The 57,012-nt window shown below is 63.2% G+C and carries 56 protein-coding genes and 1 tRNA gene (1 of these 57 running past the window's edge); 33 read left to right on the forward strand and 24 right to left on the reverse strand.

Annotation, left to right across the window (positions count from 1 at the left end; genetic code table 11):
• The first annotated feature begins 27 nt into the window (after positions 1-27).
• Positions 28-1,584 (forward strand): acyl-CoA synthetase, encoded by a 1,557-nt coding sequence (locus ASU23_RS16020; RefSeq protein WP_058038249.1) that lies wholly within the window; start codon positions 28-30, stop codon positions 1,582-1,584.
• Position 1,585: 1 nt separating this feature from the next.
• Here the strand turns inward: ASU23_RS16020 and ASU23_RS16025 are convergent, their stop codons facing one another.
• The 4 genes from ASU23_RS16025 to ASU23_RS16040 all read right to left on the reverse strand — a co-directional run bounded on the left by ASU23_RS16025 (position 1,586) and on the right by ASU23_RS16040 (position 3,510).
• Positions 1,586-1,939 carry a VOC family protein gene (locus tag ASU23_RS16025; RefSeq protein ID WP_058038250.1) on the reverse strand — a complete coding sequence of 118 codons (354 nt, stop codon included), beginning with the start codon at positions 1,937-1,939 and terminating at the stop codon, positions 1,586-1,588.
• A 76-nt stretch (positions 1,940-2,015) separates the two neighbouring features.
• Entirely contained in the window at positions 2,016-2,339 is a 324-nt protein-coding gene (locus ASU23_RS16030) for a hypothetical protein (RefSeq protein ID WP_003943496.1), read from the reverse strand.
• 74 nt (positions 2,340-2,413) lie between these two features.
• A tRNA-Pro gene (locus ASU23_RS16035) sits at positions 2,414-2,487 on the reverse strand.
• Between the two features lie 54 nt (positions 2,488-2,541).
• Positions 2,542-3,510, reverse strand: a complete 969-nt coding sequence (locus ASU23_RS16040) for a metallophosphoesterase (protein WP_003943461.1) — start codon at positions 3,508-3,510, stop codon at positions 2,542-2,544.
• A gap of 132 nt (positions 3,511-3,642) precedes the next feature.
• On the opposite strand from ASU23_RS16040, the gene ASU23_RS16045 reads away from it, so the two are divergent.
• Positions 3,643-4,119: a GatB/YqeY domain-containing protein gene (locus tag ASU23_RS16045; RefSeq protein WP_003943491.1), complete on the forward strand. Its 477-nt coding sequence runs from the start codon at positions 3,643-3,645 to the stop codon at positions 4,117-4,119.
• Positions 4,120-4,214: 95 nt separating this feature from the next.
• On the opposite strand, the gene ASU23_RS16050 is transcribed toward ASU23_RS16045, so the two are convergent.
• On the reverse strand, positions 4,215-6,584 hold the full coding sequence (locus ASU23_RS16050) for a transglycosylase domain-containing protein (protein WP_003943525.1): 2,370 nt from the start codon (positions 6,582-6,584) through the stop codon (positions 4,215-4,217).
• Positions 6,585-6,874: 290 nt separating this feature from the next.
• Between ASU23_RS16050 and ASU23_RS16055 the strand changes: the two genes are divergently transcribed.
• Positions 6,875-7,198, forward strand: a complete 324-nt coding sequence (locus ASU23_RS16055) for a WhiB family transcriptional regulator (RefSeq protein ID WP_007732375.1) — start codon at positions 6,875-6,877, stop codon at positions 7,196-7,198.
• Positions 7,199-7,216: 18 nt separating this feature from the next.
• On the opposite strand, the gene ASU23_RS16060 is transcribed toward ASU23_RS16055, so the two are convergent.
• On the reverse strand, positions 7,217-8,395 hold the full coding sequence (locus ASU23_RS16060; protein ID WP_007732380.1) for an ArsA family ATPase: 1,179 nt from the start codon (positions 8,393-8,395) through the stop codon (positions 7,217-7,219).
• Positions 8,395-9,408 (reverse strand): ArsA-related P-loop ATPase, encoded by a 1,014-nt coding sequence (locus ASU23_RS16065; protein ID WP_037130910.1) that lies wholly within the window; start codon positions 9,406-9,408, stop codon positions 8,395-8,397. The genes ASU23_RS16060 and ASU23_RS16065 overlap by 1 nt, the downstream gene beginning before the upstream one ends.
• A 53-nt stretch (positions 9,409-9,461) precedes the next feature.
• Here ASU23_RS16065 and ASU23_RS34265 point away from each other — a divergent pair, with 53 nt between their 5' ends.
• From ASU23_RS34265 to ASU23_RS16105, 9 genes are all read left to right on the forward strand, one after another.
• Positions 9,462-9,626, forward strand: coding sequence for a hypothetical protein (locus ASU23_RS34265; RefSeq protein WP_003943454.1), 165 nt, complete (start codon positions 9,462-9,464; stop codon positions 9,624-9,626).
• A 5-nt stretch (positions 9,627-9,631) separates the two neighbouring features.
• Positions 9,632-10,102, forward strand: coding sequence for a RidA family protein (locus tag ASU23_RS16070; RefSeq protein ID WP_003943508.1), 471 nt, complete (start codon positions 9,632-9,634; stop codon positions 10,100-10,102).
• Positions 10,102-10,887, forward strand: a complete 786-nt coding sequence (locus tag ASU23_RS16075) for an MBL fold metallo-hydrolase (protein WP_007732381.1) — start codon at positions 10,102-10,104, stop codon at positions 10,885-10,887. Before ASU23_RS16070 ends, ASU23_RS16075 begins: the two co-directional genes overlap by 1 nt.
• Before the next feature lie 126 nt (positions 10,888-11,013).
• Entirely contained in the window at positions 11,014-12,489 is a 1,476-nt protein-coding gene (locus ASU23_RS16080; RefSeq protein WP_042446666.1) for a 2-hydroxymuconic semialdehyde dehydrogenase, read from the forward strand.
• A gap of 42 nt (positions 12,490-12,531) precedes the next feature.
• Positions 12,532-13,305, forward strand: a complete 774-nt coding sequence (locus ASU23_RS16085; RefSeq protein ID WP_003943526.1) for a 2-keto-4-pentenoate hydratase — start codon at positions 12,532-12,534, stop codon at positions 13,303-13,305.
• Positions 13,302-13,754 carry a RidA family protein gene (locus ASU23_RS16090; RefSeq protein ID WP_007732394.1) on the forward strand — a complete coding sequence of 151 codons (453 nt, stop codon included), beginning with the start codon at positions 13,302-13,304 and terminating at the stop codon, positions 13,752-13,754. Before ASU23_RS16085 ends, ASU23_RS16090 begins: the two co-directional genes overlap by 4 nt.
• The gene (locus tag ASU23_RS16095) at positions 13,751-14,272 is read left to right on the forward strand and encodes a 3-hydroxyanthranilate 3,4-dioxygenase (protein WP_058038251.1); all 522 of its coding nucleotides are present in this window, start codon (positions 13,751-13,753) and stop codon (positions 14,270-14,272) included. The genes ASU23_RS16090 and ASU23_RS16095 overlap by 4 nt, the downstream gene beginning before the upstream one ends.
• A gap of 3 nt (positions 14,273-14,275) precedes the next feature.
• Positions 14,276-15,271 carry an amidohydrolase family protein gene (locus ASU23_RS16100; protein ID WP_042922846.1) on the forward strand — a complete coding sequence of 332 codons (996 nt, stop codon included), beginning with the start codon at positions 14,276-14,278 and terminating at the stop codon, positions 15,269-15,271.
• Between the two features lie 184 nt (positions 15,272-15,455).
• A complete protein-coding gene (locus ASU23_RS16105) occupies positions 15,456-16,814 on the forward strand; it encodes an MFS transporter (protein WP_042446679.1) in 1,359 nt (452 codons plus the stop codon).
• Positions 16,815-16,872: 58 nt separating this feature from the next.
• On the opposite strand, the gene ASU23_RS16110 is transcribed toward ASU23_RS16105, so the two are convergent.
• The 6 genes from ASU23_RS16110 to ASU23_RS16135 form a co-directional block, all read right to left on the reverse strand.
• A complete protein-coding gene (locus ASU23_RS16110; RefSeq protein ID WP_003943516.1) occupies positions 16,873-17,799 on the reverse strand; it encodes a LysR substrate-binding domain-containing protein in 927 nt (308 codons plus the stop codon).
• Positions 17,800-17,849: 50 nt separating this feature from the next.
• Positions 17,850-19,142 (reverse strand): carboxylesterase family protein, encoded by a 1,293-nt coding sequence (locus tag ASU23_RS16115; protein ID WP_058038252.1) that lies wholly within the window; start codon positions 19,140-19,142, stop codon positions 17,850-17,852.
• A gap of 85 nt (positions 19,143-19,227) precedes the next feature.
• Positions 19,228-19,788 carry a TetR/AcrR family transcriptional regulator gene (locus ASU23_RS16120; protein WP_042446684.1) on the reverse strand — a complete coding sequence of 187 codons (561 nt, stop codon included), beginning with the start codon at positions 19,786-19,788 and terminating at the stop codon, positions 19,228-19,230.
• 15 nt (positions 19,789-19,803) lie between these two features.
• On the reverse strand, positions 19,804-20,274 hold the full coding sequence (locus ASU23_RS16125; protein ID WP_007732407.1) for a nuclear transport factor 2 family protein: 471 nt from the start codon (positions 20,272-20,274) through the stop codon (positions 19,804-19,806).
• Between the two features lie 129 nt (positions 20,275-20,403).
• A complete protein-coding gene (locus tag ASU23_RS16130) occupies positions 20,404-21,078 on the reverse strand; it encodes a Crp/Fnr family transcriptional regulator (RefSeq protein WP_003943506.1) in 675 nt (224 codons plus the stop codon).
• Positions 21,079-21,333: 255 nt separating this feature from the next.
• The gene (locus ASU23_RS16135; protein ID WP_019746620.1) at positions 21,334-21,606 is read right to left on the reverse strand and encodes a hypothetical protein; all 273 of its coding nucleotides are present in this window, start codon (positions 21,604-21,606) and stop codon (positions 21,334-21,336) included.
• A gap of 80 nt (positions 21,607-21,686) precedes the next feature.
• Between ASU23_RS16135 and nth the strand changes: the two genes are divergently transcribed.
• The 4 genes from nth to ASU23_RS16155 are packed head-to-tail and all read left to right on the forward strand — an operon-like array spanning position 21,687 to position 25,035.
• Positions 21,687-22,472 carry an endonuclease III gene (gene nth, locus ASU23_RS16140; protein WP_003943471.1) on the forward strand — a complete coding sequence of 262 codons (786 nt, stop codon included), beginning with the start codon at positions 21,687-21,689 and terminating at the stop codon, positions 22,470-22,472.
• A 6-nt stretch (positions 22,473-22,478) separates the two neighbouring features.
• Positions 22,479-23,132, forward strand: a complete 654-nt coding sequence (locus ASU23_RS16145; RefSeq protein WP_003943500.1) for a TlpA disulfide reductase family protein — start codon at positions 22,479-22,481, stop codon at positions 23,130-23,132.
• Complete coding sequence (locus tag ASU23_RS16150) at positions 23,129-23,848, forward strand: CoA pyrophosphatase (RefSeq protein WP_058038253.1); 720 nt, start codon at positions 23,129-23,131, stop codon at positions 23,846-23,848. Before ASU23_RS16145 ends, ASU23_RS16150 begins: the two co-directional genes overlap by 4 nt.
• On the forward strand, positions 23,845-25,035 hold the full coding sequence (locus tag ASU23_RS16155; protein ID WP_003946095.1) for a MarP family serine protease: 1,191 nt from the start codon (positions 23,845-23,847) through the stop codon (positions 25,033-25,035). The genes ASU23_RS16150 and ASU23_RS16155 overlap by 4 nt, the downstream gene beginning before the upstream one ends.
• A gap of 3 nt (positions 25,036-25,038) precedes the next feature.
• Here ASU23_RS16155 and ASU23_RS16160 read toward each other — a convergent pair whose 3' ends face one another.
• Genes ASU23_RS16160 through nhaA form a run of 3 tightly spaced genes read right to left on the reverse strand, consistent with a single transcriptional unit; the run spans position 25,039 to position 27,746 of the window.
• On the reverse strand, positions 25,039-25,974 hold the full coding sequence (locus ASU23_RS16160) for an alpha/beta fold hydrolase (RefSeq protein ID WP_007732412.1): 936 nt from the start codon (positions 25,972-25,974) through the stop codon (positions 25,039-25,041).
• Between the two features lie 15 nt (positions 25,975-25,989).
• Positions 25,990-26,499: a phage holin family protein gene (locus ASU23_RS16165; protein ID WP_007732413.1), complete on the reverse strand. Its 510-nt coding sequence runs from the start codon at positions 26,497-26,499 to the stop codon at positions 25,990-25,992.
• On the reverse strand, positions 26,496-27,746 hold the full coding sequence (nhaA, locus tag ASU23_RS16170) for a Na+/H+ antiporter NhaA (protein ID WP_039973295.1): 1,251 nt from the start codon (positions 27,744-27,746) through the stop codon (positions 26,496-26,498). The genes ASU23_RS16165 and nhaA overlap by 4 nt, the downstream gene beginning before the upstream one ends.
• A gap of 257 nt (positions 27,747-28,003) precedes the next feature.
• On the opposite strand from nhaA, the gene ASU23_RS16175 reads away from it, so the two are divergent.
• A complete protein-coding gene (locus ASU23_RS16175; RefSeq protein WP_003946096.1) occupies positions 28,004-29,395 on the forward strand; it encodes an MFS transporter in 1,392 nt (463 codons plus the stop codon).
• Positions 29,396-29,450: 55 nt separating this feature from the next.
• Here ASU23_RS16175 and ASU23_RS16180 read toward each other — a convergent pair whose 3' ends face one another.
• The 5 genes from ASU23_RS16180 to ASU23_RS16200 form a co-directional block, all read right to left on the reverse strand.
• On the reverse strand, positions 29,451-31,136 hold the full coding sequence (locus tag ASU23_RS16180; protein ID WP_042446692.1) for a cytosine permease: 1,686 nt from the start codon (positions 31,134-31,136) through the stop codon (positions 29,451-29,453).
• A 135-nt stretch (positions 31,137-31,271) separates the two neighbouring features.
• Positions 31,272-32,330: an AAA family ATPase gene (locus ASU23_RS16185; RefSeq protein ID WP_007732419.1), complete on the reverse strand. Its 1,059-nt coding sequence runs from the start codon at positions 32,328-32,330 to the stop codon at positions 31,272-31,274.
• Between the two features lie 10 nt (positions 32,331-32,340).
• Positions 32,341-33,378, reverse strand: coding sequence for an aliphatic amidase (locus ASU23_RS16190; protein WP_058038254.1), 1,038 nt, complete (start codon positions 33,376-33,378; stop codon positions 32,341-32,343).
• 26 nt (positions 33,379-33,404) lie between these two features.
• Positions 33,405-34,025 (reverse strand): AmiS/UreI family transporter, encoded by a 621-nt coding sequence (locus tag ASU23_RS16195; RefSeq protein ID WP_003946099.1) that lies wholly within the window; start codon positions 34,023-34,025, stop codon positions 33,405-33,407.
• 121 nt (positions 34,026-34,146) lie between these two features.
• Positions 34,147-35,226: a substrate-binding domain-containing protein gene (locus ASU23_RS16200; protein WP_058038255.1), complete on the reverse strand. Its 1,080-nt coding sequence runs from the start codon at positions 35,224-35,226 to the stop codon at positions 34,147-34,149.
• 107 nt (positions 35,227-35,333) lie between these two features.
• On the opposite strand from ASU23_RS16200, the gene ASU23_RS16205 reads away from it, so the two are divergent.
• Positions 35,334-35,759 carry a MarR family transcriptional regulator gene (locus ASU23_RS16205; RefSeq protein ID WP_003946121.1) on the forward strand — a complete coding sequence of 142 codons (426 nt, stop codon included), beginning with the start codon at positions 35,334-35,336 and terminating at the stop codon, positions 35,757-35,759.
• Between the two features lie 37 nt (positions 35,760-35,796).
• On the opposite strand, the gene acs is transcribed toward ASU23_RS16205, so the two are convergent.
• Complete coding sequence (gene acs, locus ASU23_RS16210; protein WP_050655293.1) at positions 35,797-37,728, reverse strand: acetate--CoA ligase; 1,932 nt, start codon at positions 37,726-37,728, stop codon at positions 35,797-35,799.
• 364 nt (positions 37,729-38,092) lie between these two features.
• Between acs and ASU23_RS16215 the strand changes: the two genes are divergently transcribed.
• From ASU23_RS16215 to ASU23_RS16235, 5 genes are all read left to right on the forward strand, one after another.
• The gene (locus ASU23_RS16215; protein ID WP_007732431.1) at positions 38,093-39,709 is read left to right on the forward strand and encodes an ABC transporter substrate-binding protein; all 1,617 of its coding nucleotides are present in this window, start codon (positions 38,093-38,095) and stop codon (positions 39,707-39,709) included.
• 125 nt (positions 39,710-39,834) lie between these two features.
• On the forward strand, positions 39,835-40,761 hold the full coding sequence (locus ASU23_RS16220) for an ABC transporter permease (protein WP_019746637.1): 927 nt from the start codon (positions 39,835-39,837) through the stop codon (positions 40,759-40,761).
• Complete coding sequence (locus ASU23_RS16225; RefSeq protein WP_019746638.1) at positions 40,754-41,710, forward strand: ABC transporter permease; 957 nt, start codon at positions 40,754-40,756, stop codon at positions 41,708-41,710. The genes ASU23_RS16220 and ASU23_RS16225 overlap by 8 nt, the downstream gene beginning before the upstream one ends.
• Positions 41,711-41,715: 5 nt before the next feature.
• Entirely contained in the window at positions 41,716-43,440 is a 1,725-nt protein-coding gene (locus ASU23_RS16230; RefSeq protein ID WP_156423165.1) for an ABC transporter ATP-binding protein, read from the forward strand.
• A gap of 56 nt (positions 43,441-43,496) precedes the next feature.
• Positions 43,497-44,246 carry a hypothetical protein gene (locus ASU23_RS16235; protein ID WP_003946100.1) on the forward strand — a complete coding sequence of 250 codons (750 nt, stop codon included), beginning with the start codon at positions 43,497-43,499 and terminating at the stop codon, positions 44,244-44,246.
• A 391-nt stretch (positions 44,247-44,637) separates the two neighbouring features.
• Here the strand turns inward: ASU23_RS16235 and ASU23_RS16240 are convergent, their stop codons facing one another.
• A complete protein-coding gene (locus ASU23_RS16240; RefSeq protein WP_003946123.1) occupies positions 44,638-45,456 on the reverse strand; it encodes an HAD-IB family hydrolase in 819 nt (272 codons plus the stop codon).
• 312 nt (positions 45,457-45,768) lie between these two features.
• Between ASU23_RS16240 and ssd the strand changes: the two genes are divergently transcribed.
• From ssd to ASU23_RS16275, 7 genes are all read left to right on the forward strand, one after another.
• Complete coding sequence (gene ssd / locus ASU23_RS16245; RefSeq protein ID WP_058038257.1) at positions 45,769-46,863, forward strand: septum site-determining protein Ssd; 1,095 nt, start codon at positions 45,769-45,771, stop codon at positions 46,861-46,863.
• Positions 46,860-48,041 carry a TadA family conjugal transfer-associated ATPase gene (locus ASU23_RS16250; RefSeq protein ID WP_058038258.1) on the forward strand — a complete coding sequence of 394 codons (1,182 nt, stop codon included), beginning with the start codon at positions 46,860-46,862 and terminating at the stop codon, positions 48,039-48,041. Before ssd ends, ASU23_RS16250 begins: the two co-directional genes overlap by 4 nt.
• A complete protein-coding gene (locus ASU23_RS16255) occupies positions 48,038-48,826 on the forward strand; it encodes a type II secretion system F family protein (protein ID WP_058038259.1) in 789 nt (262 codons plus the stop codon). The genes ASU23_RS16250 and ASU23_RS16255 overlap by 4 nt, the downstream gene beginning before the upstream one ends.
• Positions 48,823-49,407, forward strand: coding sequence for a type II secretion system F family protein (locus tag ASU23_RS16260; protein WP_058038260.1), 585 nt, complete (start codon positions 48,823-48,825; stop codon positions 49,405-49,407). Before ASU23_RS16255 ends, ASU23_RS16260 begins: the two co-directional genes overlap by 4 nt.
• 65 nt (positions 49,408-49,472) lie before the next feature.
• Entirely contained in the window at positions 49,473-49,676 is a 204-nt protein-coding gene (locus tag ASU23_RS16265) for a DUF4244 domain-containing protein (RefSeq protein ID WP_007732448.1), read from the forward strand.
• Positions 49,676-50,035: a TadE family type IV pilus minor pilin gene (locus tag ASU23_RS16270; RefSeq protein WP_058038261.1), complete on the forward strand. Its 360-nt coding sequence runs from the start codon at positions 49,676-49,678 to the stop codon at positions 50,033-50,035. The genes ASU23_RS16265 and ASU23_RS16270 overlap by 1 nt, the downstream gene beginning before the upstream one ends.
• Complete coding sequence (locus ASU23_RS16275; RefSeq protein WP_007732450.1) at positions 50,032-50,382, forward strand: Rv3654c family TadE-like protein; 351 nt, start codon at positions 50,032-50,034, stop codon at positions 50,380-50,382. The genes ASU23_RS16270 and ASU23_RS16275 overlap by 4 nt, the downstream gene beginning before the upstream one ends.
• On the opposite strand, the gene ASU23_RS16280 is transcribed toward ASU23_RS16275, so the two are convergent.
• A complete protein-coding gene (locus ASU23_RS16280) occupies positions 50,375-52,663 on the reverse strand; it encodes a DEAD/DEAH box helicase (RefSeq protein ID WP_030535671.1) in 2,289 nt (762 codons plus the stop codon). The genes ASU23_RS16275 and ASU23_RS16280 overlap by 8 nt on opposite strands.
• A gap of 456 nt (positions 52,664-53,119) precedes the next feature.
• On the opposite strand from ASU23_RS16280, the gene ASU23_RS16285 reads away from it, so the two are divergent.
• From ASU23_RS16285 to topA, 3 genes are all read left to right on the forward strand, one after another.
• Complete coding sequence (locus tag ASU23_RS16285) at positions 53,120-53,323, forward strand: cold-shock protein (RefSeq protein ID WP_003946117.1); 204 nt, start codon at positions 53,120-53,122, stop codon at positions 53,321-53,323.
• A 183-nt stretch (positions 53,324-53,506) separates the two neighbouring features.
• Positions 53,507-54,091 carry a hypothetical protein gene (locus ASU23_RS16290; RefSeq protein ID WP_003946106.1) on the forward strand — a complete coding sequence of 195 codons (585 nt, stop codon included), beginning with the start codon at positions 53,507-53,509 and terminating at the stop codon, positions 54,089-54,091.
• A 169-nt stretch (positions 54,092-54,260) separates the two neighbouring features.
• Positions 54,261-57,012 carry the 5' portion of a type I DNA topoisomerase gene (gene topA, locus ASU23_RS16295; RefSeq protein ID WP_003946104.1) on the forward strand. The gene runs 185 nt beyond the window's last position, so 2,752 of the gene's 2,937 nt are visible here — the first part of the coding sequence; the start codon lies at positions 54,261-54,263; its stop codon lies beyond the right edge, outside the window.

Consider the following 57,012-nt stretch of genomic DNA (forward strand, 5'->3'; position numbering starts at 1 on the left):
GCGAAGACGCGTGTAGTGAGGATTTCGATGACCCTGAACATTGCCGATCTGTTCGAGGCCGTTGCCGATGCGATCCCCGATCGAGTTCCCTTGATTCTGGAAGACGTGCGATTGAGCTACGCCGAGCTCGAACTGCGATCGAACCGACTCGCTCATCACCTGCAGTCGGTGGGCGTCGAGCCTGGGCAGCACGTCGGTATTCACATGCGTAACTGCGTCGAGTACGTCGAAGCGCTCCTGGCTTGCTTGAAGATCAGAGCGGTACCGATCAACGTCAACTTCCGCTATACCGATGCAGAACTCCTGTACATCTACACCAACTCTCAAATGGTGGCACTGCTGGTCGAAGAGGAATTCGCGCCGACGGCATTGGCCGTGGTTCCGCAGTGTCCGGAGATCACCCACGTGCTGATCGTCGGCGAAGACTACGAGAACGCCCTTGCCGCGCAGACTGATACCCGCGACTTCGGCCCTCGCAGCAACGACGACCATTTCATCATCTACACCGGCGGCACAACCGGAATGCCCAAGGGTGTGGTGTGGCGGCACGAGGACTTCTTCTTTGCCGCCCTGTCCGGAGCGAACCTCAGCGGGCCGCCGCGTCGTAGCCTCGAAGAGGTTGTGGATGCAGCTGTAGCGAACACCAATCCAACTGTGCTGCTACTCATCCCGCCGCTCATGCATGGAGCCGCAATCTATTCACTGCTCACGGCATTCCTCATGGGAGCGCCCCGAGTGCTGACCCGCAGCTTCGATCCGATGGAAGTGTTGCGACTGGTCGAGGCCGAGAAGATCACCGGAATCACCGTCGTCGGCGACGCGATTGCTCGACCGATCGCCGACGCCATCGCCGCAAGCGAAGGGCGCTACGACCTTTCGACTCTCCAACTGATCGGGTCTGGTGGCGCATTGTTCTCGCCGAACCTGAAGGCAGAACTGACAACCCGACTACCGGGGTTGGTGATCAAGGATGCATTCGGTGCTTCGGAATCCGGCAACGACGGCGTCGTCGAATTCGGTGAGGACGGTTCCAAGCGAATTCGATCCAACCCCAACATGATTCTTGTCGACGACGAATTCCGTCGCATCGAACCAGGCTCGGACACAGTCGGTTTCATCGCCCGGGCCGGCCATGTTCCCGTTGCCTACTTCGGCGACCCGGCCAAGACTGCTGCAACTTTTCCTATCGTCGACGGGGTTCGTCTGGCGGTACTCGGGGACATGGGCACGATGGAAGCCGACGGAACCATCGTGCTGCTCGGGCGCGGTTCGATGTGCATCAACTCCGGCGGCGAGAAGGTCTACCCCGAAGAAGTGGAGCAGGCACTCAAAACTCACCCGGCAGTTTTCGACGCCTTGGTAGCGGGCGCGCCCGACGCACGATTCGGCGAGAAGGTCGCCGCGGTGGTGCAGGTTCGACCGGGATTCGAAGATGTTGCGACGGAATCATTGTCGGAGCATTGCCGCACCCACGTCGCCGGGTACAAGATCCCCCGCTCGATCGTGCTCGTACCAACCATCCTCCGCTCGCCCAGCGGTAAGGCCGACTACCGTTGGGCTCGCGAAACCGTAGCGGGAGCGTAAATCACCTCCCGGCACTTCGGACGACGCACCACTCGTTTCCCTCGGGATCCAGCAGCACCTGAAAGGTGCCGGCCGGGTCCTGCTGGACAGTGCCGACCCGAGTTGCGCCGAGGCGCTCGGCAGCGTCGGTCGCAGCGACGACGTCATCCACACTGACGTCGATGTGTAGACGATTCTTCGTCAGCTTGGATTCCGGTACACGTTGGAAGGCGAGGCGAGTCCATCCTGGAGGGTCGACAAACGCCCACTCCGCGCTCCGCTCCACCGGCTGCCCACCGAGGATTCCGGCCCAGAAGGTCGCCAACTGGGCTGGTGCGGAGCAATCCACAACTACTTCATCGACCTGCCCGATCACCGCTTCACAGCTCCGCTGAATTCGGCTGTCACAGCTGCACTCAATTCGGCTGTCACACCTGCGCTGAATTCGGCTGTCACAGCCAGGGCTCGATCGGCTTCTTCACCCACATGATCTTCTCGTCGGGATGCTCACGCCGAGCTTCGGGACGGTCTGGGTTGGCTGCTGCCCACACGGCTTTCTCGTCGAGCAGTCCGGCCGCGATCGTCCAGGTCTCCCGCGTGCTCGGCGGATTGGCGCCCGCCGCCCGCGCAAGCTTGCGCAGCCGATCGTCGGGCATGTCGAGCAACTCTGCACTACTGATATCGCGATCCCAGGCGAACTTGGCAAGACCGACAGCTTTCTCACGTCGGCTACGGCTCGCCATGTCGTTGTGCGCGAAGTCTGGTTCGGATGCCACGGCTTCACCTTATCGTCAACGAAATCGAGGCCCTCCCGCGTAAGCGGAAGGGCCTCGATTTCTGTTCTTCACTGTCGGGGTGGCGGGATTTGAACCCACGACCTCTTCGTCCCGAACGAAGCGCGCTACCAAGCTGCGCCACACCCCGTGTCGAACCTCGGTTAGCTTACATTACCGAGTCGACTGACATTAAATCCGCAGGTCAGTTGCGTAGAACCGACGCTGGAGACTCTGCGGAACTGTGTGCGGAGACATGCTCCGGTTCGCGCCTGGTCGCCGGAACCAAAGTCAGCAGAGTTGCCTCGGGGCGGCAGCAGAAGCGTGCCGGAGCCCACGGCGAAGTGCCTATGCCCGCTGAGACGTGCAGCTGGGTGTGCGCGCCCCACTTCGATGGTCCCTTGACCCGGGATCGGTCGATCTGGCAGTTGGTGACCAGCGCGCCGTAGAACGGAAGGCACAGCTGACCACCGTGCGTGTGGCCGGCGAGCACCAGGTCGTAGCCGTCGTCGGCGAACCGGTCGAGAACTCGAGGTTCGGGTGAGTGCGTCAGGCCGAGCTTGAGCTGGGCGACGGGATTGGGTGTTCCGGCGACGGTGTCGTAGCGATCGCGCTTCAGGTGCGGATCATCGACGCCGGCGGCAGCAATGCGAATACCGGCCACTTCGAGTTCGCGGCGCACGTGGGTCATGTCCAGCCATCCACGTTCGGTGAACGCGGCCCGCAGATCGCCCCAGGGGAGGGGATCCCCGGTGATGCGCTTGTCCTTGTTGAAGATGTAGCTCAGTGGATTCTTCGGTTTCGGAGCGAAGTAGTCGTTGCTGCCGAAGACGAACAGACCTGGCCGAGCCAACAGATCGCCGAGCGCCTGGACCACTGCCGGGACGCTGCGCTGATGCGACAAGTTGTCGCCGGTGTTGACCACGAGGTCGGGGTCGAGGCCTTCGAGTTCACGCAACCAATTCTGTTTCAACCGTTGGTTCGGCATCATGTGCAGGTCGCTGAGATGGAGGACCCGCAGCGACGACGAACCGGGCGCCAGGACTGGCATCGTCACCTCACGCAGTGCAAATGCATTGCGTTCGATGCCGGATGCGTACCCGATCCCTAGTGCAGCGGCGCCCGCGGCACCAAGTGCGGTGCGGGTCAGATTGGTGCGGAACTGGGAAGACACCTCTCAAGGATACGGGTGTGGCGTTCTTCTGCGTCGCTCTCGCCGCCTTTTACAGCTATTCCACAGAGAATTGTGTCCGGGCGGAGGTAACTATCGGCACGCTCGAAACGCCGAGCGCGTAGCGTTTCCACCATGTCCGACACGACACCATCGCTCAAAGCCACCCTCCGAACCGACATGGTTGCATCCATGAAGGCGAAGGATCCGCTACGTACAGCCACCCTTCGGATGCTCATGGCAGCCATCCAGACCGAAGAGGTTGCCGGTAAGGAAGCACGGGTCCTCACCGACGAAGAAATCATCAAAGTCCTTGCAAAGGAATCGAAGAAGCGCGGCGAATCGGCCGAGATCTACACCGAGAACGGCCGCGGTGAACTTGCCGCGAAAGAGCGCGCCGAAGCTCAGATCATCGACGAGTACCTGCCGACGCCGTTGACCGACGCCGAACTCGTCGACGTCGTCGACACCGCCCTCGCTCAGGTGTCCGAGGAGCTCGGTGAGCGTCCGGGTATGCGTCAGATGGGCCAGGTCATCAAGGCCGCCAGCGCGCTGGCCAAGGGCAAGGCCGATGGCGCACGTATCTCTGCAGCAGTGAAGTCCCGCCTGTAGAAGCGCGCCACCGGAAACCGAAAACGGCCGCGAACTCCGAGTCACTCGGAGATCGCGGCCGTTCTTGTTTTCAGAGCCGTCAGTTTTCAGGGCCGTCAGTTCGGTGGGGTCCCCGCAGGCGGTGCGGGTTCGCCTCCCGGCGGAGTCGCATCCGGGGGAGTCGCGCCCGGTGCCGGAGCTGCTGGAGCTGCCGGGGATGCGGGTGCTGCCGGAGCCCTTACGGACCCGTCACTGATGTAGATCGTGACGGTCGAACCCGGGATCGCGGACCCGGACGGCGAAACTCCGGTGACCGTTCCCGCGCGTGCTCCGGACGCCGTGGTCACGGAATTGACCGTGAAGCCGGACGCCTGCAACCTCGACGTCGCCGCCGACTGGCTCAGGCCGACAACCTCGGGAACCTGGCCGTTCTGTGATCCCCGTGCGTACTTCTCGTCGATCGGAGGCAGCGAGGTGGGCCCGAAGTTGTTGGCGACCGGGTTCATTGCCGCGAACCAGGATCTCGCCGGTTCGGTACCGCCGTACAGGTTGCCGCTGTAGCAGGGGCGTAGCGGGCTCGAGCAGATCTCGCCGGGTGTCGGGGAGTCGCCGAAGATGTAGACGGCCGCAGCGAGGTTGTTGGTGAAGCCGAGGAACGCCGAGGACTTGTGGGTCTCGGTGGTACCCGTCTTGCCCGACATCGGCAGGCTCCATCCGGCGCTGCTCGCGGCACCGGCAGACGTACCGGCGCCGACGTCGTCACGGCTCATGGCGTTGGCGAGTGTGTCTGCCAAGCCGGGCTCGACGACCTGCTCACAGCCCTGCTCGGTGACGGCCACCGGCTTGCCGTAGCGGTCGAAGACCGAATCGATGGGACTCGGCGGGCACCACTTGCCGTGCGAGGCGAGAGTGGCCGCGACGTTGGAGAGTTCGAGCGGGTTGATCCAGGTGGGGCCGAGGGTGAACGAACCGAGGTTTTGTTCCTTCTGGAAGTCGGCCATGCTGCGCTCATCGAAGCCCGAGGTGTTGGGATCGGCGTACGAGCGCATGCCGAGACGGACAGCCATGTCGACGGTCGGCGTGACGCCGGTCGCCTCGATGAGCTTGACGAAAGCGGTGTTTGGGGACTGTGCCAGGGCGTCGGTCACGGACAGCGTCGGCGGATAGTTACCGGCGTTCTCCACGCAGTACGTCGAGACCGGGCAGCCTGCCGCACCACCGCTACCCATGCCCTTGGCTTCGAAGCGCTTGGGCACGTCGAGGGTCGCGTTGATGCCGAGGCCCTTCTCCATCGCCGCAGCGGTCGTGAAGATCTTGAAGACGGAACCCGCACCGTCACCGGCAAGGGAGTACGGCTGCGCCTGGACGGTTTCGTCGGCGTCGGCATTGAGTCCGTACGTGCGACTGCTGGCCATCGCGATGACCTTGTGTGAATCCTGGCCCGGCCTGATCACGTTCATCACGTTCGCGATGCCGTCGAGGTTGGCGCTCGCGTTCGCGTTCAGTCCGGCCTTGGTGGACGCCTGGACCTGCGGATCGAGAGTGGTCTTGATGAGGTAACCACCCTCGTTGATCTGGTCGCGGGTGATTCCGGCATCCGAGAGGTACTTCAGTGCGTAATCACAGAAGAATCCGCGATCGCCTGCAGCGATGCAGCCGCGCGGCAAGTTGTTGGGGGTTTCGAGGACGCCGAGGGGCTCTTCCTTGGCTGCACGGAACTCGTCGGCACGATCCGGAATGTTCGTGATCATGGTGTCGAGCACGGTGTTACGACGCTCGGTCACGCCCTCGACGTTCGTGTACGGGTTCAGCGCGGAGCTGGACTGAACCATGCCGGCCAGCATCGCGGACTGCGGAACGGTCAGATCTGCGGCGTCGACGCCGAAGTAGGTCTGAGCCGCGTCCTGAATGCCGAAGGATCCGTTGCCGAACGGTACGAGGTTGAGGTACCGGGTGAGGATCTCGTCTTTCGTGAGTTCCTTGTCCAGCGTCAGCGCCATCCGGATCTCGCGGATCTTTCGGGCCGGGGTGGTCTCGATGGCAGCGCGGCGCTCGGCATCCGTCTTGGCCACGACCAACAGTTGGTAGTTCTTCACATACTGCTGATCGAGTGTCGACGCGCCCTGCTGCACTTCACCGGTCGTCGTGTTGGTGAGGAAGGCGCGCAGCGTTCCCTGCCAGTCGACGCCCTTGTGGTCGGGGAACCGGCGGTCCTCGATGGAGACGATCGCCAACTTCATGTTGTTGGAGATCTTCTCGCTCGGGACTTCGAAGCGTCGTTGGTCGTACAGCCAGGCAATGGGATTGCCTGCCGCATCGACCATGGTGGACACCGCGGGGACCGTGCCTTCGACCAGTTCGGCCGAGACGTTGTCGACGGTATCGGCAGCGCGATTGGACGCGAATCCGAATCCGCCGGCCACCGGGAACATCACCCCTGCGACCAGGACACCCGCCAATGCGGAGCTTCCGGCGAGCTTCGCCACTGTTTTTGCAATCGACACGATCTACAGAGTACGTGTGCCCACCCATTGGAACCGGTTTCAGTGTTTGCGGGTGTTCAAAACCTCCTGAACACGCGCTTTGTACTGCCGTACCAAAAAATGCTCCCAACCGTCTTGCGTTAGGGGCGTTCTTTACCTAAATTGTGATCAGTGTGATCGACGTAACACTCGATCACGAATGTGTCTCAGCTTTCACGTGCTACCGCGAGACGGCTGGGATGGTGCGCTGCTCGCCTCATGGCGACGGTCAGACTTTGTAGAGGGGACCCAGAATGTACACAGCCACCCCGAGTAGCCGTTTGGACATCGAGCAGGCCGAGGCACGAATTGCCTGGGTAACTCAGGCGCGATGCCGCGAGGTCGATCCCGACCAACTTTTCGTTCGTGGCGCCGCACAGCGCAAGGCAGCCACCATCTGCCGTCACTGCCCGGTCCTCATGCAGTGCGGAGCAGATGCTCTCGACAATCGTGTCGAGTTCGGTGTGTGGGGCGGAATGACCGAACGTCAGCGCCGTGCACTGCTCAAGCAGCACCCCGACGTCGACTCCTGGTCCGAGTTCTTCGAAGACCAGCGCCAGCATCACTCAGCAGTCTGATCCAGGTCGATCGGGGGATCAGCCCTTACGAGTGAGCTGATCTCCCACCGCGCGCAGCGCCTCGAGGTCCGAGACCTCGAACGGTAGCGACGGAACACCGATCAGCGGCACCCTCGGGTGAGCTGCGGTGAATCGACTCAGCAAGGCGATTTCTCGCTTCGCGATCACTGCCCGATGGGCATGGATGCGGAGAACGGCTGCGGTGAGGGCTTCGGCCTCGGTCGCATTTTCCTTCGCTTCCAGTTTGTCGGCGGCGGTTACCGCATGATCGGCAGGCAGAGCCGTCAACGTCGGGTGAGTGCGGTTGAGAACCAGACCGGCCAACGGCATCGAGTCACCCGCAAGGCGATCGACGAAGAACGCCGCCTCACGGAGAGCGTCGGGTTCGGCCGCTGCGATCACCAGGAAATGAGTCCCCGGCTGACGCAGCAACTCGTAGGTCTTCGTGGCGCGTTCACGGAAACCGCCGAACATCGAGTCGAGCGACTGCACGAATGCCGATGCATCCGAAAGCATTTGGCTTCCCACGATGGTCGAGACACCCTTCAGAGCCAATCCCATCGCGCCGGCCACGAGCCTGGTCAGGCCACGGCCGGGTGCCGAGAGCAGCCGGATCATCCGTCCGTCGAGGAATGTTCCGAGCCTCTGTGGAGCGTCGAGGAAGTCGAGCGCATTGCGCGACGGCGGGGTATCGACGATCACCAGATCCCACGCGTCGTTCGACGCCAGCTGCCCCAACTTCTCCATCGCCATGTACTCCTGCGTTCCGGAGAACGACGTGGCAACGGTTTGGTAAAAGGGATTCGCCAGGATCTGTTCGGCCTTCTCAGGGCTCGAATGCTCGATGACCATCTCGTCGAAAGTCCGACGCATGTTCAGCATCATCGCGTGGAGTTCGCCCGTGGCCTCGGGACCCAGCTTCACCGGCTGCGGAGTGTTGTCGAGTTCGGCCACACCCAAGGCCTGTGCGAGGCGACGGGCCGGATCGATGGTGAGGACGACTACGCGTCGGCCCTCTTCGGCTGCCCGCAACGCCAGCGACGCAGCCGTCGTGGTCTTGCCGACGCCACCTGCGCCGCAACACACCACGATCCGGGCCGTCGGGTCCTTGATGATCGCCGAAATATCGAGGGCAGGAGCTGCGCGTCGGCCGGTCCTGGAACTGCCGACCGTCACGTTCTCGGTGGTCTCGGTCATCACACGCCCTGTTCCGTGAGGTATTCGGCCAGCTCGTAGAGCCCACCGAGATCGACGCCGTCGGCGAGTGCGGGAAGTTGCACCCGCGCGCCGTCGATCTCGCGGAGCTTCTCCGCACTGGATTCTTGAGCTTCGAGCACCGACGCGTGCTCGATCGTCTCGGTGAGCAGGCCGGCGAAGTCGTCGTCGGACAGATCGATGCCGACATCGGAGAGCGTCGACCGGATCGAAGCTGCATCGATGTTGCCGGCTGCAGCACCGGAGAGTTGGTCTTCGGGCAAGAACCTCGGGCTGGCGCGGTTGACGATGATGGCACCGAGGTTGAGGTCGTCACGCGCCAGTTCTGCGGCGGCGTCGGCGGTTTCCTGAACGGGCAGCGCTTCGAGAAGCGCAACAAGATGTACGACGGTCTCCGGCGAGTGCAGCAGCCGAACGACGCCTTCACTCTGCGAATGCACCGGGCCGCCCTTGGCGAGGTCGGCCATCGCCTTGGTGACGTCGAGGAAGCTGCCGATCCGCCCGGTCGGGGGAGCATCGACGACAACGGCGTCGTACACGCGTTTGCCGGTTCGATCGGTGCGGATGACGCACTCCTTGATCTTGCCGGTGAGCAGAACGTCGCGAAGGCCTGGAGCGATTGTGGTGGCGAATTCGATGGCGCCGAACTTACGCATCGCCCGGCCGGCGAAGCCGAGGTTGTAGAACATTTCGAGGTATTCGAGGAACGCGGTCTCGATGTCGACGGCCAGAGCCATCACTTCACCGCCACCTTCGGCGGCCGCGACCTTGGTCTCCTGCGGTGGAAGCGGTGGTACGTCGAAGAGCTGCGCGATTCCCTGGCGGCCCTCGACCTCCACGAGGAGAACGCGCTTGCCGCCTTCGGCCAACGCGAGCGCCAACGCGGCGGCAACCGTGGACTTACCGGTTCCGCCTTTACCTGACACAAAGTGCAGGCGGGCCTTCGTCGCAGACTCGGGCCAGGTCCTGCTCAGCTCATCTTGGGATGCAACCACACCGCGAGCCTATAAGTCTGGGGCCGAAGATGTACGCGGGATAGGCTCACCGCATGAGCGAAATAACTTCCTGGGAATACACCGTGACTCCGTTGCTGGTCCACAATCCGAAGGCAATTCTCGACAACTGGGGTGTCGACGGCTGGGAACTCGTCGCCGTCCTGCCGAGCGCGTCGGGCGAGCAGCACGTCGCGTACATGAAGCGTCCGAAGGGCTGAATCACATGGCAGAGGCAACACAGACCTGGTCGGAGCGTCTCGCCGAACTGGGCATTGCACTTCCCGCCGTCGCGGCACCCGTCGCTGCTTACGTTCCCGCGGTTCGCAGCGGCAACCACGTGTACACGTCGGGTCAGCTCCCGTTCGTCGACGGAAAACTGGCGCTGACCGGCAAGCTCGGCGCGGGCGTGTCGGATGAGGACGCCAAGGCCGCGGCTCGCACCTGCGCGCTCAACGCTCTCGCTGCCATCGACGCCCTGGTCGGCATCGACAACGTCGTCCGTGTCGTCAAGGTTGTCGGCTTCGTGGCATCCGCCGAAGGATTCACCGGTCAGCCCGGCGTGATCAACGGCGCATCCGAGTTCCTCGGTGAGGTGCTCGGCGACGCCGGTATCCACGCCCGTTCGGCAGTCGGCGTGGCAGAACTTCCCCTCGGCTCTCCGGTCGAGGTGGAACTGATCGTCGAAGTTCGCTGATGTCGACTGTCCATCCCGCCTACGCGCAGCTTCGCCGCGTCACCGACATCGCTTCGGTCTTGCTCGAGAACAACCCGGGCATGATGACGCTGGACGGTACGAACACTTGGATTCTGCATGCTCCGGGCAGCGTCGAGTGTGTTGTCGTCGATCCAGGCGACAACGACGAGGAACACCTGCAACGTGTCGCTGGTATCGGTCCGGTAGCGCTGACCTTGATCACGCACCGGCACTACGACCACACCGGCGGGGTGGACCGTTTCCACGAATTGACTTCGGCTCCAGTGCGTTCCGTCGACCCAACTTTTCTTCGCGGGGGCGCTTCGGCGCTTGTCGACGGTGAAGTGATCGAGGTAGCGGGCCTGAAGTTGCGGATCCTCGCGACGCCGGGCCATACCGCGGATTCGGTGTCGATAGTCATCGAGAACGATGCGAGCGTGCTGACGGGCGACACCATTCTCGGCCGCGGCACGGCAGTTCTCGACGACTCCGACGGCGATCTGGGGGACTACCTCACCTCGCTGCGATCGCTGGCCGCACTCGGCGAAGGACTGACGGTTCTTCCCGGGCACGGTCCGGACCTACCCGATCTGCAGGCGATTTCGCAGCAGTACCTCGCCCACCGCGAGGAGCGTCTGGATCAGGTGCGGGCCGCTCTGTCGACGTTGGGGGAGTCGGCCTCGGTGCGCGACGTAGTCGAACACGTCTACTCCGACGTGGACCCGAAGCTGTGGCCGGTCGCGGAGAAATCCGTCAACGTGCAGTTGGCGTATCTGCGACGCTGAGGCGCTCGGCGCCGACATGCAGAGCTGAGTTGTGTGGCCGAACTGCCGCCATCTATGCCGATCGAGGTATAGCTGGCGGCAGTTTTTGCATTTGTTTGATATGGGTCACGGGCCAATAGTTAGTCCATGACCTCACAATGCGACGGATGGATCCGCAATTACGTGGACGGCTCCTATGTCGAACCCGACGAGTCGTCGAGCTTCGATCAGGTCGACCCAGCAACGGGCCGTGTTCTCGCCCGGGTCCACGAGGCCGACAAGGCCCTGGTCGATCGGGCCGTGACCTCTGCCAGACGTGCTCTGGACAACGGTTGGGCCGATACGCCGGTTCGAGAGCGGACGGCTCTGCTGCGACGCGCCGCCGACCGGATCGAGGAGCGATTCGAAGAGTTCGTCGCCGCAGAGATGGCGGACACCGGCAAGCCGATCACGCAGGCACGCGAACTCGACGTCGCGCGCGCCCTGACGAACTTCCGCACCTTCGCCGACATCGTCGCCGCGGCGGGACAGGAATCGTTTGTCACGGATCTCGCGGGCGGCAAGCAGGCGCTGAACTACGCGATCCGCAAGCCGCTCGGCGTCGTCGCCGTGATCGTTCCGTGGAACCTGCCGCTGCTTCTCCTGACCTGGAAGGTTGCGCCCGCGCTCGCGTGCGGAAACTCCGTGGTGGTCAAACCTTCCGAGGAGACCCCGGCGACTGCGTCGTTGCTGGCCGAGGTGCTCGAAGAGGTCGGCCTGCCTGCCGGCGTCTACAACGTCGTCCATGGATTCGGTGCGAACTCGGCCGGCGAGTTCCTCACCACGCACCCCGGTATCGACGGCGTCACCTTCACCGGATCTTCGGCAACGGGTTCGCATGTCATGAAAACCGTTGCCCCGCGGGTCCGTCCGGTCTCGTTCGAGCTCGGCGGCAAGAACGCCGCGATCGTGTTCGACGACGTCGACATCGACGAGGCTCTGACGGGTCTGACCAAGTCGGTGTTCACCAACACCGGCCAGGTCTGCCTGTGCACCGAGCGGGTGTACGTGCACCGCAGCATTTTCGACGACATCGCCGGTGGACTCGTCGAGCGGGCAGCAGGACTGCGTCTGGGCGACCCGACGCTCGATGCAACGACGACCGGACCGCTCATTTCGCAGGCACACCGGAAGAAGGTACTCGACTACTTCGAGATCGCCGAGCAGGAAGGCGCGAAAGTGCTGACCGGCGGCGGTATTCCGGACCTCGGACAGGAACTGTCGGGCGGATCCTGGATCGAACCCACCCTGTGGACAGGCTTGACCAACAAGGATCGCGCCGTGCGCGAGGAGATCTTCGGACCCGTCGCAGCACTCATTCCGTTCGAGACCGAAGCCGAAGCGATCGCCCTCGCAAACGACACCGAGTACGGCCTTGCTGCCTCCGTGTGGACCAACGACCTGCGCCGCGGGCACCGCGTCGCGCAGAAGATGAACGTCGGAATCTCCTGGGTCAACACGTGGTTCACCCGCGAACTGCGATCTCCCTTCGGCGGCATGGGCCTGTCCGGCATCGGACGTGAGGGCGGCGAGTCCTCGCTGCACTTCTACACCGAACCGACGAATGTATGTGTGCAACTGTGAACATCGAAACCGCAAAAGATTTCCAGAAATGAGCGAGGCGTGATGACAGCCCCCGAAGACACCGTATCCGCGCTCGCGCGTCGCCTCGACGACGCTGCGCAGACGCGCACCGACACGCCGAGCCTCGCCGACGAACACACCATCGACATCGACCAGGCCTACCGGATCCAGAACGAACTCCTCGAACGGCGCACCAGCCGTGGTGAATCGATTGTGGGCATCAAGCTCGGCTTCACGAGCAAAGCGAAGATGGCGCAGATGGGTGTCTCCGAAGTGATCGTCGGTCAGTTGACCGACGCGATGTGCGTGAGCAACGGCGGCGAAGTCGACCTGAGGACGTTCATTCATCCCAAGATCGAACCCGAAGTGGCATACCGCTTGTCGAAGGACGTCGATCTCGACGATCCGAACGTCGACATCGAAACCTGCGTCGACGCACTGGCTCCCGCAATGGAGATCATCGACTCGCGGTACCGCGACTTCCGCTTCACCTACACCGACGTCGTCGCTGACAACACCAGCGCTGCCGGGTACGTGATCGGGAGGTGGCTGCCGCTACAGAACGTCGAAGACCGTTCCGTACGTATGGAAGTCGGCGGCGAGACGGTAGTCGGTTCCACGTCGGCCATTCTCGGCGATCCGGTGCGAGCTCTGCATGCACTGCTCGACATCGCTCGTCGACGCCGAATCCCGTTGCGCGCCGGGCAGGTAATTCTGGCCGGTGCCGCCACAGCAGCTGTGCGACTCGACGAGGGCGTCGCACAGTGCACGATCGACGGACTCGGAACCGTCACGGTGAAAGGTGTGAAGCGATGAGTGGGGCGCAGGTCATCGAGAAGCTGGCGAAGCCGCGCGGAAAGTTCCCCCACGTCAAGGTGGTCGGCGATTTCGTCTATGTCTCCGGGACCAGTTCGCGTCGACCCGACAACACGTTTGTCGGCGTCGAGGTCGACGAGATGGGGACCACGGCGCTCGACATTCGGGCGCAGACGCGTGCCGTCATCGAGAACATCACGGCGATTCTCGCCGAAGTGGGCGGAGAACTGAGTGATCTGGTTCAGGTCACCTCCTACCTGGTGTCGATGAACGACTTCGGCGGATACAACGAGGTGTACGCCGAACTGTTCGACGAAAACGGTCCGACGAGAACGACTGTGGCTGTTCACCAGCTGCCCCACCCTCACCTGCTCATCGAAATTTCCGGCGTGGCGTACGTGCCCGCCTCCCGACGCTCGGCGTCCGAAGATACGGAGAATGCATCATGACCACGATTCCTCCCGTCATCGACTTCAAGAAGTGGATCGACGACAACCGCCACCTCCTGCAGCCGCCCGTCAACAATCAGACGATGGCGCTCGGAGACGATTTCATCGTGCAGGTCGTCGGCGGCCCCAACCAGCGGACCGACTACCACCTCGATCCGTACGAGGAGTGGTTCTACCAGCTCGAAGGCGACATCCACGTCAATGTCATGACCGAAGACGGTCCTCAGCGCGTCGACATTCGCGAGGGTGAAACTTGGTTGCTGCCAGGAGACATTCCGCATTCGCCGCAGCGTCCCACCGCGGGCTCGATCGGCCTGGTCATCGAACGCGTCCGCAAGGAAGGCACGCTCGAGAAGTTCCAGTGGTACTGCCTCGAATGCGATCACAAGATTCACGGGGTCGAACTTCAGGTGCGCGACATCGTGGCCGACCTTCCGCCGGTGTTCGTCAAGTTCTACGAGAGCGAAGAAGCCCGCACGTGTGACAAGTGCGGCACGCTCCATCCCGGCAAGGGCTGAGCTATGAGCAACCTGATCGACATCCACACCCACTACGTGCCCAACGGGTGGCCGGATCTGACCGAAGACGCGGGGCCGCAAGCGCCGTGGCTGAAGGTCGAGTCGGAAACCGAAGCAATGATCATGATGGGCACCAAGGAGTTCCGCCGCATCCAGTCCGATGCCTGGGACGCCGAGGTGCGGCTTCGGGACATGGATGCCGACGGCGTGCAGACGCAGGTCGTCTCACCTACTCCGGCGTTCTTCAACTACGGCCGGAGCGGTGAGCAGGCAAGTCGCATTGCACGGATCTTCAACGACCTCGCACTCGAGATCGTGGAGCCGGCGAAGGATCGTTTGATTCCCTTCTGCCAGGTGCCTCTGCAAGACACCGACGCGGCGTGCCGTGAGTTGGAGCGGTGCATCGCGAACGGGCACCGCGGTGTCGAGATCGGCAATCATGTCGGCGATCTGGACCTCGACAGCGAGGGCGTGGTGACGTTCCTGCAGCACTGCGCGTCGCTGGACGTGCCGGTATTCGTGCACCCGTGGGACATGGCCAACTCTCCGCGCCTCGATCGCTGGATGGCGCAGTGGCTCACTGCGATGCCGGCCGAAACGCACCTGTCGATACTCGCACTGATTCTCGGTGGGGTGTTCGACAAGATCGACGATCGTCTCAAGATCGGATTTGCGCACGGTGGTGGATCTTTCGCGTTCTGGTTGGGACGGATGGAAAACGCCTGGCACGGCCGCAACGACATCATCGGTACGTCGCAGTTCCCGCCGTCGCACTACCTGGGAAGGTTCTACGTGGATTCCGTCGTCTTCGACGAGCGTGCGCTGCGACTGTTGGTGGACACGGTGGGGGTGGACCGTGTGATGGTGGGTAGTGATTACCCGTACCCCTTGGGGGAGCGTCCGGTCGGTGAGGTGGTTCGCAAGAGTGAGTTCTTGGACGATACTGCGCGCCAACTGATTTCGCGGGGGAATGCCGAACGCTTCCTGGGTCTCGTCTGAGGCCCCGGCTATACCTTTTCCGGTATGGCGGACGGTGAATTCGGCATTTGTGAGTCATGTCTCGAGCGAGCACAATTCCAAACACAACGATCGACGACGCTCGTGATACCGACAATCCCGAAGACGGGGTCGGTGACTACAGACTTCATCGTCCGCCTGCCCCATCCAATCGATAGGTTCCGCGATGTCAGACAAGATATCCAACAGCACTACGAGCGACGGAAAGCCGTTGCCGGAGAAAGCGGCCCGTAGCCGAGTTGCCATGGCAACCCTGGCCGGCACAACTCTCGAATGGTACGACTTCTTCCTCTACGGCACAGCCGCCGCGTTGATCTTCAACAAACAATTCTTCCCGAGCCTGAGCCCCACGGCCGGCACGCTGGCTGCCTTCAGCACCTTCGCCGTCGGGTTCATTGCACGGCCGGTGGGTGGACTCGTGTTCGGGCACTTCGGTGACCGGATCGGGCGCAAGGCCACGCTCGTGGTCTCATTGGTGATGATGGGCATCGGGTCCACACTCATCGGCCTCATCCCGAACTACGACTCCATCGGTTTCTGGGCGCCCGTCCTCCTGGTGGCGATGCGCGTCGTTCAGGGCATCGGTCTGGGCGGTGAAGGCGCCGGCGCGACACTTATGTCGATGGAGCACGCGCCGGCGGGGCAGAAGAATCTCTATGCAGGTTTCCCTCAGATGGGCACACCCGCCGGACTGGTTCTCGCCAACGGCATCTTCCTGACGACCAACGCCGTGATGTCGGACTCGGCATTCGCTTCGTGGGGTTGGCGAATCCCGTTCCTGCTCAGCTTCGTTCTGGTGGCGATCGGTCTGGTGATTCGCCTGCGCGTCACCGAGTCGCCGTCATTCGCCGGGATCATGGAGAAGGGCGAAATAGTCCGCTTCCCGCTGCGTGAGTCGCTCAAGGTCGGCTTCCCCCGTTTGTCTCTCACGCTTGCCGCGTGCTTGGCGAACTCCGCCGTGGCGTACGCCTTCATGGTGTTCACCCTGTCGTACGGAACTCAACATCTGGGCTACGACAAGCAATTCCTGGTGCTCAGCGTGACCGCGGCAGCAGTCCTGTGGTTCCTTTCCATCCCGTTCTGGACAAAGATCGCCGACAAGTACGGGCGTCGGCACATGTTCATCGGCGGATCTGCCGCAATCCTGTTGTGGTGCATCGTGTTCTTCCCGCTCCTCAACACCGAGAACAAAATGGTCGCCGTCATCGCGTTCCTGGGCATGGGCCTGATCGTTCCGGTCACACATTGTGTCCAGGGCAGCATCATCGCCGATACCTTCCCGGCCAAGGTCCGCTATTCCGGCTCGTCTCTGATCCTCCAGAGCGGTGCAATTCTCGGCGGTGGACTGGCACCGATGATCGCCACGGCTCTGCTCGACGCCACCGGATCTTCGGTCGGTGTGACCTGGTATCTCGCCGGGGTGTGCACGATCAGCCTGGTCGGCGCCATCGCACTGTTCAAGATTGTCCCCGATTCGTCGCGGGGCTTGGAGCACGAGGAGATTCGCGTCTCCGAAAACGCCTGAGTCCTGGTTGATCCGACATCGGCCCGTTCCCTCTGGAGGGAACGGGCCGATCGGCGTTTCACGGTCGCATGAGCTCAGTTGCAAAGGACTCCAGCGTCGCGATCAGGGCCTGCGCGGACGGACTCGACGTGCGAGTCGCCGACGAGGTGATGCCGACGCTGTGCCCGATCGGATCGAGTGTGATGGACAGGGTGGTCAAGCGCGCATCGTCGCGGGGGATGAGGCTCGGTAGTACCGCGATCATGTCGGTCTCGACCAGTAGCTGACGCACGGTGAGGAAAGAGGTTGCCTCGACCCGATTTTCGGGCAACGGCAAGCCGTTGCGGGCGAAGAACTCCTCGAGTTCGCGGCGGAGCACTGTCTCGACCCCGGGAAGGATCCAGGGGAAGCCGCGTAGTTCTTCGAGTTGGACGTCCTCGCGGTGAGCGAGCGGGTGATCTACGCGGGTGACGAGTTCGACGGATTCGGCGTAGAGGTTCCGTCTTGTCGCGGTGTCATCGGTAGGTGAGGTGAGCCGGCCGACGATCAGGTCGATTCGGCCCGCTTCCAGATCGGTGAGCAACTGCTCTGGCGTACCTTCGCGCACGACGACGGTGAGCAACGGGTGGTGAACCTTCAGGCGCGCGATAGCGCCGGGAAGCAGCACGTTGGATCCGGCGAGATGTGTTCCCACGATGACGGTTCCGCGATTGGCGTCGGCAAGTTCGACGACGTGTCGCCCGGCCTCGGTCAGCTGCGCGATCACGGCCCGTGCATGAGTTGTGAAGGCCTCGCCGAAAATGGTCGGGGTGATGCCGCGAGGGCCGCGGTCGAAGAGCGAGACGCCGAGAATGGACTCGATGTCGTGCAGACTCCGAGTCGCGACAGGTTGCGTGATGTGAAGTGCGGCAGCGGCGCCGACCACACTGCCCTGACGGCTCAATGCGTCGACGAGCAGGAGATGGCGGAGTTTGAGTCGCCCGTCGAGGAGCTTGGGCATGTCCATGGAGCAATCCTAGACGGGATTTCTCCGGGTGGGTAGGCGCCCGAAGTTGCTCAGGAGAAGGTGATTCCGATCGATTGGGACGAGGTGTACTTCTCCCAGGTTTCGCTGCTGTCCGGACTTCCCGTGTGCGCAAACGACGTCCAGTGCCGGCGTATCCGACGGCCCAGTGCGTCGATGCTCTGCCAGTCGCTGCTGCCCAGCATCGGTGAGCCCTGCCAGGACTGCTCGGTTCCCAACACGAAGGGTAGTTCTATGCAGTGAGTTGCTCCGAAGACGTCGTCCGTCGGTGCCCAGTCGAAGCGGTACGTGTACACCGACGCGCCGGCCGCTGTGAAGGTCTCGGCCAGCTCCATTGCCGGTTCGGCAAACATGTTCTGTGTCAGTGCCTTTTCGGCGACGTGTTCGGGATCGGGTACTCCCGCTAGGTCGCGCACGAAAGCAGATCCCTCGTCTCGGGTGTATCCCACGATGACGTCAGGCGCTGTTTCGAAAGTTCGGATCACCGGTTCCAGTTCGGAGATCGGCGCGAAGGGCGGTTGCACGACATTGGGGGACCGCCGGCTGAACTCGACAGCCGTGCCGCGGAATGCGTCGAGAATGTGGGAGAGCGGCGCGGTCCGAGGATCTCCGTCGAGCAGTCGGGCAAACGTCTCCCCGTTCTCGATCGCGGCAGCCTGCGTGAAGTTGAGGTCCGGCCGTGGGGTGCTCTGCAGAATTGCTCGATGGAACAGGGTTCGAGAGTTGTTACTGCTCAACAGATTCACAATGGAATGGGCGCCGGCCGACTGCCCGAATACGGTGACCGAGTCTGGGTCGCCGCCGAATGCCTCGATGTTCTCGCGCACCCACTCGAGCGCCGCGATCTGATCGTGTACCCCGAGATTGCCTTCGCTGACGCCGTCGAGGAGGAGGTATCCGAGCACGCCGACGCGATAGTTGACCGACACCACGACGACGTCGCCCTCGGCTGACAAAGCGCCGCCGTCGTACCAGGGGAGTGAGCCGCCGCCACTGGAGTACCCGCCACCGTGAAGCCACACCATCACCGGGCGATGACCGGTCAGCGACGGGGTTGTGACGGTGACGGTGAAGCTGTCCTCGCTGTGCCCCGGTTCGGGGAGCGGTGGCCCCATGATGCGTTCGAGTCGTGAAGGTGGTTGGGGGAAGACCGTTCCAAGCGCTGTGGCGTCGAAGACGTCGGAGAACGGTTCCACCGGTCGCGGCTTCTCGAAGCGCGGTGCGCTGGCGTAGGGGATCGCACCGAAGTAGTAGGAACCGTCACGCTTTCGGCCGCGGACCTTCCCCGAAGGGGTGGATGCGATCACCGTCTCGAACGAGGGCATGGGTTCCTTTCTTCTTGTGCATGCTTTTTCGAGCATGCCAGGTGGATGCCGCGGCACAAATGCCTTTGTGGTCGTGCGGTATGCGTTACGGCGTGAGTGCCTGTACCAGTCGATCTTCGAGTCGCGTCGTCACTCGGCTGTATACGGAACCGTCGTCCAGTGCCCGGGACATCACGATCGCCCCTTGGATCCCGGCCACGGCTTCTTCGGCGAGTCCGATGGAATCTTCGGCACCGACGAGTGCCGCCTCGAGAGCCGCTGTCCATTCGTCGAAGTATGTTCGGACCCTGGCGCCGAAGCGGTTTCGCTCTTCACCGAGTGCAAATGCGCCGAACAGGCAAATGCGTTGCCCTGACCGAAAGTAGTCGCCCGCGGTAGCGAACATGCTCTGGATGCGCTGCCTCGGTGGAACCGATTCTGCTCGAAGAGGTTCGAAGACTTCGGCGCGAAACCATCCGTCGACCTCGTCGAGTACGGCCTCGGCCATCTCTTCCTTCCCGCGCGGAAAGAAGTTGTAGAGACTGCCTTTGCCTAAACCGGTGTGTTCGGTGATGACGGCCAGGCTTGCTCCGTCGAACCCGTAGGTTCGAAACACGTTTGCGAGAGCGGGAATCGTGTCCGAGCGTTCAGCTACCTGTCTGGCCATGGATTCATCCTTTCATCACAGACCCAACTCGCTCAGGCCCGGATGATCGTGCGGGCGTGGTCCGGTCGGATCCCAGAAGAACTTTCGCTCGGACTCCTCGATGGGAACGTCGTTGATGCTGGCATGACGGTGGTGCATGAGTCCGTCGGCGTCGAATTCCCAGTTCTCGTTGCCGTAGGAGCGGAACCACTGCCCGTCGTGATCGTGCCACTCGTACGCGAATCGCACTGCGATGCGGTCGTCGCTGTGTGCCCACAACTCTTTGATCAACCGGTAGTCCAGTTCGCGGGTCCACTTCTCGGTCAGAAGTTCGACGATCTCGGATCGGCCGGTCACGAACGTCGACCGATTACGCCACCAACTGTCCGGCGTGTAGGCCAGTGACACCTTGTGCGGGTCGCGGGAGTTCCATCCGTCCTCGGCGAGGCGGACCTTCTGGACGGCAGTTTCGTGAGTGAAGGGCGGAATCGGTGCTCGGACGGTCATTGCGGGGCCTCTCGATCAGATATGTACCTATCGGTACAGACTTTACCGATAGGTACAACAAGAGTCCAGTGAACGACTTCGGCCGCCCCCACAGAAGCGGGAGCGGCCGAAAGAGTCGAACAGGAAGAGCTAGCGCGCGCGACGAGCGAGGCGCTCGGAATCCGAGATCAGGACGCTCTTGCCTTCGAGGCGAAGCCATCCGCGGTGTGCGAAATCGGCGAGCGCCTTGTTGACGGTCTCGCGGGAAGCGCCGACGAGCTGGGCGATCTCTTCCTGCGTGAGGTCGTGAGTGACGCGCAGGGCGCCACCTTCCTGAGTGCCGAAGCGCTGCGCGAGCTGCAGGAGCGCCTTGGCGACACGGCCGGGAACGTCCGTGAAGATCAGGTCGGCCAGGGTGTTGTTGGTACGACGCAGACGGCGGGCGAGAACGCGCAGAAGCTGCTCGGCGATCTCGGGGCGCTGCTGGATCCATGCCTTGAGAGCGTCGCGGTCCATGCTCACGGCGCGAACCTCGGTGACGGTCGTAGCCGTCGAGGTGCGGGGGCCGGGGTCGAAGATGGACAGTTCGCCGAACATGTCGGACGGGCCCATGATCGTCAGCAGATTCTCGCGACCGTCGGGTGAGCGTCGACCGATCTTCACCTTGCCGGACACGATGATGTACAGGCGGTCACCGGGTTCACCTTCGTTGAAGATGACATGTCCACGGGGGAAGTCGACGGGCTGCAGCTGCTTTGTCAGCGCCGCTACCGCTGAGGGCTCGACTCCTTGGAAGATGCCGGCTCTTGCCAGGACGTCGTCCACGTGCGCTCCTTGTTGGGATTTGTTCGTTTGTGGTGTCATTTTTGCGCTATCTATCTTTGTACCCTCGCTGTGCACAAACCGTCGTACACAGGCTCAGCCCTCATGAGTGAGACACTGTGTCCAATGCAATCTGTGTTCAATGCAACAGGTACGGCATCGAAGTCTACGTCCCGTTAGCTCGCGACGAGTGATTGATGCCACGTAAGAGCCGAAAATTCTTCCGGAATCCGCTGCGGTGACTACTTTGTATGGCCGTCAACTTGCCCGTTGTGTCCGGATTTCGCCCAGGCTGGCGCTCTCGGGAGCCTCCGACTGACGGCCCTTACGCTTCCGGTGGAAGCGGGCGAACGCATGGGGAAACCCATCGCTTGCCAGGCGGGCGACGTCGTCGTGACTTGCCTGGTCGAGGAAGTCTTCTACTTCATGCTCTTGGACCGAGAGCCGACGCAATCGCCCTTCGACTCGTTCCATCGCCAGGGCAAAGAGCATAAGCAGTAGCGGAAAGAGAATTACTGCGAGTCCTTGCATAGGGGGAAGTAAACACGTCGAAGGTCTCAGAATCGACACGACGGAGTCTCCACTCATGTCGTATCCGTACAGTTGTCTGAGTGCAGACCACCCCGACAGGCAGTTCAGAGCAGCGGAAGAAACCGCGTTCGGGGGGTGCGCGGAAGGAAGAATCACACCTCGGATTGGTACGCCGGGCGCGTCGGATGAATCGTGAGCTCGCTGTGGCTTTCCCACACGTGTACTGCGAACTCGACTTCACGACTCCGTTGGAACTGGCAGTGGCGACAATCCTGTCGGCGCAATGCACCGACGTCCGCGTCAACATGGTCACGCCGGCACTCTTCGCCCGTTATCCCGACGCAAAGGCATACGCGGAAGCCGATCGGACCGAACTCGAGGAGTACATCCGCTCCACCGGCTTCTACCGGAACAAGACGACGTCGCTGATCGGACTCGGTCAGGCGCTACTCGAACGCCACGACGGGCAGGTCCCGAACAAGCTCGAAGATCTGGTGAAACTCCCAGGCATCGGACGCAAGACCGCGAACGTCGTGCTGGGCAATGCCTTCGACATTCCGGGAATCACCGTCGACACCCACTTCGGTCGGCTCGTGCGTCGGTGGAAGTGGACCGAGGAAGAAGATGCCGTCAAGGTGGAACACGCCGTCGGGGCACTGATCGAACGTAAGGAATGGACTCTGCTCTCGCATCGCGTGATCTTTCACGGCCGACGGGTCTGCCACGCGCGCAAGCCCGCATGCGGTGTGTGTGTTCTGGCCAAGGACTGCCCGTCGTACGGTCTCGGCCCGACCGACAAAACCGAGGCCGCGGCCCTGGTGAAAGGCCCCGAGACCGATCATCTGCTCGCCCTGGCAGGGTTGTGATCACCGATGACAAGTGCCGGAAGATGGTCTCTCGCTGCGCTCGTGGTCGTCGCGGCTCTCGTCGTGGCGATCTGGCCGCGCGGAGGAGACGACACGACGCCCACCTCGACGGGCCCGTCCTCGTCCGCGTATCAGCCGCCGACGTTCACTCCGTCGTCGGAATCGCTCGATCAACTCCGTAGCCAGGCGGCTCTGGCCTCCTGCCCGACTCCGACCGGCGAAGCGCCTGCCGGCTCGGCTCTCGCCGGAATCACCCTCGACTGCGTCTCCGACGGAGCGCCCGTCGACCTTGCCGCAGCGGTGGGCGGAAAGCCGACTCTGCTCAATCTGTGGGCGTACTGGTGCGCGCCATGCGCCGAAGAGCTTCCGTACCTTCAGGAATTCGCGGAGCGCGCCGACGGCAGCATCAACGTGCTGACCGTGCATTCGGATCCGAATCAGGAGAACGCTTTGACGCGACTCATCGACTACTCGGTGCGTTTGCCCGGCGTCCAGGACGGTGACGGCAAGGTACGGATCGCAGTGGGCGCACCGCCGGTGCTGCCGGTGTCGGTGCTCGTGCGCGCGGATGGAACAGTCGCCAAGGTCTTGCCCCAACCCTTCCGCAGTGCGGACGAGATCGCCGCCGCTGCGGCGCAATATCTGGGAGTCGTCGTATGAGCACACCGGTTCCCGAGTGGTTGCGCGCTGTCGCCAGCACCCAGCCCACCGATCCCCATCGGATCAACCCCGTCCTCGAGCGTCGCGCGCCGCGCGGCACCGTGACGCGTCCGGCCGCGGTGCTCGTGCTCTTCGGCGGACCGCGTGAGGCCGACCCTCTCGCCGTCGGCGGCTTGCCGGAGGGCGCAGACGTCCTGCTGACCCAACGGGCGTCGACGATGCGTCAGCACAGCGGACAGGTCGCATTCCCCGGCGGTGCCGCCGATCCGGGCGACGACGGCCCCATCGGCACCGCGCTGCGTGAAGCGCAGGAGGAGACCGGGCTCGATCCGAGCGGAGTTCAGCCGCTCACCGTGCTGCCGGAGATCTTCATCCCGCCGTCGGGTTTCGACGTGACGCCGGTGCTCGGCTACTGGGAGCAGCCGACGACGGTGGGCATTCAGGACGAGGGCGAGGTCGGACGGGTGGCCAGGGTGCCGCTGCGCACGTTGCTCGACCCAGACAACCGGTTTCAGGTTCGACATCCCCTCGGATACCAGGGCCCGGCGTTCCGCGCCGACGGCATGCTGGTCTGGGGGTTCACAGCAGGAATCCTCGCGGCGCTGTTCACGGTGTCGGGCTGGGAGATTCCGTGGAATTACGAGGACGTGAGAGACCTGGACACAGCGCTGTCCGAGTTCGGTGAAGGTGTCGAGGATTCGGCGGTGCCGCGATGACAGGTTCTCGTTGGGTGGACATCGCCATCGTTCTGGTCGCCCTCATCGCGGCCACGTCCGGATGGCGTCAGGGCGCGGTGGCGTCGGCGCTGGCGTTCGTCGGCGTGATCCTCGGTGCCGTCGCCGGGATTCTGTTGGCGCCGCACCTGCTCGTGCACGTCACCGAAGGCAAGCTGCGCATCCTCGCGGGCATCTCGCTGATCGTCGTGTTGGTCATCATCGGCGAGGTCGCCGGCATGGTGCTCGGACGCGCGGCGCGCAGCGGAATGCACAGTCCGACGGCGCGATCCGTCGACAGCGTCATCGGTGCGGGTCTACAGGCGGTGGCTGTCGTGGTCGCGGCGTGGTTGCTCGCGATTCCGCTCACTTCCTCGTCGCAGCCGAATATTGCCGCCGCTGTTCGTGGTTCGGACGTTCTCGCCAGCGTGGACGAAGTGGCGCCGCAGTGGCTGCGCCGCATCCCGACCGAGTTCTCGGCGCTGCTCGACACCTCCGGCCTGCCTGACGTCATCGGCCCGTTCGGGCGCACGCCCATCACCGAGGTCGAAGCACCCGACGCGAGCGTTCTCGCCAGTCCGTTGGCGGCGCAGTTGCGTCCGAGTGTTCTCCGCATCAACGGCGTAGCACCGAGTTGCCAGCGCGCGCTCGAGGGATCCGGATTCATCGTCGCCCCCGAACGCGTCATGACCAACGCCCACGTGGTTGCCGGAACCGAGAGCATCACCGTGGACACCATGGAAGGCGCACTGCCCGCGCAGGTGGTTCTCTTCGACTCCGCCGTGGACATCGCGATTCTGGCGGTTCCCGGATTGGACGCGCCGGTGCTGCCGTTCGCTCCGGAGCAGGCTCGGACCGGTGACAACGCGTTGGTGCTCGGCTACCCCGGCGGTGGTCCGTACACGGCCAGCGCAGCCCGCGTTCGTGAGGTCCTCAACCTGAACGGGCCGGACATCTACAAGGCCGGAACCACCCAGCGTGAGGTCTACACCGTCCGCGGATCCATCCGGCAGGGCAACTCGGGTGGACCGATGGTCGATGATCAGGGGCGGGTCCTCGGCGTCGTGTTCGGTGCTGCCGTCGACGACAGTGACACCGGATTCGTCCTCACCGCGCAGGAAGTCTCGCGCCAGTTGAACGCGGCTGCCTCGGCATCGACGCCCGTACCGACGGGCGCGTGCATCCTGTAGCGGTCACTTCTCCGTAAGGAGGAAGTCCCCGAGTTCGCGATTGACGCGCTCGGGGGCTTCCTGATGCGCGTAATGACCGACTCCGGCAATGGTGCGCAGTTTCTCGCCGGGAGCCCAGTGCTTGTCGCGACGCACGGTACGGGTGAGCACGTACGGGTCGAGTTCGCCGTGAATCTGGACAATCGGAATGCGAAGAACCTGATCCATCAAACGCATGAAACGTCGGCCCTCGGGGCGGAGCTGGCTGCGGAAGGCCCAACGCTGGTACTCCAACGTGGAATGCGCGACGCCCGGGATCCGGATCGCGGACCGCATCTTGCTCATGACGTCTGCGAATTCGGGTTGCTGCGGCCAGGTGGGGCCGGACCGCGAGCGAACCAGACGCTCCACTTCGGCGCCGTTGTCGGCCGTCAACCGACGTTCCGGGCGTAGCGGTACCTGATAGGCCAGGAACGAGGGCAAAAGCGCGCGGCGCTGATAGGGGTCGCGGACGACTGCTTTCTTGAGCGCCATCGGGTGTGGAGACGAGATCAGCGCGATCGACCGCACCAGGCGTGGATGCAGGAGCGCGGTCGCCCAGCACACCAACCCGCCGTCGGCATGACCGATCAGCGTGGCCTTGCCGTAACCCATCGCACGAATGAGGCCGGCTACGTCACCGGCGAGCGTCCAACCGTCGTAGCCGCGAGGGGGCTTGTCGGAATCGCCGTACCCACGAAGATCCATGGCGACGACGCGGAATCCCTGCTCCGACAGTGCCGTCAACTGATGGCGCCAGGACCACCAGAAATCGGCGAATCCGTGCAACAGGACCACCAACGGAGCATCCGGCTCCGCGTCGCCTACCTCGACGACGTGAAACCGGATGCCGTTGGCGTGAATGTCCCGGTGAATCCAGGGGCCGTCGAACCTGACGGTGGATGGATCTGGGGCTGCCACTTTCGATCAGACTCGCTACCGGCGCGCGTTGAAATCGACAGACGGCTTTGCGTCGTCATGGCTGCCGGGGATGACGTTCTTGGCCTGCTTGAGCGATTCGATCGTCTTCTCCGGAGCCCTCAGCTTGCGCACGCGCAGATAACCGAGCAGCGCCAGAATCGCGGTGGTCACCACCATGATCAGGAAGACGATGAGGAACGCCAGCCAGCGCGGCACCCAGGTGTCGAGCATCTCGGCCAGGAAGAAAAAGAAGAAGAACGAGCTGAACAGCAGAACCGTGAAGGCCAGGATGAAGAAGACGCTGCCCTGCAGACCCTTCTTGACCTCGCCCGTCACCTCGGCCTTGGCAAGTTCGACCTCGGCGCGCACGAGGGTGGAGACCTGTGCGGTCGCGTCCTTGACGAGGGCCCCGATGGTGGCCTCGCCCGGCGTGCGGGCGTCCACATCGGTGAGAGGGATGGAAGAGACCGTGTTCGGTACTCCATCTCCGGTGAAGCGCTGGCTCTCTCCGTTGGTCAAGCTCACTTGTCGACCTCTCCAGGTAGTTCTCTCGCGTCCGTGGCAATGGCGGTGGAAGCGTCGTCTCGAGCCGCATGAACTCGTCCACGTCGCCACAGCAGCGCTGATCCGATCAGCGATGCCACCAACGATGTCACGAGAACTGCGGCCTTCGCTATCTCGGCCTCGCTACCATCGCCGACCCCGTCCAATGCGAGGTCTGCTACAAGCAGGCTAACGGTGAACCCGATGCCACCGAGAACTGAGAGGGCAAACATGTCTCTCAATTCCAGTGTCTTGGGTTTGGTTGCTATCCCCAATTTGATCGCGAGCAGGGAAATTCCGAAGATTCCGACGGTTTTGCCGACCAGAAGACCGACGACAACCGATTGCCCGACTGGGTCGGTGAAAATGTCGCCGAGCACCGCCGCGTTGATCGGAACACCGGAGGCGAACAGTGCGAAGACGGGGACACAGAAGCCTGCAGAGTAGGGCTGAATACGGTGCTCGAGACGGCTACCGGGCGCGTACTCCTCGTCCGGATCGCGCCTCACCCGGGTGAGTAAGCCGAGCGCGACGCCCGCGAGTGTGGCGTGTATCCCCGCTTCGTGCATCGCGTACCAGGTCAGTAGTGCCAGCGGGACGTAGAGGAACGGCGTCGTGATGCGTTTGTGTTGGGCGTAGGCGTAGGCAGCCAGGGCTGCGGCCGCGGTCAGCAGCCACAACATCGCGAGGGAACCGGTGAACAGTACGGCGATGAGGATGATCGCGAGCAGATCGTCGACGACGGCCAGGCTGAGCAGGAAAACTCGGGCGCTCGCCGGGATCTTCGAGCCGGTCAGCGCGAGCACACCGAGGGCAAAAGCGATGTCCGTCGCGACGGGAATGGCCCAGCCCTTGTCCATGCCGGGCGTGCCGAAACCGATGGACGCCGCGATGATCGCGGGGACCAGGACGCCGCCGCACGCCGCGATGATCGGGAGCATCGCGGCTTTGCGGTCCGCGAGTTCGCCGACCACCAGTTCACGTTTGAGTTCGAGGCCGGCGACGAAGAAGAAGACGGCAAGCAGTCCGTCCTGCGCCCACGTGCCCAAGCTGAGGTCGAGATGGAGTGCGGACGGACCGATCTGGAAGTCACGTAGTGCGATGTAGCTCTCACCGAAAGGAGAGTTCACCCAGATCAGAGCGAGGGCGGCAGCGATCAGGAGGATCGATCCGCCCACCGTTTCGGTGCGGAGGTAGCGGGACAGTTCGGAACGCAGGGTGGAGATCACGCGTGGGGACGACCTTTGTTCGTGCAACCGAATTCGGATGCAACAGACATGAACGTGATCGACGTTGTGACGCATCGAATGCACGTGCCGACCAGACTTCCCGGCTCACCTTTACGGAATTTTATCGCGGATTGCCCGCTGAGCCGAATTCGCGAACCGAATTTGCGTCGGAAAACCCCGCGGGTGTTCAATTCCTACTGATTGGGACACTATCCCACCAATTGGACATCTTTCGTATAACGGCGCAGGAGCATGTTTTGAGCACGTCAGTCAGTGAGAATCCACCCAAGCCGGAGGGCGGCGACGCAGATACCGTCGCCGGAGTGCCGCGCAGCCGAATCGTGGTCGCCAGCATGGTGGGTACGTCCATCGAGTTCTACGACTTCTACATCTATGCAACAGCGGCAGTATCGGTGTTCCCGCACCTGTTCTTCCCGAAGGGCAACGACACCACCGCGCTTCTCGCGTCGTTGGCGACGTTCGGACTCGCGTTTGTCGCCCGTCCCCTCGGCTCGATTCTCTTCGGACACTTCGGTGACCGCGTCGGACGCAAGGCAACTCTGGTCGGCTCGCTGCTGACGATGGGCATCGCGACCTTCCTCATCGGACTGCTGCCCACCTATCACCAGATCGGTCTACTGGCCCCGGCGCTGTTGGCGCTCATGCGTTTCTGCCAGGGCCTCGGACTCGGCGGCGAATGGTCGGGTGCGGCGCTGCTCGCGACCGAGACAGCCAAGGAAGGCAAGCGGGCCTGGGCGGCGATGTGGCCGCAACTCGGTGCGCCCATCGGCTTCTTCATGGCCAACGGACTGTTCCTGATCATCACGTTGTTCATGAATCACGACAATTCCAGCCCGGACCTCGAGGGTGCCTTCCTGAGCTGGGGATGGCGAATTCCGTTCCTGCTCAGCGCAATCATGGTGATGATCGGCCTGTACGTCCGGCTCAAGCTCGAGGAAACCCCGGTGTTCGCGCGTGCAGTCGAGCGCGGCGAGAAGGTCAAGACTCCGGTCGCCGAGGTATTCAAGACCAGCTGGCGTCAGCTGATCATCGGTACGTTCGTGATGCTCGCGACGTACACGCTGTTCTACATCATGACCACCTGGGTTCTCAGCCACGGAACCGGCAAGACGCCGGCCGACGGTGGAACCGGTGCGGGCTTCAAGTACACCGATTTCCTTGTCCTGCAGTTGATCGCAGTCGTGTTCTTCGCTGCCGCCGTGCCGGTCTCGGGTTGGCTCGCCGACCGTTACGGGCGTCGTATCACCTTGCTGATCATCACCGGTCTGATCATGGTGTTCGGCTTGACCTTCGGTGTCTTCCTCGAACCGGACGGAATGAACGACGGTCGCATGTTGGCGTTCCTCATCGTGGGCATGCTGCTCATGGGCCTGACCTTCGGCCCGATGAGTGCCGTTCTCCCGGAACTCTTCCCGACCAACGTCCGCTACACGGGCTCGGGAATCGCGTACAACACGGCCAGTATTCTGGGCGCAGCGGTGGCGCCGTTCATCGCCGTCTACCTCGCGAAGAACTACGGCGTCGGTTGGGTCGGCATCTATCTTCTCGTAGCGGCGACGCTGACTTTTGTCGCGCTGCTGGTCATGCGTGAGACGAAGGGTGAGTCGCTCGACGATGTAGGGGCATAACCCTGCTGTGCGCCTTTATTAACCCCCGGCGGTTAATAAAGGCGCACAGCAGTTGTCAGGGAAGCTGAGCAGGCAGGACGTGCTCACCGGTCTTGTCGGTGCTCAAGGCCAGGGAGCTGATGTACTGCTTCTCGCCGTTCGGACCGGGCACGTTCGACGCGAGCATGTCGGGACGCTCGAATTCGATTCCGCTGACGCAGCACAGAAGCGTTTCACCGGAGGGGTTCCCGTACTCGTCGAACATCGGCAGATCGATGCCGTCGTCGGTGCGTCGTAGGTAGTACTTTCCCTTGGTGGCGACGGCCAGGACCGGCGGCATCACCAGCGCGATGACGATTGCGACGATCGGGGAGAACGGCTTGATCGCCGAACCGAAAGCACCGAAGAACACCAGGATCGAAATGCCCGCGGCCAGCAGCATCGACACGAAGCCGACGGGGTTGACGTCGTAGAGCATCCCGCGTCGGAACTCGGGGACTTTCGGGGAGAGCTTCAACCAGTACTTGTTGATCGCGATGTCCGAGGCGACGACCACGACCCAGGCGATACCGCAGTTGGCGTAGAAGCCCAGGATCGTGTTGAGGAAGTCGAACATGTTGGCTTCCATCAAGATCAGTGCGATCGCCAGGTTGACCAGAACGAAGACCATGCGTCCGGGGTAGGTCTTGGTGACGCGGGTATACGAGTTGGTCCAGGCCAGTGAGCCGGAGTACGCGTTGGTGACGTTGATCTTGATCTGGCTGATGACCACGAGGATCACGGCCAGCGTCATGGCCAGCCAGTGCGGCATCATGTCCTGGTAGATCTCGAGGAACTGGTGCACGGGCTGGTTGGCGATCGAGGATCCGTCGACGACGTTCGCGATGATGTACACGGCGAGGAACAGTCCGACGATCTGCTTGAACGCGCCGAAGATCACCCAGCCGGGGCCGGCGAGAATTACTGCAGCCCACCAACGACGGGTGTTTTCCGGCGTCTTGGGCGGCATGAAGCGCAGGTAGTCGATCTGCTCGGCGATCTGTGCGATCAGCGACAAGCAGACACCCGCGGCCAGCATCACCGATCCGAAGTTGACGCCCTTGCCGTTTGCGCCGTCCTCACCGCCGAAGGCGAAGAACGCGCTCACCGAATCAGGGTGCTTGAACAGCAGATACAGGAACGGCAGCACCATCATGACGAGCCACAGAGGCGTCGTCCACACTTGGAGCTTTGCCAGAGCCTTCATTCCGTAGATGACCAGTGGAATGACCATCAGGGTCGAGACCGCGTAGCCGATCGAGAGTGGTATCCCGAGCCCCAGTTTCAAACCCTGGGCCATGATGGAACCTTCGAGCGCGAAGAAGATGAAGGTGAACGTCGCGAAGATGACGTTGGTGACCACCGAGCCGTAGTAGCCGAAACCGCTTCCGCGAGTGATCAAATCGAGGTCGATATTGTATCGCGCGGCATAGTAGGCGAGTGGGAAGCCGGTCGCCATGATGACGACGGCAAACACGGCGATGCCCAGCAATGCGTTACCGGTGCCGTACGAGATGCCGATGTTGGCGCCGATCGAGAAGTCTGCGAGATACGCGATTCCGCCGAGCGCGGAGGTAGCGACGACGCCGGTTCCCCATTTGCGGTAGCTGCGTGGCGCAAATCGGAGGGTGTAGTCCTCCAGAGTCTCCTTCAGTGCGGCATTCTCACCGAGATCTGCCCTGTCCGGTGCGCCGGCGGACACCTGCTCGTTCACTGCTGTCATGACGTCACTTCCCCTGGGTGCCTGTGCATGTGCACTTTGTGGTGCAGGCACCCAACCTAGGGAGGTGGCGTTACGCGGACATGTTTGAAATGTGTCGCCCACGTTGCGGATTCGATCCGCAACGTGAGCGAGCACTCATGGGACTTTCTTTACCTGTATCTGATCACCAACTGCCCGCGCCTGCAAGGCGAGTGGCTGCGTCCCGACCGGCCGAAGGTCGAGAACGGCGGCGGCCACCGGGTCGGCCAAGACGTTCCGGATGGTCCGGCGCAGGCCACGTGCTCCGTACACCGGGTCGAACCCGCGCCGTTGCAACAGGGCGACGGCGCTGTCCTCCACCTCGACGTCGATGCCTCTCCTGGCCAACCGAGTCGTGATCAGTTCGATCTCGAGACGGGTCACTTGTTCCGCGGTCTGTTCGTCGAACTCGTCGAGGATCACGGTTTCGTCGATGCGGTTGAAGAATTCGGGGTCGAAGAACTTCTCCAACGCGCGTTGCACCAGATGATGACCATGGCGCGGTCGATCGATCCGGACGCGATCGGCGAGCTGCCGCAGGTGAGATCGCCGACGTTCTGCCACCGCAGCAGAGCCGAGATTCGAGGTCAGGAACACGTAGCTGTTGCGGAACGAGATCTTCTGCTGACCGTTCGCCAACCGGAGTTCGCCGTTGTCGAGGACCTGCAGGAGCGCACGCAGCACGGTGGGGTCGGCCTTCTCCACTTCGTCGAACAGGACGATTCCGGGGGTGTACGGATCGCCCTCGACGGTGTTCTTGTCGAACAGCGTGAAGGACTCCTTGCTACCGGCATATCCAGGTGGAGCCCCGGAGAACGACGCCGCATAATGCTCTTGCGCAAGAGCATTCATGTCGATGCGGCACAGATCATCGGGTCCTGACCGTAGTTCTGCGGCCACGCGCCGCACCAATTCCGTCTTGCCGACGCCGGTCGGGCCAACGAGAAGGATGTTGGCGAGCGGACGCGTCGGATCCGTGGCACCGACATGCGCGATCGAAATCGCACGAACCACTGCGTCGACGGCGGCCTGTTGTCCGACGATCTTGGAACTCAGGGCTTTCGAGAGCTTGCGAGCGTCGAAGGCCCCGACCGGTACGGGTTCGGTTCGTTCCTCGGCCGGCGGTGGTGCTGCTGCACTGTTCCGGTCATGGAGCATGTCGGTGATATAAGGCACAGTGAGATCCTTACGCTTCGATTGTCTTCTCGACCGGCAGGTTTCCGACGCGACAATCCGCTACACCCACTGTGTCTCGGGTGATGGCCTCGACGCGTTCCTGAGCCTTCTGGGCGTCGGTGACCCACAGCTTGTAAAACTCGAACGGGCAGTCCGCGACGCCCTTGTCTCCGTCACCTGCTGCGTGGACACCGGAGTAGCCGCGATGGAGGAGTTTGAAGATGTGGTTCTGGGACTGATCGTTCTCGCGTGCGTCGCGAATGGCTGAGACGGAAAGCTGCGCGTACTGGATTCCGTATTCTTCTTCGCCGGTTTCACCCAGCGTCCGGCCGTCGAATCCGATGATCGCGGAGTGTCCGAAGTAGGAGTAGACGCCGTCGAATCCGGCCGCATTGGCAACTGCCACATAACAATTGTTGGCCCAGGCCATTGCCTTGGACATCATCACCTGCTGGTCCTTGGCGGGGTACATGTATCCCTGGCAACGGACGATCAGTTCTGCACCCTTCATCGCGCAGTCGCGCCAGATCTCCGGGTAGTTGCCGTCGTCGCAGATGATGAGCGAGATCTTCAGCCCCTTCGGGCCTTCGGTGACATACGTCGTGTCTCCCGGGTACCACCCTTCGATGGGGCACCAGGGCAGGATCTTTCGGTACCTCTGAACGATCTCGCCCTTGTTGTCGATGAGGATCAACGTGTTGTACGGGGGCTTGTTCGGGTGGTCTTCGTGCTGTTCGCCGGTGATGGAGAAGATTCCCCACGTGTCGGCTTCGCGGCACGCTGCGGAGAAGATCGCGGTCTCGTCGCCCGGGATGGTGGCTGCTGTCGCGTACATCTCCTCTTCGTTGTACATGATTCCCTGCGTGGAGTATTCGGGGAAGACCACCAGATCCATTCCGGGGAGGCCGGTCTTCATGCCGATCATCATGTCGGCGATCTTGCGCGCGTTCTCGAGGACGCCGTCGCGATCGTGCAGGCGGGGCATCTTGTAGTTGACTACTGCTACGCCGACCGTGTCGTTGCTCGAGGAGATGTCACCGTGTCGCATTGTCTTTCACTCCTTGGTTGTGTCGATCAGTTGAAGACTGGACGGGATTGGGGTACTGCGGTTTTGGGTGCAGCGAGGATCTTGGCCAGGCCCAGGAGAACCAGAAGCGCTCCGGCCCAACCGGCCGCGACGGCGGGTGTGGTGTGGAAGTTGTCGGTCAGGATCAGAAATGCGGGGACCGTGCACGTGGGCTGGCTCAGAAGGACCGCCGCCCAGCCGGTGAAGCGACTGAGATTCTCGCGGCCGAGCCCGAGTACCAGGAAGAACAGCGTCCACAGCGCTGCCCATGCGAGCCAGATGACTCCGAAGACGGGGTCGTTGCTCACTGTGAAAGAGAGGAAGGAGTACACGAGCGCGGCGCACGCGACGAACAGCGAGAACCACCCGATTCCTTCCGGCTCGAAGCCGGCGAGATTGCTGATGCCCACGTAGAGATAGGTGAATCCGAACAGATAGAGCCCTGAGGCCGCCAGGACGGCACTCGAATCTCCCTGAGCCTGAATCAACATGACGGTGGGGACGACGCATTGAAGTGCGCCGACGAAGAGGTTGAGGACCGAGGCGGATCGAACGGGAACTGTGCCGAGCAGCATCAGTCCGTTGACGAAGAGGACGGCTCCCACGTAAAGCAAACCAACACTGCCCATCGGGCACCTCCGGTTACTTCGGGACGGTTACTTCGGGACGGTTACTTTCAAATGAAATGATTCCAAATGAAACTAAGTGATGCGCGCCACAGAAGTCAAGAGGGAGATCTCAGGGAAAATCTCAGAGCGTTGCGATGATCGAGAAGTCGAGTCCGTCGGCGACGGCGAGCTGAATCTTCTGCCGTGCAACACGATCACGAAACTCGACGGTTCCGCGAGGCCCGTCGTACGCGGCACCTTCGACGACGGCGTCCAGGTCGCGCGGATGTGTGCTGTCGGCGCGCCGCACCAGGGCCGAAAGGGTATGTATCCCTTCATAACACGACTCGGCGGCATTGTTCAGCGCCGGAGCGTGCGCGCCGTGCAGTGCGATGTAGCGCCCGAGAAGATCCATGGAGTTGCCGTCGACCATCGAACGGAAGTACGCGGCGGAGGCAAACAGGTTGCGGGTTGCCCTCGGCCCGCTCGCGAGCAGCATGTTCTCTTCCATCAACGGGCTGAACCGGATCATCGACTCGTCAAGGCCTCGGCGGGCGAAGGCTCGGTTGAAGTCGACGGCGTCCTGTCCGACGAGGAGCATGATCACGCCGTCGCAACCGGAGCTCGAGACGGTCTCGACCAACTGCTTCATGTTGCCGCGCCCCAGATCGACAAACGAACCGCCGACCAGGGTGAGGTCGAGTTCGGTGGCGAATTGCCTCACGGCCCCGAGCGAGCTGTGCGGCCAGATGTAGTCGTCGCCGACGACGAACCACTTGCGCGCTCCGACGTTGTCGCGCAGCCACTTCAGTGCCGGCGCGATCTGCTGCCGTGGTGTTTCGCCTGAACAGTAGATCCCTGGTCGGACCTCGCCGCCCTCGTAGAGCGAGGTGTACGAGTACGGAATACGGCCTGCGGCCACCGGTGCGAGTGCGTGCCGGACCGAGGAGATGTGCCAACCGCTGACGGCGTCGATGTCACCTGCGTCGAGTAGCTGTTGCACGCGGGCTGCGACGACGCTCGGCGAAGCGCCGCCGTCGATCACTTCGATCTGGACTTCGCGTCCCAGCACGCCGCCGGAGTTGTTGAGGTCGCGGGCGGCCAATTCGCTGATCGCCTCACACGACGGACCGAACAGTCCGGCCGGTCCCTGGAGGGGAACCACCATGCCCAGGCGCCACACCGCGCTGCGCGCGCGTTCGAGCGCGCCGGTAGCGATCATGCGTCGCCGCCGGAATCGGAAGTCAGCGGCCTGGCCTGGGTTACTATCATTTCATTTGAAAGTATTGCCCGAGAAGTGTGAACTGCGCAACAGCGGGGGAGCGATCAGTGGGAAAAAGTGACTCCGGAATTCTTGATGCTTCGCTGACGACCGCGCTGGTCCGAGCAGCTCGAATGGCCGCGGCAGCAGCGGAGAAAGCGCTGGCGGCAGAGAATCTCACTCTCGATCACTGGATGACGCTCGAAGCCCTGGCGTCGACCGAGGGGCTGACGATGGCTGAGCTGCGCGATCGAACGGGAACACCGGCTCCGACGCTGACGCGAGTTGCGGACAAGTTGGTCTCGCTTGCGCTCATCTATCGCGAGGTCGGTGAGGACGATCGCCGGAAGGTACGCGTGTTTCTCTCCTCGCGCGGAAAGTCCTTGCACAAACGGGTTGCCGCAGACATCCGCGTAGCCGAGGAGTCCTGGCTGACGCCGAAAGAGGAAGTGAAGTTGCGAGAGGGGCTTCGCCCCTGTGTGCCTTTCCGGTAGTGGGGACTACCAAAAAGGCGCACAGGGGCCGAAGGCCCTACTTGCCGCGGATGGCGTCGAATACCTTGGGGTCGACCAGGGTCGAGGTGTCTCCGAGGTCGCGGCCTTCGGCGACGTCGCGCAGGAGGCGGCGCATGATCTTGCCGGACCGGGTCTTCGGCAGTTCCGGCACGATCGTGATCTGACGCGGTTTGGCGATGGGGCTGATGTCGGTGGAGACCTGAGCCTTGAGTTCGGCGATGAGGACGTCGCCGGTGTTCTCGACGCCTTCACGGAGGATGACGAACGCGACGATGCCCTGTCCGGTGGTCTCGTCGGCGGCACCGACGACGGCGGCTTCGGCGACTCCGTGATGGTTCACCAGTGCTGATTCCACCTCGGAGGTGGAGATGCGGTGACCGGAGACGTTCATGACGTCGTCGACGCGGCCGAGGACCCAGAGTGCGCCGTCGTCGTCGTACTTGGCGCCGTCACCGGCGAAGTACCAGCCTTCTTCGGCGTAGCGGGACCAGTAGGTGTCGCGGTAGCGGTCCATGTCGCCCCAGATGCCGCGGAGCATCGCCGGCCACGGCTCGTCGAGGACGAGGTAGCCGTTGCCGCCGGGGCCGAGGGGCTTGGCGTCGTCGTCGACGATCTTCGCGGAGATACCGGGCAGTGGTGCCATGGCGGATCCGGGTTTGGTGGCGGTGATACCGGGGAGTGGGGAGATCATGATCGCGCCGGTCTCGGTCTGCCACCAGGTGTCGACGATGGGGGCTTTGTTGCCGCCGATGACCTCTCGGAACCAGCGCCACGCTTCGGGGTTGATGGGCTCGCCCACAGATCCGAGGAGGCGGATCGAGGACAGGTCGTGGGCGTCGGGGATCTCGCGGCCCCACTTCATGAACGTGCGCACGAGGGTGGGTGCGGTGTAGTAGATGGAGACGCCGTACTTCTCGATGATGTCGAAGTGGCGGTGCTCGTTCGGGGAGTTGGGGGTGCCTTCGTAGACGACCTGGGTGACGCCGTTCGAGAGGGGTCCGTAGACGATGTAGGAGTGTCCGGTGACCCAGCCGATGTCGGCGGTGCACCAGTAGACGTCTTGTCCCGCTTTGTGATCGAAGACGTTGTGGTGGGTGTACGAGGCCTGGGTGAGGTAGCCGCCGGAGGTGTGGATGATGCCCTTGGGCTTTCCGGTGGTGCCGGAGGTGTAGAGAATGAACAGGGGATGCTCGGCGTCGAAGGCCTGCGCCTCGTGCTCGGGTGAGGCCTGTGCGACGGTTTCGTGCCACCACAGGTCGCGGCCGTCGGTCCAGTCGACGTCGATGCCGGTCCGGTTGACCACCAACACGTTCTGGACGGATTCGGCGCCGGCGACGGATTCGTCGACCGCTGTTTTGATAGGTGCTGCGGCGCCGCGTCGCCACTGGCCGTCGACGGTGACGACGAGTTTGGCTTGGGCGTCGTCGATGCGCGAGCGTAGGGCGGTGGCGGAGAATCCGGCGAAGACGACCGAGTGGGTCAGGCCGAGGCGGGCGCAGGCGAGCATGGTGACGATCGCTTCGGGGATCATCGGCATGTAGATCGCTACGCGATCACCGGCGACGAGGCCGAGGTCGGTGAAAGTATTTGCGGCGCGGCTGACTTCGGCGAGGAGGTCGTTGTAGGTCAGGTCGCGGGAATCGCCTGGTTCGCCTTCGAAGTGGATGGCGATGCGGTCGCCGTTGCCGGCGAGGACGTGGCGGTCGACGCAGTTGTAGGCGACGTTGAGTTTTCCGCCGACGAACCACTTGGCGACGGGGGCGTCGGTCCAGTCGAGGACGTCGGTCCATTTCTCGTGCCAGTGAAGGCGCTCAGCCTGATTCGCCCAGAAAGCGAGGCGGTCGGTATCTGCGGCAGCCTGCAACTCCGGTCCCGCGTTGGCGGCCGCAGCGAACTCTGCGCTCGGCGGATATGCCTGGGGGACGTCTGTTTCGGCTGCGCTTGTCATGGCTGACGGCCTTCTTTCCACTTTGATCGACACTTTTCTGACTCCGTGTGAGGGTAGTCACAAGCTCGCGTAAACGCACCGTTGCATCACGTTGCAACCCATTGTCCTGCGACGATCGGTCGAATTGATGCGACGGGTGGTCGCTTCCGCCGACGAGTGAATGGGCGCGGACAGATTTCCCTCGGAATTGCGGACAATGGGTGCGATGCGCGCCCCGCGTCGGATGTGTCTATTGTCAAACCATTATTCGACCACAACTCGAAGTCACGTTCACTTTCAGTTGTAGGCGACACGACGCCGGCAGTTACGGCTGTCGGCAGGCCGCGAGCATGCTCGGGGTCACTTAGATGTGGAAGGAATTCCTTTGCGTATCTCACGCATAGCGACGGGCGCGGTCGCGCTCGGAATGACGGCAGTGCTGATCACGGCATGTTCGTCCGGCGATTCGTCGGGCGGATCGTCCAGTGGCGTCGTCAACGCCTGGGCGGGCGAGCCTCAGAACCCGTTGATCCCCACGAACACGAGTGAGAACATGGGCGGCCGCGTCCTCGACTCGCTGTTCTCCGGTCTCGTTTCGTACACCGCAGACGGCGGTACGGAGAACGAGGTTGCCGAGTCCATCGAGAGCACCGACGGTCAGAACTTCACCGTCAAGCTCAAGGACGGTTGGACCTTCACGGACGGCACCCCCGTCACCGCGAAGTCGTTCGTCGACGCGTGGAACTACGGCGCCCTCTCCACCAACGCTCAGCTTCAGGCATCGTTCTTCGATCCGATCAAGGGCTACGACGAAGTTGCCGCCGAGGTTCCGACGGCACAGACCATGTCGGGTCTGAAGGTTGTGGACGACTCCACCTTCACCATCGAACTCAAGCAGCCCGAGTCGGCGTTCCCCGATCGCCTCGGCTTCACGGCGTACTACCCGCTGCCCGAGGTCGCGTTCAAGGACATGACCGCCTTCGGTGAGAACCCGATCGGCAACGGCCCGTACAAGCTCGACGGAACCGGCGCGTGGCAGCACAACGTCCGCATCGACACCGTCGTGAACCCGGACTACAACGGCAACCGTAAGCCGAAGAACGCCGGCGTCGACTTCATCATGTACAACAGCCTCGACACGGCGTACACCGATCTCCTGGCCAACAACGTCGACGTTCTCGACCAGGTTCCGCCGAGCGCCGTCACGACCTTCGAGTCGGACCTGCCCGGACGCACCGTCAACCAGCCGTCGGCAACCATCGAGACGTTCACGATCCCGGGTCGCCTGCCGCACTTCAGCGGCGAAGAGGGCATGCTCCGCCGTCAGGCGATCTCGATGGCGATCAACCGCGATCAGATCACCCAGCAGATCTTCAACAAGACCAGGACGCCTGCACTCGACTTCACCAGCCCCGCAATCAAGGGCTGGAACGACTCGCTGACCGGTAACAGCAACGTGAAGTTCGATCCCGAGGCGGCCAAGGCTGCTTGGGCCAAGGCCGACGCCATCGCACCGTGGTCCGGCAGCTTCGAGATCGCCTACAACTCCGACGGCGGACACCAGGAATGGGTCGATGCCACGGCGAACAGCATCCGCAACACCCTCGGTATCGACGCAAAGGGCAAGCAGTACGCCACCTTCGCTCAGATCCGCACCGAAGCCACCGACCGCACCATCCAGAGCTCTTTCCGCTCCGGTTGGCAGGGCGACTACCCGCAGCAGTACGGCTTCCTGGCGCAGAACTACCAGACCGGCGGCAGCTCCAACGACGGTGAGTACTCCAACCCCGAGTTCGACCGCCTCCTGCGCGAATCGGCCGGCCAGACCGATCAGGCGAAGGCTCAGGAACTGCTCGATCAGGCCCAGGAAGTCCTGCTCAAGGACCTGCCCGCAGTTCCGACGTGGTACCGCAACGCTGCCAGTGGATGGTCGGAGAACGTTTCCAACGTGACCATCAGCTGGAACGGTGTTCCGGTCTACGAAGACATCGAAAAGAACTGACGCGTAGAACGATCCGCATCTGAAACGTGAGTTCGGGGCGGCAGGCGCCCTGCCTGCCGTCCCGAACTCGTGTTCACACCGGACTGTCCGCTGACGTACACGATCATCGACAAGGAGGTGATCCGATGCTCTGGTACATCGGTCGCCGAGTGCTTCAAATGATCCCGGTTTTTCTCGGGGCCACTCTTCTGATCTACGCCATGGTCTTCCTGCTTCCCGGTGATCCGATTGCCGCGTTGGCGGGCGACAAGGCGCTCAGTCCGGCTGTGGCAGCACAGCTTCGGGAGCGCTACCACCTCGATCTCCCCTTCTATCAGCAGTACCTGCTGTACCTGAAGGGCATCTTCACGCTGGACTTCGGCACGTCGTTCTCCGGACGACCTGTCAGTGAAGTTCTGGCACAGGCATTTCCGATCACGATGAAACTTGCCTTCATGGCACTGATCGTCGAGACCGTCTTCGGTGTCGGCTTCGGCCTCATCGCCGGCCTGCGTAAGGGCGGATTCTTCGACAGCACCGTCCTGCTGTTCAGCCTCGTTCTCATCGCCATCCCGATCTTCGTGATCGGCTTCCTGGCTCAGTTCTTCATCGGCGTCAAATGGGGCATCGTCCCGCCGACGGTCGGTGGCAACACCAGCTTCACCAATCTCCTGCTCCCTGCCCTGGTTCTGGGTTCGGTCTCGTTTGCGTACGTACTGCGACTGACCCGAACGTCCGTGGCGGAGAATCTGACTGCCGATTACGTCCGCACCGCTACCGCCAAGGGACTTTCCCGTGGACGAGTGGTTCGCGTGCACGTGTTGCGCAACTCGCTGATCCCCGTGGTCACGTTCCTGGGTGCCGACCTCGCAACGTTGATGGGCGGCGCCATCGTCACCGAGGGCATCTTCAACATCAACGGCGTCGGCGGCACGATCTACCAGGCCGTGACCAGAGGTGAAGCGCCGACGGTGGTTTCGTTCGTCACCATCCTGATCGTGATCTACCTGATCGCGAATCTGCTCGTCGACCTCTTGTACGCCGCGCTCGATCCGAGGATCCGCTATGTCTGAGACCGTGAAGACCGGACGCGCAGTCCGGCAAAGTCATTTCGTGGCACCGCCCGAAGTTGCGGCACCGGGGGAGACGGACGCCGTCAAACTCGATCAGGCGCCGACCAGCATGTGGACCGATGCGTGGCGCGACCTACGCAAGCGCCCCCTGTTCATCATCTCGACGATCATCATCCTCGCGGTCATCGTCATCGCAGCGTTTCCGAGCTTGTTCACGAGCACCGATCCGCGGTTCTGCGACCTGACCTACAGCATGCAGGGGCCGACCTCAGGGCACTGGTTCGGTTTCGACCGCCAGGGCTGTGACGTGTACTCGCGCACCATCTACGGTGCTCGCGCATCCGTACTCGTGGGCGTCGGCGTCACGGCGTCGGTGCTGGTGATCGGCGTGATCTTCGGTGCGCTGTCCGGTTTCTACGGCGGATGGACCGATTCGATCCTCTCCCGTGTCGCCGACATCTTCTTCGGCATCCCGCTGATCCTGGCTGCCATCGTCCTGATGCAGCTGTTCACCGATCGCACCATCTGGACCGTCGTCGGCGTGCTGGCGCTCTTCGGCTGGCCGCAGATGGCAAGAATCGCTCGAGGCGCGGTGATCTCGGCGAAGAACAACGATTACGTCATGGCTTCGGAAGCGTTGGGTGTCTCGAAGCTCAAGACACTGATCCGCCACGTCATCCCGAACTCGTTGGCGCCCATCATCGTGGTGGCCACCATCTCGCTCGGTACGTACATCGTTGCCGAGGCGACGCTGTCCTTCCTCGGTATCGGTCTTCCGTCCACCGAGGTTTCGTGGGGCGGCGACATCAGCAACGCTCAGGTGACGCTGCGTCAGGGTTCGACCATTCTGTTCTACCCGGCAACGGCTTTGGCGATCACCGTTCTCGGATTCATCATGATGGGTGACGCTCTGCGCGACGCCCTCGATCCCAAGTCGCGGAAGCGGTGAGCACGATGACCACCAAGGAAACTCTCACCTCGGAGGAAACTCCGTTGCTCGAGATTCGTGATCTCGAGGTGTCTTTCCAGTCCAATTCCGGTCCGGTTCCGGCAGTTCGAGGCGTCAGCCTGACCGTCTACCCGGGTCAGACGGTCGCGATCGTCGGCGAATCGGGTTCGGGTAAGTCCACCACCGCCCACTCGATCATCAATCTGCTTCCCGGCACCGGCAAGGTGACGGCAGGCGAGATCATCTTCGACGGCAAGGACATCTCGAAGGTCTCGGAGAAGGACTTCGTCCACATCCGGGGAAGCCAGATCGGTTTGGTTCCGCAGGACCCGATGTCGAATCTGAATCCCGTGTGGAAAGTGGGCTTCCAGATCGAGGAAGCACTGGCCGCCAACGGGATCGCCAAGGGCAAGGCAGCCAAGGTTCGGGCCGCCGAACTGCTCGAGGAGGCAGGACTCGCCGAAGCCGAGAGCCGGTTGGGGCAGTACCCGCACGAGTTCTCGGGCGGTATGCGTCAGCGCGCACTCATCGCGATCGGGTTGTCCGCTCGTCCGAAGCTCCTGATCGCGGACGAGCCGACGTCGGCGCTCGACGTCACCGTCCAGCGTCAGATTCTCGACCACCTCGACGGTCTGACTACGGAACTCGGCACCGCCGTTCTGCTCATCACTCACGATCTTGGCCTGGCCGCCGAGCGCGCCGAGCATCTGATCGTGATGAGCAAGGGTCGTATCGTCGAATCCGGTCCGGCACTGGAGATTCTGAAGCGCCCGCAGCATCCGTACACGCAGAAGCTGGTCGCGGCTGCGCCGTCGTTGGCGTCGAAGCGGCTCAGCTCGTCGGTGGCGCGCGCCGAGATTCGCGAACAGGCGGAAGAGGTCGCCGAAGCGGTCAAGGCCGAGGAAAGTGCGGCAGAGTCCTTCGGCAAGGTGACCGACGACGTTCTTGTCGTCGATCATCTGACCAAGGTGTTCAAGCTGCGCAAGGGTTTCCGCAAGACCACCGACTTCACAGCCGTGAACGACGTGTCCTTCAAGGTCCGCCGCGGAACCACGACTGCAATCGTCGGCGAATCGGGTTCCGGTAAGTCGACGGTCGCACAGATGGTCCTCGGTCTGCTCGAGCCCACTGCAGGCAACGTGGTCTTCGACGGTCAGGACGTGGCGAATCTCGGTGCGAAGGAAACATTTGCGTTCCGTCGACGAGTGCAGCCGATCTTCCAGAACCCCTACGGCACACTCGACCCGATGTACTCGATCTACCGCACGATCGAGGAGCCGCTGCGTACCCACAAGGTCGGGACCAAAGCCGAGCGTGAGGCTCGCGTCCGCGAACTTCTCGACAAGGTGGGTCTACCGCAGTCGGTCATGCGTCGGTTCCCGAACGAACTCTCCGGTGGACAGCGTCAGCGCGTCGCCATCGCGCGAGCGTTGGCCTTGCAACCGGAGGTCGTGATCTGCGACGAGGCGGTCTCCGCTCTCGACGTGCTCGTGCAGGATCAGATCTTGACCCTGCTCAACGACCTGCAGGCAGAGTTCGGGTTGACGTACCTCTTCATCACGCACGACCTGGCCGTGGTTCGTCAGATCGCGGACAACGTGTTGGTGATGTCGCGTGGCTCGATCGTCGAATCGGCACCGATCGACGACGTGTTCGGTAATCCGCAACAGGACTACACCCGCAAGTTGCTCGACGCGATTCCCGGTGGGTCCATCAAGCTGGGAAGCTGACGCAACAGGTAGGTAGGCAAGTCCGCAGAGGGGCTGCAAGGGTACCGTCGTTGATCGTGACGGACCCCTTGCAGCCCCTCGTCGATCTTCCAGGCGTACGCGCCGCCGCCGATCATGCGCGCGATGCTCTGGGTGAGGTTCATCGGCACAAGACCAACCGTCGCGGTTGGCCCACCACTGCCGCCGAAGCCGCGGTTCGTGCCGCGCGCGCTTCCGCATCGCTCGCCGGTGGCACCACCGAATTGCCGACCGAGGGCATGGCCGGTGATCCGATTCTCGCGGGTGCTCTGCGCGTGGCTCAGGCTCTCGACGGCGACAGCCTTCCGCTCATGGAGTCGACGTGGAAGCGCGCCCCACTTCAGGCTCTGGCCCGGCTGCACCTGTTGGCCGCGGCGGATCTCGTCGAGGACGCAGATCAACTGGGGCGGCCACGGTCGGATCGCGGAGTGGGGGAGCGGTTGGACGCTCTCGCCCAACTCGTTACAGGCGGAACCAGTGCACCGGCACCTGTTCTGGCGGCCGTCGTACACGGAGAACTCTTGGCGCTGAGCCCGTTCGGCACCGCTGACGGCATCGTCGCCCGCGCGGCCTCGCGTCTGGTTGCGGTCTCGTCGGGACTGGATCCGCACAATCTCGGGGTCCCCGAGGTCAGTTGGCTTCGGCGGCCACAGGCGTACACGGACGGCGCGGCAGGATTCGCTTCGGGAAATCCGGCGGGCGTCGGCAGCTGGGTGATTCTGTGCTGTGGTGCTCTCGAAGCCGGTGCGCGAGAGGCGACTTCGATTGCCGACGCCGCTACCGGATAGTCCGGCAAATTGCGCCTGTCGGAACATAACGAACGGGCGGCGCTGCCGATAAATCGACTTCGCCGCCCGTCAGCACGGACTACTCGTTACCAAGCGTGCTCGGTGGGTTGTGTGGGTGGCCTCGGCGAGGGATCGCGCTTTCTGAGGTCGTCCCCGCAACCTGTGCGGGGTCCTCGCTCAAATTGAACGAATCTCGCAGGCCCACAACGCTTCTGCCCTTATAGTGGCTTGTGCTCCGCGTGGGTGCCCTAGTGCCCGTGCTAGGAATTTCGGTTGGGGAAACGGTCCTTCTCTTCCGAGCCGTTCCTGGCCTTCCGTTCTTCCGTAACTCCTTTGTACCCTGTGTCCGGGCTCACAGCAAGTACCAATTTTTGTTTGTGGGCCTTGGATTTCAGCGTTTCCGGCGCAGTAGCCCGAAGGTCATGGCGCCGGCCACCAGAGCTGCGATTCCCACCGCAGCGGTAGTGGCCACCGTGGTCGTGGACTGGGCCGACAATCGGGCACGAAGTGAGACCGGATTCGAGAAAGTCAGTATGGGCCAACCGTTTACGGCCGCTTCCTTGCGCAACGCTCGATCGGGGTTGACTGCGGTCGGATGTCCGACAGCCTCGAGCATGGGTAAATCCGTCACCGAGTCGGAGTAGGCGTAACTGGCGGCGAGGTCGTAACCGTACTCCGCGGCGAGTTTTTCCATGGCTTCGACCTTGCCGGGGCCGTAGCAGTAGAAGTCCACCTCGCCGGTGTAGTGGCCGTCTTCCTCCCTCATCGACGTCGCGACGGAATGGGTGGCGCCGAGGGCGCGGGCGATCGGTGCGACGATCTCTTCACCCGAAGCAGACACGACGATGACGTCGTGTCCACGCAGCTTGTGATCTGCGATCAGATCGGCCGCCTCGGCGAAGACGAGTGGATCGACGATGTCGTGCAGAGTCTCCGCGACGACGGCCTTCACCTGTTCCACGTCCCAGCCCGCACACATCGCCGTCAGATGCTCGCGCATGCGCTCCATCTGATCGTGATCGGCGCCGGACAGTAGAAACAGGAATTGCGCATAGCTGCTCTTGAGAACCGAGCGTCGATTGATCAGACCCTGTGCGAAGAATGGCTTGCTGAACGCCAGGGTGCTCGACTTCGCGATGATCGTTTTGTCCAAATCGAAGAAAGCGGCTGTCCGCCCGGTATTCAGTCCGTTCGCAGGCTTGTCGGTCACAGGATTGAGGATAGTCCGACAGGCGGTTCGTGTGCTCTTCGGCAAGCGTCCTCTTTCGGCGAAAAACAGCAGTTCAGTGCAGCTCAGGCTTGCATTTCTCGCCGATGGCGGGTGTAAGATCGTTGCTGTTCGATTCGTTCGAACTAGTTCAGCCCGACCCCCCGGGGCTGAACTCAGACGGCCCCCGCCTCCTCCCCCCATTGGCGGGGGTCGTCCTCTGTCTCAGGCCTGTTTCTCCCCAACCTCCCAGTTGTCCACAGGGTTGTTCGGCCCACTGTTTTCGGTGCCGGTGCTCGTTCAGGCTCTGCAGTCATGAACACGACGATCAGCTCTCAGGAAACCGGGGCTCCCATTCTGGTTCTCGTCGACGACGCGAAAATCCTCGCGAGCGTGCGACGCGTCGCTGCCGCGGTGGACCGCCGGCTGGACGAGGCCGAACATCCCGTGTCCCGGCAACAGTGGAACCGGGCCTCGACGGTGGTACTGGACGCGTCGGCGGCGCGAGATGCTCTGGCTCGTTCCCCCAAGCGAACGCGAGTGTTCCTCGTATGCGACGGCACACCGACCGTCGACGATTGGAAGAGCGCCACCGCCATCGGAGCCGACAGCGTTCTGTCCTTGCCCGAGGAAGAGAACGCGCTGGTCGCAGTTCTGGCCGATCACGTCGACGTCAGTGGTGACGGCACCGTCGTGAGCGGGGTGGGTGGTTGTGGCGGCGGCGGAGCCTCGGCAACTGCTGCGGCTGTCGCGTTGACGTCGGCGGCACGTCACGTCCCGACGCTGTTGGTGGACGTCGACGCACTCGGTTCCGGCGCCGACGTGCTGTTGGGTATCGAGACTGCTCCCGGATTACGTTGGGGTGCACTGACCGTCGAGGGCGGGCGGTTGTCCCCGGAGGCGCTGCGCGATGCACTGCCGGCGAAGGGAAAGTTTCTGAGGGTTCTGGCGAGCAGTCGCCGGGAGATCGACGGTCCGACAGTGACCGCCGTTCGCGCCGTGCTGGACGCAGGTCGCAGTTCCGGCGGGCTCGTGGTCTGCGACGTGCCACGTCATCCCAGCGAGGTAGGTCAGGCCGTGTTGGAGATGTCGGATTCGGTGCTCGTGGTGGTTCCGGCCACCGTGGCCGCATGCGTCGCGGCCGAGAAGGTCGGAGCCTGGGTGGTGCGACACAACTCCAACGTCGGGCTCGTCGTGCGTGGGCCGGCACCGGGAGGCCTACGCGGCGCCGATGTGGCAGACATGCTCGGCCTGCCCCTGACGGCCGTGATGCGCGGCCACCGATCGCTGGCGCCGATGCTCGAGCGTGGTGGCCTCGAATTGACCCGCGGTTGTCCGTTGAGTGTGGCGGCAACAGCGGTACTCGACGCCGTCGAATCCGGCGCACGCCCGCGCAGGGCTGCGGCATGAGTGCGTTGGTCACGGCCGAACTGCTCGACCGAGTTCGCGAGCGATTGACGGCGTCGTCGGTCGGCGAGCCGACGGCGGCCACCGTTGCCGATGCCGTGCGAGCCGAGTCCTCCGGCGTTCTGGCGGACACGGATCTGTTGGAGGTCGTCAGGGTGCTCCAGACGGAACTGACAGGCGCGGGGCCGCTCGAACCTCTACTGCACGAACCCGGGGTCGCCGACGTACTGGTGACCGCGCCGGATCAGGTCTGGGTGGACCGCGGGGTCGGCCTCGAAAGGTCGGGGGTCCGGTTCACCGACGAGGCAGCCGTGCGTCGACTGGCGCAGCGGTTGGCACTGTCGGCAGGTCGACGCCTCGACGACGCCCAACCGTGGGTCGACGGCCGCCTGCGGGGCGTCGGCGACGGGCACTTCGGGGTGCGACTTCATGCCGTACTCGCACCCGTGGCCCAGGGTGGAACCTGCGTGTCACTGCGAGTGTTGCGGCCCGCGACCCAGGGTCTCGACGCCCTGTCCGCCCACGGCGCCGTGGAACCGGACGCGCGGGAGCTCCTCAATCGCATCATTTCTTGTCGCTTGGCTTTTCTGGTGATCGGCGGGACCGGTGCGGGAAAGACCACGTTGTTGTCCGCCATGCTCGGCGCGGTCGACCCGCGCGAGCGAATCGTCTGTGTCGAGGACGCGGCCGAACTGGCGCCGCCGCATCCGCACGTCGTCCGCCTCGTCGCCAGAGCTCCCAACGTCGAGGGCGTCGGAGAGGTGACGGTGCGCGATCTGGTTCGGCAGGCACTACGAATGCGTCCCGATCGCATCGTCGTCGGTGAGGTCCGCGGCGCAGAGGTGACTGATCTGCTCACGGCGATGAACACCGGCCACGACGGCGGCGCCGGCACCGTTCACGCCAATTCGCCCGAAGAGGTGCCGGCCAGACTCGAGGCGTTGGCGGCGCTCGGCGGGATGGATCGCCACGCGTTGCACAGTCAACTTGCCGCGGCAGTTCAAGTGATCCTGCACATGCACAGATTGGCTGACGGATCGAGGCGTCTCGAACAGATCGGTGTCATCGACCGCGGTGCGGACGGGTATGTACGAATCATGCAGGCGTGGCCGGACGGCGGTTCGGGTCGTGAGCGGCTCGAGCGGATGTTCCGGCTTCGCAATCGAGAGGTCGGGACGTGACGGTTTCCCTCTTGGCCTTCGCGTTGGCGGTCTCGATTGCGCCGGTGCGGGATTCACGTGCTCGGCTCGCCACGTACACCCCGAGCGTCCGCAAGCCCTCCCGGCAGATTCCGTGGCAGTTCGTCGCCGCATTTCTCGCGATTTCGGCCGCGTGGATCCTCGGAGGTCTTCCGGCAGGGTGTGCGGCTGTCGTCCTCGCCGGGACCCTGATCCTCCGTGGCCGACGCGCGAATGCAGCCGAAACCCGGGACCTCTCACAGAAGATGCTGCTCTCCGGTCTGGAGGTGCTGATCGCCGAGCTGAGCGTCGGCGCGCATCCTGCAGCGGCCAGTTCTGTTGCAGGCGAGGAATGTACCGGAGAAGTGAGTGCCGTATTCCGTTCCGCTGGGGCCAGGGCGCGTCTCGGTGGTTCTGCCGCAGCGGCCTTCGCGGTACCGGATTCGTGCATCGAGCGTGAGTTCTCCCGCATCGGATCCGTCTGGCGGGTCGCAGACCAACACGGGCTGGCGCTGGCGGAACTACTCGGCGCCGTCCGGACGGACATGTTGGGACGTAGACGCTTTCGTCAGCGTACCGAGGCCGGGTTGGCGGGCGCTCGGGCGACCGCTGCGGTGTTGGCCTTTCTCCCGCTGTTGGGGATCGGTCTCGGGCAATTGATGGGGGCTTCGCCGCTGCGCGTGCTGTTCGGAGGTGGGCTCGGCGGCGTGCTCCTGGTGATCGGAACCGCTTGTGTCTCAGCGGGTCTGCTCTGGACCGACCGGATAGCTGCGAAGGTCACGTCGTGAGTTGGGCATCCGTGGTGATGATGGCGTTGGCGCTCGCGATCATTCCCGATCGGCGCGGTGCTTCGGCCAGGGCGGCAGAAATTCTCTTCGCGGACACAACAACAGAAAATTCGGTTTCAGTCCCGGACAAGCCGGATCCACTCGCAGTTGCCGCAAGTCTCGACCTTCTCGGGGCCTGCCTACGAGCGGGGCTTCCCGTCTCCGCCGCGATCACAGCGATGGCGTCGACGGCACCGAAACCGATGGCCGACTCGCTTCGTCGCGTCGCCGACCTTCTGGCGCTCGGTGCCGATCCGGACGCCGCGTGGAGCGAGGCCGCTCTCGATCCCGATACCGAGGCGCTCGCCAGAATGGCTCGGCGTTCCGCCCGTTCGGGTTCGTCGCTGTCCTCGTCCATGGCCGAACTCGCCGAGCGCAGTCGAGGTGACGCCGAGGATCTTGCTGCCGCCGCAGCCGAACGCGCGGGAGTGCTGATCAGCGGTCCACTCGGGCTGTGTTTCCTGCCGGCGTTCATCGCCTTGGGCATCGTCCCGGTGGTGATCGGGCTTGCCACGACTGTGCTCGGTAACGGCCTGCTGTGAGCCGGATCCGAGTGAAAGCTCCTGCGGCAGAAGTGCTGCCACAGGTTTCGATTGAAGGGGGAGAAATGATTTCGAAGACGTTGAGGACGGTGTCGGCCAGATTTGCGCTGTTGGTTGCCGAGGACGACGGCATGTCCACCGCGGAGTATGCGATCGGCACGATTGCGGCTGCCGCATTCGGTGCCGTCCTGTACACGGTTGTCACTGGCGACTCCATTGTCTCGGCGCTGACAGGCATCATCGACAAGGCGCTCAAGACAGCTGTGTGATGTTGTCCACGAGAGGTATTCGGCAAGCCGACGACGGCGCCGTGACGGTGGAGGCCGCGATTGCTCTGGCTTCGATCGTCACGGTGGTCGTGCTGTGTGTCGGTGGAGTCCTGGCGGTGTCGATGCAGGTTCGGTGTGTCGACGCCGCTCGTGAGGCCGCGCGGTTGGTGGCACGTGGTGATCGTGAGTCTGCGGTCGCCACGGCCCGCCGGATCGCACCCGAAGATGCGTCGATCTCGGTGGAGATCGTGGACGGTTTTGCCGTTGCCGTTGTCAGCGCCGAGAGTGCGTTGCTGCCGTTGATCGACATTTCTTCCGAGGCGGTGGCAGCTGTGGAGTCGGGAGTGGAGGAGGGGTGAACCTACGTGACGACGAAGGTGTTGCCACGGTTCTGGCGTGCTGCGTTCTGGCGGCGATCGTGATGGTGACCGGCGGGATGCTGCATGTCGGTTCCGCAGTGGTGGCTCGGCACACGGCTCAGTCGGCCGCTGATCTTTCGGCTCTCGGCGGTGCGGGCGCCTTGGACGGCGGCGACGAGTCGGCGTGTGAGATGTCCGCGGTGATCGCGGAGCGGATGCGCACGGTGCTCGAGGAGTGCGAGGTGCAGGGTTGGGATGTATTGGTCGAGATACGCGCACCGGTGTTGTTGTCGGGCTTCGGGATCGGGGATGCGCAGGCTTACGCGCGTGCGGGTCCGGTCAGCTGATGGTGTCGATCACGGCGGTCAGAACCTTGACCGCGCCGTCTTTGTCGAGTGGGTCGTTTCCGTTGCCGCACTTGGGTGAATAGACGCAGGACGGGCAACCGTGAGCGCACTCGCAGGACAGTATGGCGTCGCGCGTCGCGGTGAGCCATCGGGACAGTTCGCTGTGCCCTCGGTCGGCGAACCCGGCGCCGCCGGCATGACCGTCGTAGACGAAGACGGTCGGGAGTCCGGTGTCCGCGTGCATCGCGGTGGACACTCCGCCGATGTCTCCGCGGTCGCAGATCGCCACCAGTGGCAGCAGGCCGATTGCGGCATGTTCGGCGGCATGCAGTGATCCGGGGAACCGTTCGGGCGGGACCCCGATGGATTCGAGGAGTTCCGGCGTGACCGTGTACATCACTGCCCTGGTGGGCAAAGTGTGTGCGGGCATGTCGAGTTCGATCGAGTCGAGGACTTCACCCGAAGTCAACCGTCGTAGGTATCCGACGACTTGATGTGTCACCTCGACCTGGACGAGAGCGACGGCGATGTCGCCGTAGTTCTTGTGCTCGAGTTGTTCGGTGATCGTGATTTCGGTGGTCTCGCGGGCCGAGGTGGTCCAGTCCGGATTCTCGGTGTGTACCAATGCGAGTCCGACGTCGAGGTCCAGTTCGTCGACGACGTAGGTCTCGCCTTGATGGATGTGCACGGCGCCGGGATGAACTGTGGCCGGAGCGCGGCCCGCGTCGACAGTGCCCAGCATCCGGCCGGATTCCCCGTCGACAATGGCCACCTGAGTTCCGATGCCGCCGCGAATGTCCAAAGAGCCGTGGGGGTTCGAATCGGCGGTGACGAACCATCCGTGCTTTCGGCGCCGGATCTTGCCTTCCTCGGACAGTCTCGTCAGAACCTCGAGAGCCCCGAACGCGTCCACCTCGGCATCGGAAAGTGGGAGTTCCATTGCAGCGCAGAGAAGTTGTGGTCCCAGGACGTACGGATTTCCGGGATCTGTCACCGTCGCCTCGACGGGTTTGTCGAGTACCGCTGACGGATGGTGAACGAGGTAGGTGTCGAGTGGATCGTCGCGGGCGATCAACACGACGAGTGAACCCTCGCCGCGTCGCCCGGAGCGACCGGCCTGCTGCCAGAACGAGGCAACGGTCCCCGGGAAGCCTGCCACGACAACGGCGTCGAGGCCTGCGATGTCGACGCCGAGCTCCAGCGCGTTGGTGGTGGCTGCGCCCAGCAGCGTGCCGTCGGCGAGCGCAGCTTCCAGTTCGCGTCGGTCCTCGGCCAGATATCCGGCGCGATACGACGCGACTCGCTCGGCGAGGTCCGGGTCCACCTCGGCGAGTAGACGTTTGGTGGCCATCGCGGTCAGCTCGGCGCCGCGGCGGGAGCGGACGAAGGTGAGAGTGCGGGCGCCTTCGATCATGAGGTCGGCCATGATCCGCGCGGCTTCCGCGCCCGCGGGACGTCGTACCGGGCTACCGTTTTCGCCGGTCAATGCCTCCAGTAGCGGTGGTTCCCACAGGGCGACGGTGCGTGGGCCGTGCGGCGATCCGTCTTCCGTGACCTCGGTGCAGTGTGCGCCTATGAGCCGCGAGGCCGCCGCGCCGGGATCTGCTGTGGTCGCGCTGGCCAGGATGAAGGTGGGTTCGGCGCCGTAACGGGCTGCAATTCTGCGTAATCGCCGGATCACGAGCGCGACGTTGGATCCGAAGACTCCCCTGTAGGAGTGGCATTCGTCGATGATCACGTATTTCAGGTTGCGGAAGAAGTGTGCCCATCGCTGATGGGTTCTGAGCAGAGAAATGTGGATCATGTCGGGGTTGGTGAAGAGCCAGCGTGAGTTCTCACGTGCCCAAGTGCGGAGTTCCTGCGAGGTGTCGCCGTCGTACGCACTGGCGTTCGTGCTGCGAAGTTCGACGTCGAAGTCGGTGAGGGACAGCACTGCTCGCAGTTGATCCGAGCCCAGCGCTTTGGTGGGGGAGAGGTACAGGGCAGTTGCGAGCGGATCGGTCGCCATGGCCGTCAGCACCGGGAGTTGGTACGCCAGTGACTTACCCGACGCCGTACCGGTGGCCACGACCACGTGTTTTCCCTCGTGAGCGAGGTCGGCGGCCTCACTCTGGTGGATCCACGGGGACCGCACGCTGTGCTCGGCGAGCGCACGTACGACGCTGGGGTGCACCCACTCCGGCCATTCGGTGAACTCGGCTACGCGAGCAGGTAACTGCGCGGTGAACATCAGTGGTTTTTCGCTTCCACTGACCCCGGCGACGACCCGATCGAGCAGCATCTGCCCGTAGGTCTCGCCAGGCTTCCCTCCCGGGGCGGGAGTCGGGGAAGGTGCGTTCACGTGACTCTCCGGGCTCGGCGTTGGGGTGTGGCGGCAATCGGAAACTGTCGCTACCTGCAGTTTTGATGATACGCAACGGTCGGCGGTCTTGGTGGAACCGGGTGCTCGGCGCGCGCGCGGGAAACCACGATCGTGGGCTGTTTTTCTCGTAGCGAACTTTTAACGTTTTTAGTTCCCTTTTCGACTGTTGTGCACGCGGAGAACATGGTTGACTGACAATCGGTCGCAGCTTCTGTGTTCGTAGGCTTGAGAAAGTGCACGCTCGCAGGATCGTTGTTGCGGGCGCGGTGCTCTGCCTTTCCTGAGGGGGAAATAAAGACGTACAGCGGTCGGAACCGGCCCGGTGGACTGTAAGGGCTGTTCACCGAATCCGGTGTTAGAAAGAGAAGGAAAAGCATGGCACAGGGCACTGTGAAGTGGTTCAACGCTGAAAAGGGCTTCGGCTTCATCGCTCCCGAAGACGGTTCCGCAGACGTCTTCGTTCACTACTCCGAAATTCAGGGCAACGGCTTCCGTACCCTCGAGGAGAACCAGCGTGTGGAGTTCGAGGTCGGCCAGGGCACCAAGGGTCCCCAGGCTACCGGCGTTCGCGCGGTCTGATTTTTCCGCTCACTCGCTGAGCGATTAGTTCGGACAGTATTTGTCCCCCATCGCATCCGTGCGGTGGGGGACAAATCTTTTCGGGCTGAGCCAGTCTTTCTCTGTCCGAGGTAATGCACGCAGCTGTCCGACCACGGCCGGTCGTCTATGCCGTCAGTACCTTCGTGGCTTACGTTTCACTCTGTGAGCCAACTGTCCTTTTTCTCTGCCGAGTCGATTCCACCTGCCGTGACGGACCTCGCCGGAATGCTGGCCGGACCGGGGCAGGTCGTGACCTCGGAGGATCGCGCGCGGATCTCGATCGTCGTGGATCGGGACTGGAGAGCACAGGCCGTTGCCGAGTTGATCGCGCAGTGCGGACTCGGGGCCGAGGTGACGCGTAGCGAAGAAGGCAGCCCACTCGTCCGAACTCAGTCGACGCCCGCACTCCTTCCGCTGTCCGTGCAATGGACCAAGGGAGCAGTGAAGGCGGTGCCGGTCGGGTGGGTTCCTAATTCTCGCCAACTCCGAGTGTGGGCCGTCGCCGCCGGCCGACTCGAAGAAGGCGGTGAACGATTCGTGTTCGGCCTCGACCCCCATGCGAAGGAGACACACGCACCGCTGGCTCAGGCCTTGATGAGGGTTGGTATCGCGCCGACTCAACTGGGTAACCGGACACCGGGTCCGGGGCTCCGTGTGTCGGGAAAGAAGAGACTGACAAAGCTCGTCGAATACCTCGGTGAGGCGCCGAAACACGTCGACACCTCGGTCGCCTGGCCACACGTCTGACAGTGCTCATGCCGCGTGTCCGACGGAGCCCATACTGTACTGATCTGCACGAATGTCTTGCGGGTATGTCACTCTGTAAAGAGAGACACGGGGTATAACTTGCTCCACACGTCTAGTTCTGAAGATCTGCCGACGGCAGTGAACGTCCAAAGGAAGGCTCGGGCAGCAGGTGGCTAAAGCGGACAACGGCAGCGGTCAGGGAGCGTCCGGTAACCCTCGTCGCCTCGTGATCGTCGAGTCACCGACCAAGGCGCGCAAAATCGCTCCCTACCTCGGTAAGGACTACGTCGTAGAGGCATCGGTCGGTCACATTCGCGACCTCCCGCGCGGCGCAGCGGACGTTCCGGCCAAGTACAAGGGCGAGTCGTGGGCCCGTCTCGGCGTCAACGTCGATCACGACTTCGAGCCGCTCTATGTCGTGAGCCCGGAAAAGAAGGGCAAGGTCGCCGAACTCAAGTCTCTGTTGAAGGACGCCGACGAGCTCTTCCTCGCAACTGACCCCGACCGCGAGGGCGAGGCAATCGCCTGGCATCTCCTCGAGACTCTCAAGCCCAAGATTCCGGTTCGTCGAATGGTCTTCCACGAGATCACCGAGCCGGCAATCCGTGCTGCCGCCGAAGACACCCGCGAACTCGACACCGACCTCGTCGATGCTCAGGAAACCCGCCGCATCCTCGACCGTCTCTACGGTTACGAGGTCAGCCCGGTTCTCTGGAAGAAGGTCATGCCGAAGCTCTCGGCCGGCCGCGTCCAATCGGTGGCCACTCGCGTCATCGTCCAGCGTGAACGCGAGCGCATGGCGTTCAAGTCGGCGTCGTACTGGGACATTTCCGCGACGCTCGACGCCGGTGCAGAGGCCAGCCCGCGTAGTTTCGGTGCTCGCCTGGTCTCCGTCGACGGTTCGCGTGTCGCCTCCGGCCGTGATTTCGGAGCTGACGGAAAGCTCAAGGGCAGCGCGGTCACTGTGCTCGACGAGGCATACGCGCGTCGTCTCGCGGAAGCATTGCAGGGCGTCGACCTCACGGTTTCCTCCGCCGAGGACAAGCCGTACACCCGCAAGCCTTACCCGCCGTTCATGACGTCGACGCTCCAGCAGGAAGCCGGACGCAAACTTCGTTTCACGTCCGAGCGTGCAATGCGCATCGCACAGCGTCTGTACGAAAACGGCTACATCACCTACATGCGTACCGACTCGACGACTCTCTCGGAGTCGGCGATCGCTGCCGCTCGTGCGCAGGCCACCGAGTTGTACGGTCCGGAATACGTGCATCCGACGCCGCGTCAGTACACCCGCAAGGTCAAGAACGCGCAGGAAGCCCACGAGGCGATCCGCCCCGCCGGCGACGTGTTCCAGACCCCGGGTCAGCTGCACTCCAAGCTCGATTCCGACGAGTTCAAGCTGTACGAACTGATCTGGCAGCGGACCGTCGCTTCGCAGATGGCCGACGCCCGCGGTACGACGTTGACGCTTCGCATCTCCGGCACGGCAGGCACCGGCGAGGACTGCACGTTCTCCGCTTCGGGTCGCACCATCGTGTTCGCCGGCTTCCTCAAGGCTTACGTCGAGAGCGTCGACGAAGAGGCCGGCGGTCAGTCCGACGACGCCGAATCCAGGCTTCCGGTGCTGGTCAAGGGTCAGGAAGTCACGGCCACCAAGCTTGATCCGGACGGACACAGCACCAACCCACCCGCTCGCTACACAGAAGCCAGCCTGATCAAGACGCTCGAAGAACTCGGCATCGGCCGTCCTTCGACCTACTCGTCGATCATCAAGACCATTCTCGATCGCGGATACGTCTACAAGCGTGGCAGCGCGCTGGTTCCGTCCTGGGTGGCGTTTGCCGTCATCGGGCTGCTCGAGGTGCACTTCGGCCGGCTGGTCGACTTCGATTTCACGGCAGGAATGGAAGACGATCTCGACGCGATCGCCGGCGGCCGTGAGCAGCGCGGCAACTGGCTGAGCAGCTTCTACTTCGGCGGCGAGACAGGCGCTGAAGGTTCGGTCGCCCGCGAGGGCGGGCTGAAGAAGATGGTCGGTGTCAATCTCGAGGAGATCGACGCTCGCGAGGTCAACTCCATCCGACTGTTCGACGACGCCGAGGGTCGCGAGGTTCACGTGCGCGTCGGCCGGTTCGGGCCGTATCTCGAGCGCATGGTTCAGAATCCGGACGATCCCGAAGGCGATCTGATCTCGCAGCGGGCAAATCTTCCCGATGACCTGCCACCGGACGAGCTCACTCCCGAGTACGCCGAGAAGTTGTTCTCGACGCCTCAAGAGGGCCGCAAGCTGGGCGTCGACCCACTGACGGGCCACGAGATCGTCGCGAAGGAAGGCCGCTTCGGTCCCTACGTGACCGAGATCCTGCCCGAACCGCCGGCCGAGCCGGAACCGGACATCGTTCCCGTCACCGCTCCCGAGCCGGAAGAAATCAGTTCGGGCAGTACCAAGACTGCGGTGAAGAAGGCCGCAGCCAAGAAGGCACCCGCGAAGAAGGCTGCCAAGAAGGTCGCGGGCCCCAAGCCGCGGACGGGATCGCTGCTCAAGTCCATGGATTTGGCGACGATCACCTTGGAAGATGCGCTGCGTCTGCTGTCGCTTCCGCGCGTCGTGGGTGTCGACCCCGAATCGAAGGAAGAGATCACCGCGCAGAACGGCCGTTACGGTCCGTACCTGAAGAAGGGCACGGACTCACGCTCGCTCGCCAACGAAGAGCAGATGTTCACCGTCACGCTCGACGAGGCGCTCAAGATCTACGCCGAGCCGAAGCGTCGTGGGCGTCAGGCGTCGGCAACGCCTCCGCTGCGTGAGTTGGGCGTCGATCCGGTCAGCGAGAAGCCGATGGTGATCAAGGACGGCCGTTTCGGTCCGTACGTCACCGACGGCGAGACCAACGCCAGCCTTCGCAAGGACGACGACGTCG

Source organism: Rhodococcus sp. KB6 (assembly GCF_001445685.1).
In the GTDB taxonomy this organism is placed as follows: Bacteria; Actinomycetota; Actinomycetes; order Mycobacteriales; family Mycobacteriaceae; genus Rhodococcus_F; species Rhodococcus_F qingshengii.

Excerpts from the sequence above, each read along its gene's own strand:
- ASU23_RS16020 (WP_058038249.1), top strand. The coding sequence starts at position 28 with ATGACCCTGAACATTGCCGATCTGTTCGAGGCCGTTGCCGATGCGATC.
- ASU23_RS16045 (WP_003943491.1), top strand. The coding sequence starts at position 3,643 with ATGTCCGACACGACACCATCGCTCAAAGCCACCCTCCGAACCGACATG.
- ASU23_RS16055 (WP_007732375.1), top strand. The coding sequence starts at position 6,875 with ATGTACACAGCCACCCCGAGTAGCCGTTTGGACATCGAGCAGGCCGAG.
- ASU23_RS16060 (WP_007732380.1), bottom strand. The coding sequence starts at position 8,395 with ATGACCGAGACCACCGAGAACGTGACGGTCGGCAGTTCCAGGACCGGC.
- ASU23_RS34265 (WP_003943454.1), top strand. The coding sequence starts at position 9,462 with ATGAGCGAAATAACTTCCTGGGAATACACCGTGACTCCGTTGCTGGTC.
- ASU23_RS16070 (WP_003943508.1), top strand. The coding sequence starts at position 9,632 with ATGGCAGAGGCAACACAGACCTGGTCGGAGCGTCTCGCCGAACTGGGC.
- ASU23_RS16075 (WP_007732381.1), top strand. The coding sequence starts at position 10,102 with ATGTCGACTGTCCATCCCGCCTACGCGCAGCTTCGCCGCGTCACCGAC.
- ASU23_RS16080 (WP_042446666.1), top strand. The coding sequence starts at position 11,014 with ATGACCTCACAATGCGACGGATGGATCCGCAATTACGTGGACGGCTCC.
- ASU23_RS16085 (WP_003943526.1), top strand. The coding sequence starts at position 12,532 with ATGACAGCCCCCGAAGACACCGTATCCGCGCTCGCGCGTCGCCTCGAC.
- ASU23_RS16090 (WP_007732394.1), top strand. The coding sequence starts at position 13,302 with ATGAGTGGGGCGCAGGTCATCGAGAAGCTGGCGAAGCCGCGCGGAAAG.
- ASU23_RS16095 (WP_058038251.1), top strand. The coding sequence starts at position 13,751 with ATGACCACGATTCCTCCCGTCATCGACTTCAAGAAGTGGATCGACGAC.
- ASU23_RS16100 (WP_042922846.1), top strand. The coding sequence starts at position 14,276 with ATGAGCAACCTGATCGACATCCACACCCACTACGTGCCCAACGGGTGG.
- ASU23_RS16105 (WP_042446679.1), top strand. The coding sequence starts at position 15,456 with ATGTCAGACAAGATATCCAACAGCACTACGAGCGACGGAAAGCCGTTG.
- ASU23_RS16110 (WP_003943516.1), bottom strand. The coding sequence starts at position 17,799 with ATGGACATGCCCAAGCTCCTCGACGGGCGACTCAAACTCCGCCATCTC.
- ASU23_RS16115 (WP_058038252.1), bottom strand. The coding sequence starts at position 19,142 with ATGCCCTCGTTCGAGACGGTGATCGCATCCACCCCTTCGGGGAAGGTC.
- ASU23_RS16120 (WP_042446684.1), bottom strand. The coding sequence starts at position 19,788 with ATGGCCAGACAGGTAGCTGAACGCTCGGACACGATTCCCGCTCTCGCA.
- ASU23_RS16125 (WP_007732407.1), bottom strand. The coding sequence starts at position 20,274 with ATGACCGTCCGAGCACCGATTCCGCCCTTCACTCACGAAACTGCCGTC.
- ASU23_RS16135 (WP_019746620.1), bottom strand. The coding sequence starts at position 21,606 with ATGCAAGGACTCGCAGTAATTCTCTTTCCGCTACTGCTTATGCTCTTT.
- ASU23_RS16145 (WP_003943500.1), top strand. The coding sequence starts at position 22,479 with ATGACAAGTGCCGGAAGATGGTCTCTCGCTGCGCTCGTGGTCGTCGCG.
- ASU23_RS16150 (WP_058038253.1), top strand. The coding sequence starts at position 23,129 with ATGAGCACACCGGTTCCCGAGTGGTTGCGCGCTGTCGCCAGCACCCAG.
- ASU23_RS16155 (WP_003946095.1), top strand. The coding sequence starts at position 23,845 with ATGACAGGTTCTCGTTGGGTGGACATCGCCATCGTTCTGGTCGCCCTC.
- ASU23_RS16180 (WP_042446692.1), bottom strand. The coding sequence starts at position 31,136 with ATGACAGCAGTGAACGAGCAGGTGTCCGCCGGCGCACCGGACAGGGCA.
- ASU23_RS16190 (WP_058038254.1), bottom strand. The coding sequence starts at position 33,378 with ATGCGACACGGTGACATCTCCTCGAGCAACGACACGGTCGGCGTAGCA.
- ASU23_RS16195 (WP_003946099.1), bottom strand. The coding sequence starts at position 34,025 with ATGGGCAGTGTTGGTTTGCTTTACGTGGGAGCCGTCCTCTTCGTCAAC.
- ASU23_RS16200 (WP_058038255.1), bottom strand. The coding sequence starts at position 35,226 with ATGATCGCTACCGGCGCGCTCGAACGCGCGCGCAGCGCGGTGTGGCGC.
- acs (WP_050655293.1), bottom strand. The coding sequence starts at position 37,728 with ATGACAAGCGCAGCCGAAACAGACGTCCCCCAGGCATATCCGCCGAGC.
- ASU23_RS16220 (WP_019746637.1), top strand. The coding sequence starts at position 39,835 with ATGCTCTGGTACATCGGTCGCCGAGTGCTTCAAATGATCCCGGTTTTT.
- ASU23_RS16225 (WP_019746638.1), top strand. The coding sequence starts at position 40,754 with ATGTCTGAGACCGTGAAGACCGGACGCGCAGTCCGGCAAAGTCATTTC.
- ASU23_RS16230 (WP_156423165.1), top strand. The coding sequence starts at position 41,716 with ATGACCACCAAGGAAACTCTCACCTCGGAGGAAACTCCGTTGCTCGAG.
- ssd (WP_058038257.1), top strand. The coding sequence starts at position 45,769 with ATGAACACGACGATCAGCTCTCAGGAAACCGGGGCTCCCATTCTGGTT.
- ASU23_RS16250 (WP_058038258.1), top strand. The coding sequence starts at position 46,860 with ATGAGTGCGTTGGTCACGGCCGAACTGCTCGACCGAGTTCGCGAGCGA.
- ASU23_RS16265 (WP_007732448.1), top strand. The coding sequence starts at position 49,473 with ATGATTTCGAAGACGTTGAGGACGGTGTCGGCCAGATTTGCGCTGTTG.
- ASU23_RS16270 (WP_058038261.1), top strand. The coding sequence starts at position 49,676 with ATGTTGTCCACGAGAGGTATTCGGCAAGCCGACGACGGCGCCGTGACG.
- ASU23_RS16280 (WP_030535671.1), bottom strand. The coding sequence starts at position 52,663 with ATGCTGCTCGATCGGGTCGTCGCCGGGGTCAGTGGAAGCGAAAAACCA.
- ASU23_RS16285 (WP_003946117.1), top strand. The coding sequence starts at position 53,120 with ATGGCACAGGGCACTGTGAAGTGGTTCAACGCTGAAAAGGGCTTCGGC.